Origin of the sequence: Flavobacterium luminosum (assembly GCF_023635005.1) — a bacterium.
In the GTDB taxonomy this organism is placed as follows: Bacteria; Bacteroidota; Bacteroidia; order Flavobacteriales; family Flavobacteriaceae; genus Flavobacterium; species Flavobacterium luminosum.
Genome location: NZ_JAMLJM010000009.1, coordinates 57,672 through 102,506 on the forward strand (window position 1 = coordinate 57,672; position 44,835 = coordinate 102,506).

Below are 44,835 nucleotides of genomic sequence, written 5' to 3' on the forward strand. Positions count from 1 at the left end.
TCAATGACCAACTTTATTTGATTATCATTTTGATTTTCAACTACTGAAGCTTCATTATGATTATTGTGCGCTGAATGGTCTTCATTGGATGCCATAGTATTAGTGGTTTCTTTTACAGGAACTTTAGCAACCCTGTCGTATTGACAACAACCATGAAGGTTATTATAAACATCATCAGGAGCTAAGAACTTATCGCTATCGTATCCGGCAAGTGCAATTCTTTTAAGTATCTCGTCTTGATTTGTTTTTTTAGAATTATATGTTAAAGTTGCCATTTTGGTTTCCTGATCCCAATCTACTTTAGCTATTTTTTTAATACTTCCTGCTTTTTCGATTATGGATTCACACATCCCGCAGTTGCCATATATCTTAACTGTTTCTGTTTTTGAATTTTTTATTTGTGCGTTGATTGTAATTGATAGCAATACAAAAACTGCTACCATTATTTTTTTAAATGAATTTTTCATCTTTAAATAATGTATATAATCAAAGAATCCTCTGATTTATTGATAAATAAAATTGGATAAATAAACAGTTTAGGGAATAGAAATATATTTAGCTACACTAAAAAGTGCAAAAATTTATTCTTTAAAACTGTTTGAAAATTATAGCTTATAGCTATGGATTTGACACACCTATGGCTGTCAAAAAAGGAATTTAGCTTATTTTAGGTATAAGCCATAAAGAACAGAAGCCAGATGAAATATTGACTTCATTATGAAAAAAGTTTTGTTTTTTATCACTTACAACGCAAAGATTGCTTTTGATTTCAATTTCGTTGAAAGTAATTACACTAAAATGTGCACTGGAAGTGGACGTGCAATTTGAATTACCACATTTACCACTACATCCCTTTTCAGAGTGATCATCTTTATCGCAGCATGATTTTTTCTCAGTTTTAGTTTCTGATTTTTCTTTGCTACAGCAGGATTTTTCTTTTTTGGTGTTTTCTTTACCACATGCAAATGCTTCACTGGGCATTAAAAAAATGCCTAATACAAAGATTAAAACTAAGTGAAACTTTTTCATTTGTGCTGAATAACAGAAACAAATTTATACAATTTAAATCAATTTGTACTAAATAATTGTAAAAAACTCATACTGTTTTGTAATTCAAAGCCAACATTTTAATTAATTTGACAGCATAATTAACGTTTGTCCTTTGAATTTCTGTCAAAACTAATCAAGTTGAACATGCTTCGCATACGGGAACGTAAACGGTTTCCATAAAGATTTTCGAGCTCAGATGCCGTTAAATTAGTCGTAATGTGAGTTACTGTCTTGTTTTCCACAAACTGTTCATATCTGCTAATGAGAATTTCTGCCATTACATTGCAATCGTTTCCGAAATGCTTAATTTGTTGTTCGGCTCCTAAATCGTCAAAACAATAACCTGTCAAACGGTTTTGATTGGTCGCTTTTTGAGTATAAAAATTTAGAGCTTCGTAACCGTGTTTTGCAAATTCAAAAGAAACTTCCCTTGCCGACTTTATTTTATAGTCATATCTGGGTGGTACAAACGGCTTTATTAAGTGTATGATTGATGTTTTCCCACAACCTACAGGACCCGATAGTATAATTCCTTTGTTAAGATCTAAACCCAACTTTAATGCATTTTCAACATCTTGGATTGCGTATATGAGTAACTTGCAAATAACCGGTTTATCCTCATCATATATTCTGAAACTTTTTCCATAGGCTTCTTTACCTTGTTGCTCAAGATATTTGAAACACTGTTCTAAATTGTACGTTCTAAAATTGTCTTTTACGATGAATGTGCTGGTAAAACTAAAGTGGTTCTGCATAATTTTTCTGAATTGAGGTATGAAGATGATTTGGTTGAGGTTGCGTGTTAGTTTTGTTAAATTTTTGACTGTTCAGCATCCAATTTCTAGCTGCCGCTTTCCAGTTTTTCATTTTTGACTTTCCGCTTACCAGCCAGCCATTACTTTGAAAATGATTATAGTATTTTTGGGCTTCGATTTCGGGAACATTACATTCGCTGAAAAACTGTACTACATTTTGCCATTGTGGTGGGATTGCATTTTCTATTACTTCACCTTTTTTTTCGCGCAACTTTTTTTTGGATCCTTCGACAGGCTCGGAAAGACTAATAGCTGACTGATTTTTGAACCCGTCTTTTTTCAGGTCATTTTTGCTTTTGCCCAAGTTTAAAATGTTTGTATTGTTTGTATTGTTTATATTGTTTATAGAAGATACCAGCGGTTGTTCAGTAGCTGTTTCACTACTTGTTTGCTGCTTGTTTACTTCCTGTTCAATAACTTGTTTATTTTTTGAATTGGTTTTATTGCTTCGTTTTAATGGTTTTAGTTCATGGGATAAATTGACCATTTGAAGCATACTTCCTTTAAACGGATTGTAGGATGGTTCGTAAATAACATAGCCTTTCTCATGCAGTTCCCGCATGCATTTGTGATAGGTTGCTTTTGAACATATCTTACTGATTCGCATTACCTCATCGCGAGTAATGCTTATGGGATTCTGAAACCGATTAAGGTTCCAGAACTGAAAAAGTGCGATGTATAAACTGATGTGGGTTGGGTTTAGAGAATGATCGTCTACCACCCTATCGAAATAAGCTGTGAGGTGTTTTATGTAATTCATAATTTTTGAGGTGCTAAGGTTCTGAGGTTCTTAGATGCTAAGTTTTTTGGTTTGCGAATAAGAGGTTGTTTCGTCGTGCCTCCTCGCAAGGGGATAGATATCCACCCCGCCCTACGGGCACCCCTCCAAAGGAGGGAAATTATCTAACTGTGTTAATTTTGTTTTGAGAAAGCAATTTTTCAATATCGTCGTTGGAATAAAAGAGGGTGCCGCCGATTTTGGTATACGAAAGACTTCCGTTTATTCTATAATTTTGAAGCGTACCGGAAGAAATCCCAAGTAGTTTTCTAACCTCACTTGATTTTAGCCATTGTTTTGAAGTAGAAGTAGATTTGACATCCAATAACTTTTTGATATCATCCAATAGTTCCTTCTTGAATTCTCTTAAATCTTCTGTTGTAATAATTGTTGCTGCCATAGTGCTTTTTAAATGTTAAACGATTTTGAATGACGTCATTTCCTGTTACTTAATTTGCTTTGTTCGAACAGCACAAAATTGTTGCGTTTTATTCTTTTCTTTTCCCAATGCTTATCGTAGTTACGATAAAATTTAACATCAAAAAGCTAAAAAATGCCTATTTACAAGACAATTGAAATCAAACTTTTTTAGTCGTATTACGTTTATTCATCAACAAAAAATCCGAATTAGTATTCTACTACCAATTCGGATTCAACTATTAGCTTTTTAAAAACATAATAAACTCATAACCAACAATAAAAAGATGCTAAACTTCGTAGTTACGATTACCTACGAAACCTCAAACACTTTCTTCTTTACTGATTTTTTGCTGCAAATTGAGCATTAATTCTTCAAGGAATTTGGTTTTGCTGCTCTTCCTTTCTTTTATCTCGTTGTAGGTTTTGTAAACATTATCCAGCTTAACATTGAAGAAATCTTCGAAAGATGAGGTTATGGTATTAATATCGGCTGCGCCATGATTTAGCGCTCCACTGGAATAAAGCGCATAAATAAGCTCAATCAAGGCCGTTTTTGGAGCAGTCCAAACTAGAACCTTATGTCTTTTCTCTTCAAAAATTTCGGAATCGTTAACTTTTAGATTCTTCAGGGCTTCCCTTATATAGTGGATGAAACGGTACATAGCTTTTACTTTAGACCAAAGCATATCCTGAGAGGTGGAAAATTCAGGAAACTGATAGTAGTCGGTCATTGGTGTAAAGGGAAAATTATCTCTTTGATTTCTTGTAAAAAACTGATGATCCAGGTAACTGTACCCTTGCTCCATATAATGCACAAAATCAGCATTTTTATAGAAAAACTTATTGACTTTTTTTAGTTCCTTTTGAAGAAACTCAATCTTATAAGAAGTACCGGCTTTGGGCATGCGCAGCTCACACGACCTGACTTCCGTAAAATAAATGAGGTAACTCATTGGAATGGACTTGTGATTTTTGAAGAACTCAATTTCGTCCGGCACATTCTCAAAATCATGCTGCTCTACTTTATCTTTTAGCACCGAAAGTGTTCTGTTACATAACTGAATACCTTCGTTTGCTTTTTTTAAATGATCATCGTTTGTCTCTAAAATGGCATTGCATTTTTGATTGAAATCAGTAATGTGTGCTGTAATCGTTTTCATTTGTTGTGTTTGGCTAATAGTAAGCATTGTTAGTTTTTTACTTTATTTCGTTTTGCAAACTGTTTAATGCCTCGAATGCAAAATTATCTTTGGCTTGTATGTAGGCTGTTTTTGGCGTTATTTCCGCTCCCAGTTTTCGTTTTTCGAATGTGGCCGAAAAGCCGAAATCTATTTTTGAATACCCTAAAATATTGGCTCTCTTAATAATCTGAAACAATAGCTGACGGTATAAATTCAATTCCTGAACATAACTATAATTCATACCGATTAGCGTTGGAACATAAGTCTTGTTCAAATTTTTATATCCGAATACAACACCAACCATTTCAGGTTCTGTCGAATCATTTCCTTTTAAGTATAACACTATAAATTCCCATGAAGCATAGTCGTTCATTTTCTTGAAAACACTGAATGGATAAGTGAAAGTGTTGATTGCAAAATTGTTGTCTTTTACGTTATTGTATAGCTGATATACTTTCTCTAATTCTAAATCTGATAAGCTATTTTTTACCTGAATATCAAAACAGGATTCAAAAGGAAGGATTTCTTTATTAAAATGTTTTCTGGAACGAGGTGATAGTTTCTTGGTAAAATCTTCAACAGTTGACCAAGTATTATCCGTTATCTTACAAGCTTCCGGCATATCTACTTTTATAAAGCCCTGATTGTGCAGCAAATCATTCCAACTGTTATTTGATTCAAAATCTCTCAATACCAGCATATCTGCATTTATATCATGGTACACCTCCTCTACTCTTGAAAGCAACAATTTGATTGCTTGGTTATATAAAGAATGGCTGTTATTGCAATAATAATGCTGCCCTTCTGTAAAAAGCGAGCCCATGCTCAATACTTTTGAAGTATGGTACAGTGGATTTGATTTCCGTTTTTCTTCTAACTGTTTTGAAACGGATTCCGGTAACAGCATATCGTCTTTCCATAACGCACAAGTGAAGAAAGTGACTAAAACTGAAGTGTTCTCGGTATCTTTTACAATGCAATAGTAAAATTCCCAATTGTCTTGTGGATTAGGATTATTTTGAAAAACTTCTTCTAAATAGCATAGTCCTTCCCAATCGAAAACGCTTTGACCTTCCAATCCATTATTCCAAAGTTCCTTATCTATGTTGTGAATTGACGTTTCAAACTGGAGATGCAACAACCCAGAATCGGTGTTTTCCATTTTAACTTTAGGACATGATTTTTCAAGTCGAAAACTTCTTTGAATTTTATCCAAACTATTATCCGTTTCTTCCAAAGCTTTTGGAAAGTGAAATTGTAAAGCATCTGCCAGTGCTTTGATATCTTCTTTTTGATTGTGTCTTGATATTGTTATACGAATTCCGGTGTTCTTAACAGGAACTGCTGGATACAAGCCCGGATTGACAAAAAAGCCTTCCTTAAAAAGCTTTTGCGTAAGATTGTAAGCCGTAGCCGGCATACCCGTTCCAATAAAGAAAACAGGAGAATCATTTTTAACGATTAGCGGTACATTTGAATCTTTTAATAATGAATTGAAATAGGTTATTCGTTCCGTTAATTCATTTTGTAATACTGTGATTTCGGGGGACAAATGAATATCGGCTGACATTGACGCAGCGGCGAGTGATGCTGGCTCCAATTGTGCGGAAAATGTTAGTGGTCCTCCAAAGTTCTTGATTTTCTCTCTTAGTTTCCCATCTGAACAAATTAGCATTGCTCCGCTTGCCCCAAAAGTTTTACTTAAAGTCGAAACAATTAAAACATTGTTTGGTAATTGATTAAACGAGTCGAAAACATAACCAGTTCCATTTTTTCCTTTCCAACTCATGCCGTGAACATCATCAAAATACAAATGTAGCTGCGGAAACTTTTTCGTTAATTCTATTAATTCCGGTATAGGTGCAAAATCACCAAACATTGAATAGACCCCATCTGCCATATACCATATTTTTCCGCTTCTACTGGTGAGTTCTTTGATTTTGTCTTCCAACATGTTGAGGTTATTATGACGAATCATTTCTACTGGAATTCCTCTTAGTTTGAGCTGCTGACATGCGTTTTGTACGCTCCAATGTACCTGATGATCTAAGATAACAGCATCTTCATCGCGAACCACTGTTGGAATAACTGCCAAATGCCCCAGTGTACTGTTTTTAGTAATCACGGGGGTTATACCATACATTTTTTCAATTTTAGCTTCCAATTCGCGGTACAATGGATTTGAAATGTACGTTTTAGAAAGCGGGAACTGTGTCCCGAATTTTTGAATTGCATTGATAGCAGCCTGTTTAATTCTTTCATCTTGTTCTAAACCGAGATAACCGGTTGTTCCGAAATGAAACATCTGCTGCCCTGCAATTTGCAATGTTCTGCCGTTTAAGAAAGAATCTTCGGCATATAAATGAAGTACTCCTTCATTTTTAGCGCCCGATATGACACTATTTACAGTGTCGATAAAGTTGTTGTGTTTAATTTTAGCCATTTCTCTTTTGATTAGTAGTGTGTTACGTTTGGGTTATTAAGACGCCAAAATTGTAGATAAATTTTGATGTGTTTTATAGTAAATTGTCCTTACTCCTATTTTGACAACTCATATTCCCGAATTGACAAACAGTAATTGATTTTAGAGAGATTTAGCTTGTTTTGTAGGTTTTTTAATTCAGTATTATTTTTACTTTTGCAGAATTGTAACATTTTATCTGATATATCATGAATGCAGCTCATGATTGTTATGAAAATGCGCATGCACGGTTTTGCATTGCGCATGGCATTCTCTATTTTGAATATAAGCCGGAGACAGTTATTTCCTTAACTGTCGCCCGAAAAGTCGTGTCTGACCGGATCCAATTTCAAAATGAAATGACTTATCCTGTTTTATGTGATATCAGGGGTGTAAAAGATTCGGATAAAGCCGGCAGGGATTACCTAGCTCAATTTGGTTCGGTACTTACTAAAGCTGTAGCCATTCTTGGCAATCCTCAAGTATCTGAAACTATGGGTGATTTTTATCTAAAGATAAACAAGCCTACTATTCCCACTTCATTTTTTACTGATGAAGAACACGCATTAGCATTCTTGAAAACTTATTTATAAAGCATATGCAAAGGGAAATCAATCAGAAACGGATTCACAGCATCCGACAAATGTTACTTGAAATGGCTAGCGGTAACTTTAGTCATCGGATTGCGCGAACCGAGGAAGATGATGAGTTAGAATCTTTAACGGTGCTTATCAATATGGTGGCAGAGGAAATGCAGGAAACACTGTTTCCCAAAGGTTACATCAATACGCATCATTTACAGCAAAACCTGATTAGCTTGAGTTTTATTGTAGATGAGGACTTTATTATTCGCAGTACAATACCGGAAACTTATTTCCTTTTAAATTACAAAACAACCTTACTTGAAGGACAGGAATTTGCAAAACTTTTAACGGACACCTCAGCTCAAAATTTTTATAAATTATTACCCACTATCTTAGCCAATGAAAAGGTTTCTACCCTTTCGTTGAGTTATCTTACTTCTGACCAAAAGGAAGTTGTATCGCTCTTTAGCAGCATATCAAGAATATCAAATGAAAACCGCTTTATTATTCATTCAATTCTAGTTGATTCGGCGGAAAATGAAAACCACCAAGAGGATTTCGATTCTGCCATACGATTACCTAAAACGAGACGGGACGATGCTAAATTAATGCAACTGCTATATGATTACATTTTATCGAATTTAGAAAATCCGCTTCCCTCCCTAAAAGAGCTTTCTAAGATTTTTGGCACCAATGAGCACAAACTAAAAGAATCCTTCAAGTACTTCTTTAATACCAGCATCTACCAGTTTTATAATGACGAGCGACTAAAAAGAGTTCACTTGCTTATTGAGCAAACCAATATACCTTTGAAGAGCGTTGCATATATGAATGGTTTTAATACTTATCCTAATTTTTCGAAGGCTTTTAAGAAAAAGTATGGCTATTCACCCAATGATCTAAAAAGAGGAAACGACAGCTTGTAATTTCTCCTTTTTGGATAAGTTGTTATCCCGAATTGAAAAGCCTTTATTAATTGTAATTCAGAATTTTACATCATTAAACAAAACCAGTTAATGATATGAAACTGAATACAAATATTAAAAAAATCCTGATTGAAATTGTTAGTTTACTTTATGTTGTACTGTTTATTTATGCAGCAGTAAGTAAATTAATTGATTTTGAAAATTTCAAGGTTCAATTGGGGCAGTCGCCTCTTTTAAGTGCTTTTGCCACACCTGTGGCAATAGGAGTTCCTGTTTTGGAAATTGTGATTGCTGTTATGCTGTTGCTTCCTAAACTCAAGCTCTATGGGTTGTTAAGTGGTTTTACCCTTATGGTGATGTTTACAGCCTACATCTACATTATACTGAACTTCAGCCAGTTTATTCCATGTTCCTGTGGTGGTGTTTTAGAAAAAATGACATGGAACCAACATTTGATTTTCAATTTATCATTTGTGCTACTTGCCGGATTAGCTATACTCTTTCAACCAGAAAAAAAACTTTAATCAACTCGTACCATGAAACTTACCCATAAATATATATTCCTTACAGCCTGTACTCTTCTAGGAACAGGATTTGTTTACCTGCTTTTTTCTTTATCTGAAAATATTGTTCAATATCATAATACATTCATTCGACGTTTTCCGCAGCATTTGGCCAATCCTGACAGGGAACTGGACTTAAAGTTTAATTCTTATTATTTTGCCGGAAGTGACACTTCTAAAATTTATTTAGGTAACATAACTGCTCCTTTACAGATTACCCAAATTGACACCTCATTCCAACATAAGCAAAGCAATAAGATTGACTTAAAAGAAAAGAATCTACCTTTTCAATCGCCACAAATTAGAGTTCAAACGCCCTATTTCTATTTGTTTGAAGGTACTATTCCTTATGTTTTTAAAGGGAGTACAAAAGATTGGAATGGTTATTTGCAATGGACATCCGGCACTTATTTTTCACAAGTTGAACCCATTGATTCCTGTAGATTAGCTGTTAGGTTTTTAGCTCCAAAAACATCTGAGAACCTTTTAGGTACTCTTAATTTAGAAACTAAAACCGAAGGCTTTGGCAAAAAATTATTACTAAAACAACTTGACGGCGTTTTTGATACCGATGGTAGCCTTCATTATAATAATACCTTACAACGGTTGGTTTATGTACACCGATACAGAAATGAGTTTGTTGTTGCTGACCCAAATTTAAGTTTACAATACCGAGGCAATACTATTGATACTGTTAGCCATGCTCATCTTAAATTTTCTAAAATAAATGACGGTACGGTTAAAACTTTTAGTGAACCGCCTCTTATAGTAAACAAAACAAGTACTACAAATGGGAAATACCTCTTTGTCCATTCTGCACTCCCGGGACAATATGAATCTATGGATATGTGGAAACAAGCCAGCATAATCGATGTCTATGACTTAACCCAAAAATCTTATCTGGCCAGTTTTTACATCTATCATGACAAAGGAAAAAGTATGAGAAGTTTTATTGTTAAGGGACACTATGTTTATGTACTTATTGGAAGCAAACTGATTCGCTATAAACTTCGAAATGATATAATAAAACCCTACAACTAAAAGACACTATTAAAAATATACCGGCCTGTATCAGGGATTAGATCGAAAACCTGAAAAAGAGTAGATCACCACACTTAAAATTATTTATTATGAAAACACTTGTTTTAAAAAAGATTGTAATGCCAGTAGCTGCCATTACACTTGGTATTGCGGGAGCGTTTAGCACAAACGCAATGAACGCCAGTTCTAAAACATTGGTTAACCAGCAAGGCTACCGATTCTTGTCTGCACAAGATCCTTGTCATGCAGAAATTATGTGTAGAACGGAAATTGGTGACGTTTGCAAATTCGGGTCTTCCACCCTTTGGGGGAAAGTGAATCCGACTAGCCTAAACTGTCCAGTTCCTTTGTACAAAATTCCTAACAACTAATAGTTATTAGGGATTAAAAAGGAGCAGCTCCATACAGGAGCTGCTTTTTTATTGTGGTATCATCCATGGTTGTTGTTTGCCATCTTTTAAATAATAATCAAACCATTGCATTTCTTTTATTGCTAGATCTTTTTGATAGTTTTCATTTACCAGTACATGCCCTTCGTTTGGGTACACCAGTAAAACATTCTCCTTCTTTAATCTTCTCAAAGCAGAATACCAATCAAAACTCTGGACAGCATCGACTTGGGTATCGCTTCCTCCTGTCCATGACAGCAATGGAGTTGTTATTTTTTCAGCATATTCTATAGGAGAGTTTTTATGATAGCCTTCCCTATTCTCAAATAAAGAACTTTTCATTCTGAGCTGGTCTTCCTCAAAGCGCCATGCACCTCCCTTGGCATAACTCCAACCTACCGACAAGTAAAAACTAACAGCATTGGAAACCCCACATCCGGAAACCGCAGTTTTAAACATATCCGTTTGGGTTATTATAAAATTAGTCTGATATCCTCCAAAGGAATGTCCAATTAAGCCTATCTTCTCAGCGTTGATAGGTGCTTTAGCAATTGCTGCTCTGGTGGCTGCCTCCACACAATCCACAGCCGAGAATCCGGGGCTACCTATCTGGTAAACAATATCAGGATAGAGTACAAAATACCCCTGTGAGGTAAAATTGGTTTTATTAAACCCCGCAGAATTATACAAACTTGGGTTCATATAGGCATGTAGACTTCCAAGTTGTCTTTGATAAATGTGCACAACCATTGGATATTGCTTGTTGGGGTCATAATCAAAAGGATAGAACAATATCCCTTTTAACTTTTGTCCCTTTGCAGTAGTGTACTCGATTAGTTCCGATTTGCCCCAACGGTAGTTCTCATGCTGAGGATTGCTTTTAAAGATCACTTTAGCATTACCTGTCTTTTGATTACCTAATACCACAGACGGCGGCTCGTTGTATTTTTCCTGAACAAACAAATAGTTCTTACCTTCCTTAGCCCTTTTGAATTGGGTTATCTTCCTGTTTTCAAAAACAAGTGGTTGTACTCCTTTTCCTTTTCGGAAAACAAAATATCCCGATTTGGAAAAATCGTTTTTGATGCCATGCAATATCAATTCTTCTTCAAGGTTTACCGTCAGCACCGGTTTGGAAAATACAGCAGACGTTTTCTGCAGCGATTGCTTGTCAAACCTAAAAATAATATCCTGCTTTCTGCCATCGGTTACCTTTTTTGAACTATTGTCAATTAAGGATATTTGCCATATATCATACTTATCATAAATCAATACTGTCTGCTCATCGTTTGTCCAGGCGGCTATACCATAGGGCTCTGATGCTTCCGGCATATCGTTGTCTTCATCCATAAATCGGGTAGCTATATCTTGTGTAAGGTTGCGATGGGTTTTGCTTAACATATCATACAACCACCAATGGCCTTGTTTAAAATACATGATGTATTTACTACTGGGTGAAAATTCTATATTACTCCAGTCTCCTTCTCCTTTTTCAATCAGTAGCGTTTTCTCTGCCGAAAGCACATCCACCAAATAATAGTCCGCATCCGGCGTGTACTTAGGCTGCGGTTTGTAAAGGTTATTAGCCATCAAAATTCCTTTTTTCTGATTAGGCAAGAGCTTTACTCCTAGCATTTCTTCACTTCCAACAATCTTGAATATATTGTTTTGCAAATCCCATACCACCAATCGGTTTTGGGAAGCGGTATTGCCATAACGCTTTCTGTATTCATACAGGTCTTTATCCGCTGTATTCCAAATTTCTATCTCCTTTTCTTTTGAGGGTACTTTTTGGTCCATCTTCTTTTTTACGTTAAAGAAAACATGCCCTTCGTCTTCTGCAATGTCCAACGTCTCAGCAATCGAAGACGTAATAACCATATCCTTTGGCCAATTAGGTGTTTTTTCGGCATCAAAAACCTTAGTTGTTTTCGAATTAGGGCTGTAGTAGATTAGCTTGTTAATGATAGTCTCGCTATCCTTGGTTATGGAATTCACAAACACCAAACTTGTCCCACTGCTGTGCCACACAAAGTTTTGAAAACTTTCCGTTTGGCTTTGCATAACATCATACTCCCTAAAACCATCTTCCAAAGCCATATAGGTCACTTTGTTATTACTTTCCTGCTTTTGCTGGTACACCAATGCCGTTTTTAAAGGGTTAAGGCTGTAATAACCAACATCTGCAATTGTTTTTAGTAGCTTTAGGCTAGTGTCTCGTATCTCTAATTGAGACTTATTTTCTATGGTTCGGATAAAAACAATCCATTTCCCATTGGCTATAAAATCATACTCTTGGACATTTTCCAGTTTTTCAATCCGGTTGGTCTTTAAATTAAGAAGTTTAAATGTACCGCTTTGGTCTTTACAGGAAAACTGCTCTTCACCCCTAAACCTACCATTGCCGGCAACGGGAAAAGCAATCGTCTTTTGAGAGTGGACGTTCTTAACAAACAAGGTATCATTGTCCGACTCGTAAGTCAAGGTATAACTCATCCAATTACCCATGTCGGAAATACTAACTGATTCCAAGGTACTCCATCCCGAGAGAGCTTCTAAATCTAATTTTGGGGTTTGCCCAACCTGCCCCATTACAGGGCAAGTCAGAGCAAACAAACTACTCAACCAAATTATTTTTATAGTATTGCTAATTGTTTTCATTAGTAACCGGGGTTTTGAGGTGAGAGATTTGGATTTAACAACAGTTCCGATTCGGGGATTGGAAACAGCGCATCGTTAGTGCTCCATCCGGCTTTTACCGGAGATAATACTTCGTTTACTTTTCCGAAGCGTTTTAAATCGAAAAACCGATGCCCGTATTCCGTAAACAGTTCTACCCGTCTTTCCTGCAATATTGCATCAAGTAGTTCCTGTTGTGTAACTGCTGAGGTGTCCGGCAGTCCAGCGGTGTTTCGGATTTTGTTCAAATCTGTTTTGGCTGCATCCAAATCTCCTAAGTGAGTATAAGCTTCAGCGCGGATTAAATACATTTCAGCCAGACGCAGTACAACAGAATATTCTATCGAACCTGCTGTACTGTTTTGTTGTTTGTATTTGTACGGATGAAACCATGTGGTGACCCCATCAGTAACTGCGTTTACCCAGCGAACTTTTCTTTGGTCTGACACTTCAAAACCATTGATAAAGTTTTCGGTTAAAGCTGATAATGGTGGCGGTCCACTTATAAAAATAAAGGTTGCTCCTTCTTCTGCATTTCCACCATTTTCAGAAGGGGAAAATTGCCAAATGGTAGCGGTACTTTCTTTAAGAAAAACTTCATCAAGATTAGTTACCCAAGTGTAAAGGCCTGTATTTTCAATTACCATAGTAGCTTCGTTTTTGGCAGCTTCCCAATTTTCATTGTATAGATACACTCTTGCCAATAAAGCATGTGCAGCATATTTGTTGGGGCGGACTCTTTCGGGCGTGGGATAGTTTTCAGGCAGCAGCGTAATAGCTGCCTGTAAATCTTCGATGATTTTTGCATACACCACGTTTGAAAGGGTTCTCGCTACCTCGCTATTCTCACGGTAATCTGTGGTAGTGATATAAGGAACATCACCATAGAGATTTACCAAATAAAAATGCAATAAGGCTCTTGAAAATAATGCTTCACCCTTTAACTGATTTTTCACGTTTGCCGGTAATGTCACTGAATTGTCTACTCCTTCAACAACGGCATTGGCACAGTAAATCTGATTGTACGAATTGTTCCAAAACTGCTTTACATCCGGATTGGAAGCGATTAGCGCATTATTGTAAAAGGCTACAGCTCCGTTTTGGGTGTTGCCATAAAACATAAGTTCATCGGTGTAATTCCCCAACAGATGTGATAACCCACTTGCTGAGCCTGTTAGCAAACCTTGACTTCTCATTTTTGCGTAGATGCTTACCATAGCTGCATTGGCCGTAACGGCATCTTCAAAAACTGCCGGAGCGGTTAATTGTGAATTGGGTAAATCGACTTCTACAAAATCGTCGCAGGAGGCTAAAAAAATCAGTAGGCAAAGTGATACTGCTATATTTGTCCTGATGCAATACAACATTACTTTTCGTTGGTATTGATATAAATACTTTTTCATATATGTAGAATTTATTTTTTAGCGGTCATATATGGTATCGCTTCTTTATTTATTTGTGTTTGCTTGCGCAAACTTCTTGTTAATAGCGATTTCATACTCTGATGTTATTAGATTAAAAACTAAACTGTAAGCCTGTTGTCCAGACTTTTAAAGGCGGTAGGTAACCTGATGCTTTGAACTCCGGGTCGGCTCCGTTGTAGGATGTGAACGTAAGCAGATTTTGCCCCTGAATGTATACACGACATTTCATACCTTTTAACAAACTGTCCGGAACGTCCCATGAGAGGGAAATGTTTTTTAAACGGATGTAGGAAGCATCTACCACCGCAGCATCGCTTTCGACATAACGGTAAAACGCATCGACCGCCTGACCGTTTGCACCGTCTGTGTACAACTGATAGGCTCCCGTATTACTTGGACTCTGCCAATGATTAACCACCTCAGCCGGCTGATTGGACATAGTACCCGGAACGGATGTATTGACCACCGGACTCCAGTTTAACTGTTTAACAAACTGAAACAGGAAATCGAGTTGCAGTTGTTTGTAACGGAACTGATTTTGTACGCCTCCAAAAAACTTAGGGTTAAAATCGCGGATGAACTGTTTATCGTCTTGCGCGGAGATTACACCATCGCCGTTAACGTCTTCAAATTCGTATAGTCCGGTTTGCGGATTAACACCAGTAAAATGATACACCTTTTTAATGTTAAGCGGCTGACCGATTACAAACTGATAGTTGTATGTTGAGTTTTCCAAATCAGGGAAGGACAACAACTTATTACTTGCCTGTGTGAAATTGATATTGGTTGTCCATCCAAAGTTTTTGTTTTGAAAATTTACTGTTCGCAAACTAAGCTCTAAACCACGGTTTTGCACGGTCGCATCGAGATTGGCCTGTAAAGATGTGAAGCCGGTTGTTCCCGGCAATGGGATACCCACCAACTGATTGGAAGAACGGTTGTTGTACCATGCTGTGGTTACAAAAAACCTGTCGTTTAGGAAACCTGTTTCGAGTGCGATTTCAAACTTTTTATTGGTTTCCCAACCGAAATCGGGATTGAACAAACGTGTAGGTTCCAAACCAATTGTGCCCTGATAAATAGCGCCTGTTGAAGCATACGTATCGAGGTACTGGTAATCGCCGATTTGGTCGTTTCCGGTGATACCGTAACTAGCACGAAGTTTTCCAAAACTTAAGAGCGAATTTCCGTTAAGAAAGTTCTCTTCAGAAAACAACCATGCCCCACCAATGGCTCCAAAATTGGCATATTGCTTTCCGGGACCAAAGCGGCTTGAGCCGTCTCTCCTACCTGTGATGTTGATGATATATCTATCCTTCCAGTTGTAGTTAATTCTACCAAAAAAAGCCTGATATTTATAAACCGATTCATCTGAACCTATGGTGTACAAACGCGAGGCTGAAGCCAGATTATAGATTAAACTATTGCTTGGAAAACCAATCCCCAATTGTACTAACTGGTTGCCTTTTTGAGATTGAAAGGTAGTACCCACTAATACGTCAAGTTTTGCAGAACTGAATTGTTTACTCCAATTTAGTTGCGGTTCGATAATCCAGGACTTACGGGTAGCCTGACTTGTAAATAATGTTGAGTATTCGCTTCCCAAACCATACGCCGGATCATAGCGGCTTGAAGGCGAAATATTCGTATCGTTGTTCTTCAAATCGGTAAAACCAAAGCTTGATTTGAGTTCCAGACTGTTTGTTAGTTTGTAACTCATCAACGTGTTTGCGATTAAATCGTAGGTTTTTGCCGTGTAGACTGCTTTAAAATCTGCTAAGGGATTGTTCCAAGTACTGTTTTCCCAATTTAGGTTACCTTCACTATCGTACAATGCCGGAGCGTTTGGTGCCAATGACAGTGCTGTTAGCGTTGGATCTGTACCGGGTTGGTTGTTATTTTGAGCGGTGTAGCCTGTTGAGAAATTGATTTTAAACCTTTTGTTTTCGGATTCATGGTTTAGGCTTACGTGAACGTTTCCTTTTTTATAGCCGAAATCGCCGGGGAAAACCGTAGTTTGTTTGTTATAGCTGGCACTTACCAAAAACTGCGTAGCTGTCGAACCACCTGAAACCGATGCCTGCGCATTTGTAAAACTTGCATTTTTACCCAGCAATTCCTCCTGCCAGTTGGTATAACGGATTTGATCCCAAGTACCATTAACATCGTAAGCATACGGAGGATATGGGCTGATGCCATCGTTGGTAAATGCTTCGCGTCGCATTTGCAAGTATTGTTCTGTATTCATTAAATCTACAAACTTGGTAACTGTACCTACTCCGCTTGACACATTAGCCGAAAAGCGAGTTTTACCTTGCTTGCCTTTTTTGGTGGTAATGAGCACTACCCCATTGGCACCACGTGAACCATAGATTGCTGTGGCATCGGCATCTTTTAGAATCTCTATACTTTCAATCTGGTCTGGGTTGATACTGTTTAAGGGACTTGGCTGCGTTGGTAATACCGGAGAAGTAATACCAGTACCGATAGGGTCTGAACTGTATGGCACCCCATCAATTACATACAGTGGTTGGTTTCCGTTTGCACGGAGGCTATTTATTCCTCTAATTTGAATATCGAAACCGCCACCCGCAACACCAGTGGTTTGAGTAACACTTACTCCTGCCATAAGACCCTGCATTACTGCCAATACATTTGTAACCGGTTGTTTCTCAATATTCTTAGAAGTCATTCTTGCAATGCTGCCTGTTCGTTCTTTTTCCTTTACGGAATAATACCCCGCATTGATTTTTACTTCTTGTAGCGAGGTTGCTTCTTCTACCATTGATACATTGATAGTATTGCGACCAAGAATGGCAATTTCCTTTTTGGCATATCCCATCATGGAAAATACTAACGTATCTTTTGTTGTAGTTTTTATGGTGTAACTTCCATCGTAATTAGAGATTGTTTGGACAGTTGTACCTTTAACGGTTACATTGACACCGGGTAAAGAGGATAAATTATCATAAATTTTCCCTTGTACTGTGATAGCCTGCTGCCCCCAAGCAACAGACGATAAGAGGTTTATTGCCGTGATGCAAAAAAAAGAGCAAAAAACGGACTGCCTATACCCCTTGAATGAAAAAATTTTCATAGTATTGGATTAGTTAAGTTAAACGAAAGTTTTATTAGCGTAAACCTTCTGCCTGATGCGCCAACACTGGGACAGGAGGTTTTTATTATAAAGAGAATTTACACCATAGGCACAACCATTTTAGTTTACATTGTAAAACAATGCCACTATTAGCTTAATGCAGCTAAGCCATAGTGGCATATAACGACAAGGAGAACCCAGCCGGTTTTATTGTGATTTTGCGAGCCTGTGAAAGAGAAGTTTTGCTTTGAAAAAGGAAAGTTTAGCGCATAAAAAAGCGTGGAACTCAGCTTACTGCGCCGAAGGTACTGGTATACCGTGCAACAATAAGTGAGCCCACGCCTATAGACGTGAGCATCTTACTTATCATCTCGTTGCTTAAAATTACCAGTTTTTCGACGCGAGATTCAAAGCGAATGCTTCAATTTTTTATTTGAAGAATCGCAAAAATAATAATTATTTATATCATTTTAAATTTTTACTAAAAGTCAAATGTACGAATTTATTTTACAATTGTCAAATTTGACAATTATTTTTTTGAATTTCAATGCACTTTCACATTGTGAAAGACATTAGAAAGGCATATTATATAAAGTTTGGTGAACACCTACAAAAACTACTTATCAAACATCAAAAAGATGTGATGACAGTTGCCTCCATTGGAAAAATTGAACCTAAACAAGTTTACCGAGTATTGAATGGTGAACATGGAGCTTCTATGGGAACAATAATATCTATTGCAAAAGGCTTAGAGATACATCCTAAAGAATTGTTTGATTTTCAATTTGATTTGGAAAAAGAATAAAAAATTCCTAAGATATATCTCATTACATTTAATATAATCTACTTAATATATTATAATTTACATTTTACGAACATATTTTGAGCTATATTTATACCTTTGGAAACTGTTACTATTAATAAATTAAAAGATAAATGAATCAGGATTTAATGTTAAGGCTATTCCGCTCCATAGAAGGAGATAAGGATGATGATGTGGTAAAAGTAGCATCTCTTATCATTGATGATGAAATGAAAAAAGGGCATACTAAACTTGCCGGAAAACTTAAATTTATTTTAGACAAAAATATTGAATCTACTCAAAGTTTTCATGGCGAACTTAGGAGAATATTACCAAGTGGCATTACTATTCCAAAAGACAAACGTAATAATTTACCTTTAGCAATACCTATAGATCGAGATGAACTTCGTCATGAAATGGTATTGCCTTTTGAAACAGAAGACAAAATCAGACGAATTGAAAAGGAGTTTGCTGCAAAGGAGAGATTAGCTAATCATGGCCTAAAATACAGACAAAAAATACTAATCTATGGCGCTCCTGGTTGTGGAAAAAGTATGAGTGCTGAGAGGATTGCTTGGAATCTTGGTTTACCCTTTTTAAAAGTTCGCTTTGATGTTATTATTTCTTCTTTCCTTGGAGAAACAGCAACTAATCTTTCTAATTTATTTGATGGAATTAAAAATTACCCATGTGTTTTACTTTTTGATGAGTTTGATATGGTTGGTAAAACTAGAGCAAATTCGCAAGACGTAGGTGAAATGCATAGGGTAGTAAACATCCTTTTAACACTTTTAGAAGAGTACAACTCAGAAGGTATATTAATAGCAACAACCAATATAGAAAATGCTCTTGATGAAGCTCTTTTTAGAAGATTTGATGATATTATCGAAATGCCTAAGCCAACAAAAGATGAAATTCTAAGATTAACAAAAAAAACCCTTGCATCAATAGAAAAATCAAATGATATAAATTGGGATACAGTGGTCGATAAAATGATTGGATTTAATTCCGCTATAGTTGTGAAAATAGCAAATGATGCTGCTAAAATTGCTGTAATAGCAAATGAAAAAACACTTCAACAAACACATTTAGAAAAAGCGCTAAGTGAAAACATGCTTTATCAAAAATAATTTATGGCAGATTTTCCTCATCTCAAATTACCTTTTAAGATAGAAGGCAGACCCAAACCTAAAATAGGTGGAGCACGAAATCCTGAAGCTGTTGCTATTACCGATGCTAACAAAAAAAAACAGGCAAGTTCATGGACAATATTTAAAAAATTCTGCAAAAGGGCTAATTGAAAACTGGGTAAATTTAAAAGAATCTAAAAAAAATGATGGGGTCAAAATGCCTAATGAAAATGACATTCCTATTTTTCTAAAGATTGATACAGAAGTTTTTGATATAGATAATTTCAAACTCTGGGGAATTGAACTTATATCAGAAGAAAATAATGGTTATATCATAGGTGCATCAACAGATAATCTAGAATCTTTTCTTGAAAATGTAGAATTTTTTATCAATGAGACTGGTCAAAGAAAAGATAAAGCAGCACAAATTTGGGAGCTAATTTCAGATGATAGTTGGCGAATAAATCAATTACTTCAAGGTGAAATTAATTTAATTTGGGCTGACATCGAACCTGACGTAATTTATACTGTCCAGTTAGGAATTTCATGCTATATCCCAAATAAAAAAGAATACCCTATAAGAGATAATTTTGATTCAGAAGTAAAGTTTCAAGAAAAAGTGGCTGAATTCAAAGCTTATGAAACAAATTTAAGAATTGAAAGGGACAACAAGCAAATTGTACGAGAAAATGAAATTGAAGAATATGTAAACTCATATAGCGGTGAACTACATGACATTTGGGATAATGATACTGATGCCATACATTTTAAAATTTCTATATGTGGTAATGGGCTAAAGGATATTGTTCAGACCTATCAATATTTATATGAAGTAAAACTAGAGCCAAGTTTTAATATAGTCAGTAAAAGTAATTCACTTCCTGATGAATACGACATACAAATAGTTGCGCCAGATGGCAATGCCTCACGAGTATGTGTTATTGATAGTGGTATTCAGGAAAACCATAGATTAATTGAATTATCAATTGATCATAAAAGTTCTCGTTCATATGTAAATGGTGAAGCCTCCGTTGCAGATTATGTCAAACAAAGTGGCCATGGCACTAAGGTAGCTGGAGCTGTTCTATATCCACTAAATATACCTAAAACTGGAGAAGTTAAACTTGAGAGCATCATTCAAAACGCCCGTATACTTGACAAAAACAATCAAATTGCAACAAATAAGTTTGAGCCATCCTTAATGGCACAAATTGTTTCTGATTATTCAGAAACAAGAATATTTAATTTATCTGTTTCTGAAGACATCTCCTATCAAGGTACACATATGCCTGCACTTGCAGCGTCTTTGGATAAACTCATTCATGAAAACGATATACTATTTATTGTTGCGGCTGGAAATCTTTATGCTAGTTCTAACCATCCATTTAACAAAGGAATAAAAGAGCATTTGTCGACTGGAAAAAATTATCCTTCATATCTCGATGAAGTTGAATCAAAATTGGCAAACCCTGGAGTTAGTTATTTTTCAATTACAGTTGGTTCTATTGCAAAAGAGAATTTCGAAGATAATGATTACAAATCGATAGCCGGAAGAGATTATATTTCTCCATTTTCAAGAACAGGTCTAGGAATGTGGGGCTGTATTAAACCTGATGTTGTTGAATTTGGAGGTGACTTAGTTAAAAATAAAAATTCAGCAGAAATGATTAGCCATGAAGCGACTTCTCCTGAATTAGTTAACTCTACCTACCATGGTGCAAACGCAGTTGGTAAAGATTCTTATGGCACCTCATTCAGCACACCAAAAGTTAGCTATATCGCTTCTCGTTTACAAACAGAACATCCTATGGAGTCTGCTCAAATGTACAGAGCTTTAATTATTCAAAGTGCAAGATTACCTGAACATTGCTTTTATAATCCAACCCAGAATGATTTTAGATATTATGGCTACGGTATACCTGATGCTAATCGTGCTTTAAACAATTCCCAATCAAGAATAACATTTATTCAAAATGGAAAAGTAGGCCCTCGAAAAGCAGACATGTATCACATAAAAGTTCCTAATGAAATAAAAGGTGAAGGAAAAGAGTTTAGAATTTTAGTAGAGGTAACACTTGCTTTCACTGCTAAAACCAGATTGACTAGAAAAGGTTCTCACTCTTATTTATCCAATTGGCTAGAATGGCAATCTTCAAAATATAATGAAAGCTTTAATAGTTTTAGAAATCGCACATTAGATTATTTGGAAGAAGATGGGACACCGGGAGAGATTGATCAAGGTACCGATGCAATAAAATGGATATTGAGAGAGAATCCTAAATGGTCAAACAATGGTATTAATAGAAATAATTCAACAGTTCAAAAAAGTTGGGCAATAATTGAACCTCAACAATTTGCTGAGGAATTCAGTCTTGCGATTATTGGTCATTTTGGATGGGATAAAAACATAGAAAATGAAACTAATTATGCTTTTTGTGTTTCGTTTGAAGTTTTAGATGCAGAAATGAACATATATGAATTATTGGCTCAAGCACAAGTAGAAATCGAACCAGAGCAAGAATTAGAAATATAATATTAATTAGATTGCTCTAATTTTAATATTTTTTATCATATTTAGAAAAAATGTTGTCAAAAACGGAGCATTTACTTTTAACATAACCACCGCTGCCCTACTTATTGTAGTTTTGGTTTATGGAATGGTATGAAATTTTAGGGTTACTTGTGGTTTGGGTTTTAGGTATTTACTTGAGAGGGAAGTTATATGATAGCCGGAAGTATCGTGGATATAATGATAGTTGGAGAAATAGAAGGAAAAATGAAAGGCGCTTTTGAAGCGTCTTTTTTTGTAGGTAAATTTTTAAATAGCTACATTAGTAAATCAATAAAACTCATTTTTAGAAAACATGAAGGAACTAAACGAGAAACAAATAAAAACTCGATGGGTAGATATAAAAAAGCAAATACGGGAAAGGCAATTGTTAGCTTACCGAGTGGGAATTTCTTTAGATGATTGGGATACATATATGTATTCGACACCAAATGTTGATGAAATTAATCGGATTTATCTAGCAATACAAGAAGACCGTAAAACTAAGACATTAAGAATAAAAGAAGCCTTGTCAAAAATTGTTGGTTATAGAGAAGCTAATGAATTTAGTCAAAAAAGTGGTGTATCTAGTGCATCAATACGAGACATTATCGAAGGTAAAAAAGATATGGCTGGTTACGACATAATAAATAGATTAGAACTGTTTTTACATGTAACAATGCCCGATTTTGAACTTTCAATTGAAAATCCATTAAGTGTGAAAAATTACACTCAAGAACATCTTGGAGAATTAGCTTCTGAAATTAATCGAATTGCAGACAATTTAAAACAGTATTGTTTCAGGTTAACAGAAATGGGGCGCAGAATTGAAAAAGAAAAAGATTGGAAAGGAGAAGAAATTGAACCTGCACACAATTTAGTTTATAGCATCGAAAGATTATCTGAATTAAAAAACCAAATTAACTCTTTTTGGAAAATCTATATTGATAAAAAATAATTAACATTTCATGATTCCTTAAGTAATGACAAATCATTGGAAACAAACTGGTGTTCCACATAAGGGTTGGAGTTTGATTGATGTAATTGATGTTCGTGAAGATGGACAATCAGAAGATGAAGCTGGTTATGAAGCTTGCATGATGTGTGGAAACGAAAGAATTAGATATGTTCACATTGTAGAGCATCATGAAGTTGATGAAGAGTTTAGAGTTGGCTGTGTTTGTGCTCAAAATATGACAAATGATTATTTTAATCCTGAAAGGCGAGAAAAAGAATTAAGGAATCGTGCAAGTAGACGTAAGAATTGGAGTAACAAGAAATGGAAATTAAGTCAAAAAGGAAATCTATATTTAAAGATTGAAAATCATATAATTGTAATTTTTAGAGATAAGTTAAGTACAAAATACAAAGTTACTATTGACAATACAAGAGGCCATAAATTATTTGACAACATAGAAAAAGCTAAAATTGCAGCTTTTAATGGAATAGAATATTTTAAAGAAAATGGGGAATGGTGATTAAAAAAATCCCGAGAATGAACTTATCCTCGGGATTTTTTTAATTTTTAGAATCTTTACTTGATCGTGGATCATTACCCGGTTTTACAGTATCACTATCTCTGATTGGTCCGGCATTCGGCCTGTGAATTCTAACTTCACCACCACCTGAGTTTGCAGAATACTGCTTTGCTAATTTTTCAGCTTCTTTTTGGGTAGGTACAATAGCTGATGCTTTTTGTCCATTTTCTTTTTGAACATTCCACCCGTTCTGACCCTTTTTCTGAGTAACATGATAATTTGACATAATATATAATAATTAAAATTTATACTTTTTGATTTTTTTGTTCTCTTGCTAACCTTTTCGACAAGTTTTTTAACCTAAATAGATCCGTTTCAATTTGCACTTTAGACAAATTCTTGATAGTGTTATACGTTTGTATATGGCATCTTTTTAATTTTGCTTTTTGTCCACAGTAGCAATCATCATTTCTATTCATTTTTTTTGTATTGAAAAAAGACAGCAGGTTAATTACTTCCTCAATATCATTCAGTTTAAAAAGTTCTTTATAATATTGCAAGATTCCATCAACTCCGTGCTCATAATCTCCATTTGCCCATTCTTCCTCACTATCAAAATATAACTGATTTGCCAAATAAGGGATGACATATTTCAAAAAGAAATCTTTGATAGTAATCCCTTTTTGACTGACTAAATCTGATTCCTGCAAGGGACAAACGCAACAACTACCATCCTCACTGATATGACGGTCAGGAATATGCTCAAACTTATTACCGGTTTCAAATAACGAAGGGAATCCGTACGGATAATTCCTTGGAACAGTTACTTTAATATCAAAACTGTCCACATAATTATCCGCAGCATCAAATATGTTGATTTCACCTCTTATAAATTTCTTTTTATCTTTTTCAAATAGTTTTAACTTCGGAAACATTTCCAAAACTTCTTTAAGATCTTTATCTAAACTTAATTTTTGCATAGGGTCTGTTTTCACCCACAACTTCTTTTAATGAAGCTATACTTGGGATGGTTGCTATTTGAGGTTTTATTGTAATATCACCAGCGATTGAGGTTGCAATATGTTGTGAAGATTTAAGGTATTTTAGCCAATCAAATACATATTGTGTATAATAAAATGCGTTATCCTGGTCTGAAAAAATATATCTCTGTTCTTCAACCACAGTATAAAGCATTGAATCAAAATTAGCTTTGTCTTTAACATATTGCCCCACAACAATTTCATTGCTTCCGGCGTAAGCCTGCATTTTTGCCGCTAAGCTGGTATGCAAACTATATGTTGCAATCTCACTGGTGTTATCTTTACCAGCCACACCCCATAATACTTTATCATCGTCACCAAAATCAATTCCAATTTTCGTAAATATTCTTTCAATCCCATGTTGTTCAAATGCTCTTTTTAAATCATTCTTTACGAAATAACTGAATAATCCTAGAGCCGTAAGACAGTGTTGTGTTGCTTTACTTTTATCAACATTTTTCCCTCCGAAGTATACAAACAAGCCATCACCCTGAATCCTTTGGATAAATCCGCCGAAAAGCTGGCAGACATTAATTGCAGCTAATTGGATGGTATTTGTAATAATCATATTCGTTTCTTCATCGTACTTTTTGAAAAGATTGGTTGAACCTTTAATATCGATAAATGCAGAAATGATATAGTGTTTTTCAGTATTTGTAGTTCCTTTTAAATGACTGAAGTGCGGGTGATGACCAATTACTTGATTGTTGAGAGGAACAGCTCCCATTTTATTTGCTATTGCAACCAAATCTGCAGAAAAAGAAAGCTGCGACCTGTTACTTACATAATCGCTAAACGTATATCTCCCAGGAGAAGTTGGTCCCGCAAGCCCTGTATATCTTCTTGACTCATTTAATCCTTTACTGATTTCGTTTCTGTTAAGAGCCTTTTCAATAATGTTCTGGTATTCTGAAAATGTATTCATAATTATATAAATTTTGTTATTAGTGTTATTGCGTAAATAAGTAGTAAAACGAACTCAACGATGATCATTCTACCTGCATAAAAAAGTTTTTGATATTTTGCTTTTAGTCCTCCAGCTAGGCTGTACGCTTGACAAGTTAAATCCAGCAGAAGTTTTTTGTCTGAAATGTCATTGATTTTATCTGCATATTCATCAAAGGTGAAATTTGCAACATCCTGAAAGAAGATTACTGAGTTACTTTTGTCCGAAGCACTATGCAAATATGGTGTTATAGCAATTAGTGTTATAGTCATACTTATAACAGCCAGAAGCGCAATAATACCTAAGACGATAAGTGAAAAAGTTGTAACATCTTGCTGCTTGGTTGAAGCTGCAATAGTAATAATACCACCAAGTATGGCTGTATTCAAAGCAAGGTAAAGGTTGCTTTTTGTTTGGGTACTTTCAATGTATATATCAAAGCGACCAATAATAAATTTAATTTGTTCAAATTTTTCTTTCATTTTTTTAAAATAATTTTAAAGTTGTATTACTATTTCAAGGCACAAATCTTATATTTGAGAAGTATATGAGTCCAGCCTCACTCATATACCAAAACCGTTACTAACGCTTTTAGGTATATAGATGGAAACTGAGTTAAATAATAAGATAGATTTTGAAAAAATGTGCAGTTCGGAGCTACTGGATTATATTTCCTTTAAGTCAGAATATCCAAATGAAGCGGAACAGGCATTTTATGAATTTTGCCGTCGATTTGAAAAAAATGTAATTCAAAAGGCTGAAGTATATTCTTCAAAATTTGGCTATAGTGAGGTTATAGCTTTAGAAATAGCACATTGTGCTTTTGCCCGAGTTTGGAAATACCCAAGCTTTAATTTAGAAAAAGCAAAAAGCAAAGATGTAAATAAAGCAATATTATTGTGGTTGTATCCAATAATGTACACACAACTAGTAAAATATGGTGAACAAAATACTTGTGCAGATCCAACAATTGATGAAGATTTATCAATTATTACTGATTTAGATGGACTTGTAGATAAAAAATCAGCTAGTGAAAATAAAGAAGATAGAAAAAATTTAAAAATTAAGTTAGGAATTTTAGATAGTGCCTTTATTGGTCTGAGCGAAAAACATAAAATAATTTACCTAACTTATAAAGCATATGAAGTGCCAGGTAAAAATATTCCAAGAACTATAAGTAAAAAATTGCAGGACACACTTGAACTTACACAAGGAACAATAAGATTGTATAAAAGAGATGCTAATCTTCATGTAGAAAATTATATAAAGCAAAGAAATGGCAGAAAATAATAAACATATCTTCGATTTAGAAATTTTAGATCATTATCTATGCTCAACAGGCTTTATATGCCCTACTAATGAGCTTCAGCTAGATTTATTTGAAAAACTATATGACGGTTTTGATTATAAATTAAAAGATGCGACAATTGATGTTTCTGCCATTATTAATAATCAATTAAGTAAAAAGTCTGTTATTCGGATTTTCAATGAAGATAATTTAGATGAAATAAAAGAATTAAAAATGGCTGCAAGAAAAGGAACTCAAGGCCTATCACAGGATATTATTGATAAAATGTATGGAAAACATCGAAAAAAATCAGATGATACCAAATAACCCACTCTTAACCATTAAACATTTAGCCGAATCAATAGCTTTAGAATTTCCTGACACAATTACTCCCTTATATCTTATCCTCGAAGAAGAAGAATTAGATTTATTTTTTGATTCATATGGTGATGGTTTTGATGGAATGACAATTTATGATGACTCTAAGTTTTTCATACATATAAATACTTCCAGAGGTAACAAGCCCAATACAGCAAGAGCTCGCTTTACTATAGCACATGAGCTTGGTCATTATTTCATCAACCATCATAGAATTGGATTAAAAAAAGGGTTATTATCACCTCACCCATCAAAAAACTATGAAGATACTCATTTTAGAATTGAAAGAGAAGCCGATTATTTTGCTTCTTGCTTATTAATGCCGGAAGAAAGGTTTAAAAAACACATTCAAAGAAAAAAATTTGATTATTCAATTATTAAATCTTTGTCAGAACATTTTCAAACGAGTATTACGGCTACAGCAATTCGATTTGCCGATATTGGAAACCATCCTCTTATGATAGTCTTTGCAGAGAATGGAAAAATTAAATGGCGGTGGAATAGCGAAGATTTTCCATTTAAATATTTATTATATAGTGATAAAATTCCCGAGAATTCTGTAATGGGAGAATATTTTTATCAAAGCAAACAGCCAACCGGAACTGAAGATATTTGGCCTATGGACTGGTTTAATTATGTCAAAGATGATGATGAATATAGAAGGTTTAAAGAACATTGCATTCCTCATAAAAATTTAGCATTGAGTATTATTTGGGAAGCTAAATAATGAATTCTTATTTTTGAGGATATTACAATTATTTGCGACAAAATATTTAATTTTATCATTTATTAAATATCTTCGTAACATTATAAGCCAAAACTAATTATTTACCCGCCATGAGAAAAAAGCTGCTCTACACTGCTACCCTATTCTTTACACCAGTTTTACAAAAGCTAGATACCATTAATCCTTTATTAGGAATTAAACTGGATTTTCAGTTTTTCATAATTTGCTTATCAATACTACTACTCATTCGCATTATAGCCATAATCTATTTTTGTTTAGCTATTATAAATTGGATTAATACAGGATTTCAGTTAAGTAAATTTCCTCCCGTTATTATTAGTGCTATTGCGATTTTAGGCTTAAACTATTCCATAAAAGTAATTAAAAACAACTGGACCAAAAAAACTCAAAAGAGGATTCAGAGCATACCAAATGCATTATTGAGGTAAACTTTTACTTAAATACATCCCTATCCTTTAAACAGTATTTAATTAAGTCATTTTTGTTAGTAATAGATACTGGGCACAACTTTTGCTGTCTATAAAAAAATTCGTTTTGCATGAATTTTCAATAAAGTTATTTACAAATAGTAATTATTTACTAACTTTGTACTTATGAATAAGTTACAGGAACTAAAGAAACATTTAAAACAGGGAAAAGTATACCGGAGGGCTGATTTATCCAAGTGGTCTAAATCAGTTGACCGCCATTTGGAGGAACTTTTGAAAGATGGGACTTTGCAGAAGCTTTCGCAAGGGCTTTACTTTTATCCTGAATCTACCGCCTTTGGGCAAGCACCACCTGAAGAGGAAGTATTGGTGCGCTCTTTTCTGAAAGACAGTCGTTTTTTAGTTACCTCCTTAAACGCATATAATGCCCTGGGTGTAGGAACCACACAGCTCTATAACCAAAAAACGGTTTACAACCACAAACGCCATGGTGATTTTACTTTGGGTGGAAAAACATTTTCTTTTAGGGTAAAGCCTCATTTTCCACGTAAGGCTACACCGGAATTTCTATTGGTAGATTTACTTAATAATCTTGACCTGCTTGCGGAAGATCCTACTGAAGTGCTTGCAAAAGTGCGTTCACGAGCCACAACCATGGATACCAAAAAGCTAAAAAAATCGCTCGTGGATTATGGCAATGCCAAAACAAAAAAACTGCTGGAACCAGTTATAGCTGCCTAATATGTCTGATTACTTGCACAACCATAAAGATTTTGCCGCACTCCTACGCATTGTTGGCAATGAAATGAATATTGAACCTGGTCTTATAGAAAAAGATTACTGGATAATGCATGTGCTGTATGGACTCAAGCAACAGGGTTATCAATTTGAATTAAAGGGAGGAACTTCTCTTTCTAAAGGGTACGGAATTATACACCGGTTTTCGGAAGACATTGACATTCATATTAAGCCTCCTGTTGAAATGAATATAAATGAAAACCCGAAAAATAACAAACCAAACAATATTGAAGCGCGGAAAAATTTTTATGACTGGCTTTCACAAAGTATAAAAATTGACAGTGTTATTTCAGTTGAAAGAGACACTTATTTTGATGACATTCCTAACTATCGCAGTGGCGGTATACGATTGCATTATGAAACCATGACGGATCAAATTGCTGGATTGAAAGAAGGTATTCTTCTGGAAGCGGGATTTGACAGAGTTACCCCAAACAATAGTATTACAATATCTTCATGGGCTTATGAAAAAGCAGTTACGAGTAATGTTAATATTATTGACAACAGGGCAATAGATATTGCCTGCTACCACCCCGGCTATACTTTTGTGGAGAAATTGCAGACCGTAGCGACTAAATTCAGACAGGAACAAGAAACCGGCGAAGAACGTCAAAATCTTATGCGACAATATTATGATATTTTCAGTTTACTTGGAAATATTCAGGTTCAGGAATTTATTGGGTCTAATGAATATCTTGAGCATAAAAAGGCAAGATTTCCAAAGCCTGATTTTGACATCCCTATTGTCGAAAACGAGGCATTCTTACTGACTGATAAAGAACTTAGAAATCGTTTTAGAGAGCGATATGAAAAAACTGCTGCACTTTATTATAATGGGCAACCGGATTTTGAAGAAATGCTTGCTGTGATTGGACAATGGGTTGAAAAGTTATAACTACACATTATGAAGCATTATAATTTTTATTAGTATGAGATTCATTCTATGCTAACTTTTACCTTTCTTTTTATCGCCGCTTTTTTGCGGTGATTTAATTGATTTTTCGCCGCACTGTGAGCACTAAACTTGTAAAAAAAAGAAATTCAGGCATCAAAATAGTATCAAAATTCTTTCTAAACATGTTCAAATTTTGGCCTGATTTGCAGCATTTTATTTGGTCAAATTCCCAATTATATCTATCTTAGCACTATAAGATTTGAAGCTATTTGCAGTACAGATGCAAAATCGAGACCCTTGTTTTTTTGGTTACTTGTAACCCTTATAAATAAACGGATTAGTTAGGATGTTCGAATCCTGCTCTCCCCACAAAAATAAAACCAGTAAATTCTATTTACTGGTTTTTTGTTTTTATACTATTTAGAATTTTAGAAATAATAAAGTTTCCTAATTAGATTATTTAGGTAAAACGTAGATTTAAACAATTAGGGTAGTAAACCATACTTTTGTTTTACCAAACAAGTTATAGCATCTATATGCACCATTTCAAACTCATTTGAAGCAATATATTTCCAAAGCGCGTCAATAATTACTAATACAATTTCGGCTTCTAATTCTGGATTTGGGTAACCTAATTCGGAAAAGGCTTTTGCTAGCATTTCATTACTAGATGTCATGAAATGTTGATGGTGCATCATGGCAAGAGCATTAAGAGGAGTAATTTTATACTGCATCTGCCAAAAATCCTTGTTATTTAGTACGAGAACTTTCGGCAAATCCAGTAAATTAGAAATATAATTTTGAGGCGAATCATATTCTACATGTTTTGCTACTAGCTTGGTTGCCTCTCGATAGCCACATTTCAAAATTTCTTCAATGAGTTTGTCTTTACTTTTAAAATGCTTAAAAATTAAAGCTTCAGACACATTAGCTTCCACTGCAATTGTTCTAGTAGAAGCTGCCTTGGTCCCTAGTTCTGTAAAGACTTTAAGGGCGGCATTTAATATGTCTTGTTTTTTACTCATTTTTATTGAGACGTATTTATTTAGATTACACTCGCTCTAAAATCACAGCGTAGCCTTGCCCTACTCCTACGCACATGGTAGCTAATGCATATTTACCGTTCTTTTTATGTAACTCTAAAGCAGCCGTGTAGATAATTCTAGTACCCGACATACCTAGAGGGTGTCCTAAAGCAATGGCACCTCCGTTTGGATTAATTCTAGGGTCATCATCTTGCAAACCTAATGCACGAGTACAAGCCAAAGCTTGAGCAGCAAATGCCTCATTAAATTCCATTACATCAATATCATCTAGAGTCAACCCCGCTTTTTTCAGCGCTTTTTGAGTCGCTGTAACAGGTCCAATTCCCATGATTCTTGGTTCTACACCTGTTACTGCCGAAGCTACAATTCTAGCCAAAGGTTTTAAACCGTATTGCGCTACCGCTTCTCCCGAGGCCACATAAATTGCCGCTGCTCCATCGTTTAACCCTGATGCATTTCCGGCAGTTACTGTTCCATCCTTTTTAAAAGCTGGTTTTAAATTACCTAACGATTCCAAAGTCGAATTTCCTCTGATAAATTCATCCTTTGAAAAAACTAACGGTTCGCCCTTTCTTTGAGGAATGGCAACCGGAACTATTTCTTCGCTCAATCTTCCATTTTCGGTAGCTGCAGCTGCTTTTAATTGAGAAGCCAAAGCGAATTTATCCTGGTCTTCTCGAGAAATACCATACATTTCTACTAGATTTTCTGCGGTAATTCCCATGGGATCCGTTCCGTACGTGGACTGCATTTTAGGATTAACAAAACGCCATCCAAAAGAAGAATCTTCCACTTTTGAACCAGTCCAGTTTAATTGGCTTATGGGTGTAGGATAAATTATTTTACAGCTTTTATCTAAAGTTTCAATTCTGCTTTCAAGATAATTACATAATAAGTCATTAGACATTATTATTGCCACTTTATAGTCATGCGAACTGCAAAGTCTATTATCATAGTTCATTAAATAACAATCATCTAATGAAACGTAATTATCGTTATTTCTTAAAAATTATTCATTGTCTTTGAATGAAGCTCTTGAACGATAGTATTGATAAAAATCTTTATTGTTTTTTGAATATTGATAAATCTTATATAATACTGGCGGTTTCAAGACCTTAATGCAACAAGGTCTTGAAACCGCCTTCTTCAAAATATTAGCTATGGAAGATTCTATAAATCATAGCGTTAAATCTTAACTATCTATTTAAAAAGTGAGAGACTACAGACTGTTTATTCTTTCAAAAGATTCTTTAGCGGCCTCGTAACCAATGTTGAAAATCATCTCCATTTTTTGTTTATTGGTTTCAAAAGTGCCAAAATTGACTAATTCTTCCGGTTCAATAATCCAATCGCAATTATTGAATTTTTGTAGATTAGAATTTGCCGACAACAAATCGAAGGCTCTGGCTGTCACGGCACGAATTGAAGATAAATCGCTAGCATCAATTTTTTGAATTGGACTTACATAAACTCCAATTAAAAATTCGGAACGGCCTTGTAAAATATCTGTGGGAAAATGGTTTAAAATCCCACCATCACTATATAAATTGCCGTTGATTACATGCGGAGACAATATGCCGGGAAAAGAAGAAGAAGCCAACACAGCATCGATTACTTTGGTTTTATGACCAAAAACTTTTAGTTTTCCTTTTACCAAATCGGTTGCGGTAATGTGTGTTTCTATTTTTAAATCGCCAATGGTTTTGTCTCCAAAAACATCTTTAAAATAAGATTCGAAAGCCGTCGTGTCTATCAATCCAGCTTTTTTAAAGGTAAAATGTTTCCAATTGAAAAAATAAATCGATTGGAACCACTCTAAAATTTCATCAGGCGACTTTCCTTCTGCATACAAAGCTCCTACAATTGCTCCGGCACTAGTTCCAGCAATCTGTGAAGGTTTTAAGTTTTGCTCTTCTAAAAATTTCAAAACACCCGCATGTGCCAATCCTTTGGTACCACCTCCAGAAAGAACTAAACCAATAGAGTTTCGATTGATATTCATTGATGAATTTTATGCTTTAAACAAATGTAAGGGTTTATCCTCAAAAAGAACATAAAAAAAAACCTCGCTTTTGCGAGGCTTTGATTATTCTACAGCAAAGATAATTGTGACGTTAGCTGTGATTTCTATTTCTCCAATGGCCAAAGTCTCTTTCGGACTATTATCACTTAGAGCCTCTGCTCGCATTGCTTTAAAAACCGGTTGTGGATAATAGGTGTTTGAATTGTCGGTAATCAATAATACTTTACCAACTTTTTGACCTAAAGCTTCGGTATAATCTATTGCTTTTTGTTTTGCCACACCCGCAGCTTTTTTACGAGCTTCTGTTTCGTATTGTGCTAGTTTAGACGATTTAAACTCTACACCATTAATATTAGTAATACCTGTATCAGTCAATCCCATCATAAATTCGTCATACTTTTTCAAATCTTTCAACGTCACAGTCAAAGTTTGATTGGCAACATAATTGTATTTCTTTTTTACATAATCGTAAGACTTGTGCAAACTTACTTGCGCTGTTTGAAAATCCGATTGTGGGATGTTATTTTTTTTGATGTACTTAATGACTTTATCAATAGTTTCATCATTCAATTTTTTAACTGTAGCGGCGTCTTTTCCTGAATTTTCCACACCAATTGTAATAGTTGCAATGTCCGGAGTTACTTTAATTTTTCCTTCACCAGACACATTAATCTGAGGAATTGCATTTTCTTTTGAAATTTGTGCCTGAGTCATCACTGTAAAAAAGGTAGCTAAAATTACTATTAGATTTTTCATAATATTTCGTTTTCTAGTTGTTTTTCAAAAGTTGTGCCAATTATAATTTCCCTGTTTTCTCCAGAACAAATAAAATAACAATAGGAATCGCTAAAAGCAGCACCATGAATAAATTATCCGTTACTAAAGAAGGTACTTTCATTAGAGTTATCGCATAACCTCCTATGGCCCCTCCAAAATGCGCCGTATGTCCTATGTTATCATTTTTAGCTTTCATCCCGTAAATAGAATACAACAGATAACCAATACCAAAAAGATAAGCCGGTATAGGAATAGGTATAAAAAACAAATACAAACTCATATCCGGATTCAGTAAAATAGCCGCATATAATACTCCCGTTACCGCTCCAGAAGCACCAACAGCTCGGTATCCATAATCATTTTGATGAAAATATAATGTCAATAAGTTACCACTGATTAGACTCCCTAGGTAAATTAACACAAAAGAGAAACTTCCCATGTATCCGATGACTACGGGAGCAAACATGAATAAGGTAAACATATTAAAAAACAAATGAGCAACATCGGCATGCAAAAAAGCAGAAGTAAACATACGGAATTGTTCTCCGGCGCGGATGCTTCCAATGTGAAATTCATTTTTTCTAAAAAAGTATAGATCGTTAAAGGCTTTAAAACTTACTAAGACATTAGCTACAATAATCGCTATTAAAAAAGGATTCATAGATTAAATTTTATGTAAAGATACCAAAAGCATTTGAAACAAGATAACGGTCAAAACCAGAATAAAACTTATATTTGTCCCAAAAATCAACTTATGCAATTTTTAGTATTTGCTATTATATATCCTATGTTGTGGCTTATTTCGAAGCTACCTTTCCGATTGTTATACCTTTTATCTGACGTTGTATTTTTTCTGGTTTATTACATCATTGGCTACAGAAAAAATACAGTTCGAAAAAATTTGGCTTTAGCCTTACCGCATTTATCTGAACAGGAACGGTTAATCATCGAAAAAAAATCGTTTCAGCATTTGTGCGACATGTTTCTGGAAATGATAAAGACTTTAAGTATTACGAAAGAAGAAATTGAAAAAAGATTTTCTTTTGCCAATTTTGATGTATACCTGGATCTAGAAAAAAAAGGAAAAAGTATTGTACTATTGGCGTCTCATTATGCCAGCTACGAATGGTTAATTTCCATGAATCATTACATTAATTTTAGAGGAGTAGGAATTTACAAGAAAGTAGCAAATCCTCACTTTGACAAATTAGTAAAAGACATCCGTTCTAAATACAAAGCTCATTTGGTAACTACTAAAGAAACCAAAGCTACCATCCAAAAAGATCATAAAGAAGGAAGATTGTGTGTCTATGGCTTTGCGAGTGATCAAACTCCAAGAAGATCTCCTAAAAATTACTGGTCTACGTTCATGGGAATCGAAACTCCGGTTCATGTAGGTGCTGAATTGTTGGCCAAACAATTTGATATGAATGTGATTTTTTTGAAAGTTAAGAAAGTAAAACGTGGGTTTTACGAGGCGACCTTCGAAGTTTTAGCAGAAGGAAATACCAAAAGCATACCCGATTATCAAATCACAGAAACTTATCTTCGTAAAGTAGAAGCACAAATATTAGAAACACCAGAATACTATCTGTGGACACACAAAAGATGGAAACATCGAAAATAATACACAAAAAAAGCTCGGAAAAACCGAGCTTTTTTTGTGTATTATATGGTAAACCATTTATGAATCAATTCTTTTTCTACTTTTTGAGCCTCTTTATGTAGATACTCGTTTGTTGCAGGATTGTAATTATAATCTTTGGCCCACTCCTTATGGTTTTGTGCCAATTTCCTGATAGATTGACACACATACTCAATCTCAGCATTGGTAGTCGTTGGGTGAATCGACATACGTATCCATCCTGGTTTTTGAACCAAATCTCCTGAATCAATATTGCAAGTAATCGCATTGGAGGTTTCCTGATCTACATGGAGTAAATAATGTCCATACGTCCCTGCACAACTACAGCCACCGCGGGTTTGAATTCCAAAACGATCATTTAACAATTTCACCCCTAGGTTATAATGCAAATCGTCTATGTAAAAAGAAATAACTCCCAATCGATCTTTGTGTTGACCTGCCAAGATGTTAATATTTGATTCTTTGGATAATTCATCAAAAATATAATCGACAATCTCATGTTCTCTTTGCAGAATATTATCGACTCCCATTTTTTCTTTCAATTGAATAGCCAATGCTGTTTTAATTACTTGTAAAAACCCCGGAGTTCCACCATCTTCTCTATCCTCTATATTATCAATATATTTGTGTTCTCCCCAAGGATTAGTCCATGACACAGTTCCTCCTCCTGGGCAATCCGGCACATTGTTCTTGTATAAATTTTTATTAAAAATTAATACACCAGAAGTTCCTGGTCCTCCTAAGAATTTATGCGGCGAAAAAAAGATCGCATCCAAATAAGCTTCAGGATCTTCGGGGTGCATATCTATAGTTACATAAGGACCTGAACAAGCAAAATCTACAAAACAAACACCTCCATTTTGATGCATCCATTTGGCTACTTCGTGATAAGGAGTTTGAATCCCAGTAACATTGGAACAAGAGGTCATCGAGGCAATTTTAAAACTTCTGTCTTTGTATTGCTCCACTAATTTTTTAAAATTCTCCATAGAGAACAAACCTTCCTCATCGGCTGGAATCACAACCACATCTGCAATCGTTTCTAACCATGAAGTCTGATTCGAATGGTGTTCCATGTGTGAAATAAATACGATGGGACGTACTTCTTGAGGGATATTGGTGAATTCTTTTAAATTTTCAGATACACGCAATCCTAAAATACGTTGAAACTTATTTACCACACCAGTCATTCCCGTACCGTCAGTAATTAAAACATCATTTGCATTTGCGTTTACATGATTTTTGATAATGTGGCGCGCTTGATGATACGCCATTGTCATTGCTGTACCCGAAACCGTGGTTTCTGTATGAGTGTTGGCTACAAACGGTCCAAAATCGTTGATGATTTTCTCTTCAATTGGACGGTACAAACGACCTGAGGCGGTCCAATCCGTATAGATTATTTTTTGAGTTCCAAAAGGGGATTGAAACTCTTGATTGATTCCGATTATTTGATCTCTAAACTGTTTAAAATAGAGCTCTAACGAGGTATTTACCGTATTGGTCGACATTGTGTTGAAATTTGTGTCAAATATACATTTTTTACCAATTTTATAACGTTATTTTCTTTGTTTTATCCCTATTTTTGAAAAGTAAAATTCCAACCTCTAATTGAAGATTATCATGCCGTTCATACCCCAAAATACATTCACCCAATCTTTACCGGGAGATCCGGAAACATCTAATGAAGTACGTAAAGTTTTTGGCGCTTGTTATTCGTTCGTAACTCCAACGAAACCCGTTAATCCTACTTTAATTCATACTTCAAAAGAAGTTTTTCAAAATATTGGTTTACAATACACTAAAGAAAACAAAAATCATTTTACTGATCTTTTTTCCGGTGCTATTATTTTAAAAAACACTCAGCCCTATTCCATGTGTTATGGTGGACATCAGTTTGGAAATTGGGCAGGGCAATTGGGAGACGGTAGAGCTATTAATTTATTTGAAAGTAATGGCTACACCGTTCAATTAAAAGGAGCTGGAAAAACTCCATATTCAAGAACTGCCGATGGCTTGGCAGTATTGCGTTCTTCAATACGAGAATATCTTTGCGCCGAAGCGATGCATCATTTAGGAGTTCCTACTACCCGCTCGCTATCTTTAATATCTAGTGGAAACAAGGTATTACGTGATGTTTTGTACAATGGAAACCCTGCCTACGAACAAGGAGCTATTGTTGCGCGTGTAGCACCTTCCTTCATTAGATTTGGAAATTTCGAAATTCACGCTTCGAGAAACGATATAGCTACTTTGCAACAATTGACCGATTACACCATTTCTCACCATTTCCCTGAAATTTATTCCGAAGGAAAACAGAAATATCTAGACTTTTTTCAGAAAGTAGTACAATCGACTTTAGCTATGGTTTTACACTGGCAACGAGTTGGTTTTGTTCATGGCGTTATGAATACTGATAATATGTCGATTCATGGTATTACCATAGATTACGGACCTTATGGCTGGCTCGAAGATTTTGATCCCGATTGGACTCCCAACACAACGGATCGTGAATACCGCCGCTATCGTTTCGGAAATCAGCCAGAAGTCGCTTTATGGAATTTATATCAATTAGCTAATGCTTTGTATCCATTACTTCAGGAAAGCGATGGACTTCAACGTATTTTAGAGCAATATCCTATCGACTTTGAAAGAGGTTATCAACAAATGATGCTTCGAAAATTAGGATTAGAAAACACCATAGAAAATGAAGATAAATTTTTAACAGAACTTACTCAAAATCTTAAAGTTACCTCTACTGATTTTACTATTTTCTTTAGATTACTTTCAACAATAAAAAAAGAAGATACCTCAAGTATTGCTTTAGATAAAATATCCAGTTCTTTTTATTATCCTGAAAGAATCACCGAGGCTATGAAAAGACAATGGTTGGATTGGTTTAGCGTTTATTTAAACCGATTACAAAACGAACTGCTTACGGATGAAGAGCGAAGCAAAAATATGAATCAGGTAAATCCCAAATACGTCCTTAGAAATTATATGGCTCAATTGGCTATTGAAGAAGCAGAGAAAGGAAATTATCAATTAATAGACGAGCTATTTACGCTCTTACAAAAACCTTATGACGAACAACCGGATTATGAAAGATGGTTTACCAAACGTCCCGAATGGGCCAAAACCAAAATTGGCTGTTCTATGCTATCCTGTAGTTCGTAATTAATCATACCAATTCATTTTCATTACTCATTGCACCATTATTAGTCAATTTTGTAAATGAAAACTAGAAATTGAATTATGAAAATTTTAGTTAAATTGCTAAATAGAATACCATAAATTAGAGAAACGATGCAACAAAAAACACATTATAGTAACGGTCAAATTATTTCAACTCTGGAGGATAATGTGCTCACCTTTTTCTATAAAAATGGGATTATTAAAGCCAAAGGACCTTATATCAACAATCTTATGGAAGACGAGTGGCTTTTTTATCGTGAAAATGGTGATTTATGGCAAATTGGTCATTTTAAAAATAATATGAAACATGGAAATTTTACTCGTTATGACCGCAACGGTGCCATAGAATACAACGAAAATTTTCTCGACAACAAAAAGGTCAAATAATTAAATTTATCCAGAATAGCCATAGATTTTATTTTGGCCTATTTATTGATTATTCACATTTAAACTTGAAACGTTTTTTTAAAACAAACAATAATTTTTATATTTGACGTTATAACCACTTAACCTATAACAACTATGAAAAATTTAAGCAGAACATTTATTATTGCACTTTTTCTATTTTTAATTATCCCTGACAATCTATTTTCACAAGGACCACCACCATGGGCACCTGCACACGGTTATCGCGCTAAAACAAGATATGTGTATTTCCCTGATAGAAATTTCTATTATGATCTAAACACGCGCAACTATATTTATCTTAGCGGTTCTAATTGGAGAGTGAGTGCTACTTTACCAAAACTTTTCATTGGTATAAATCTAGGTAAAAGCACACAAATTGAATTAGATTTTGTTGGAGAAAGACCTTACAGAGAAAACCATGTTCATGTTGTAAAATACAAAAAACCTAAGAAAGTGAAAGCTCACAGACATCATCATCGCCACCATGATGATCATGATCACGACCACCATGATCACGGAAGAGGAAATGGTCATGGCAGAGGACACGGAAGACATTAAAAAACAACCCTGAACATAAGTTCAGGGTTATTTTTTTTTAAATACCAGCGATTACTTTTAATTCGCCAACAAAACGCTCTGCCAAATCATCTGCAGCAGATTGCGTAGAAGCTTCGGTATAAATTCGAATTATAGGCTCAGTATTTGATTTTCGCAAATGCACCCATTCAGAAGCAAAATCAATTTTCACTCCATCAATTGTAGAAATCTCTTCTGCTTTGTACTGCTCAGTCATCTTTGCTAATACAGCATCTACATCGATTTGAGGAGTCAATTCGATTTTATTTTTACTCATAAAATACTGTGGATAAGACGCTCTTAACTCAGCTACTGTCTTTTGCTGATTTGCTAAATAGGTCAAAAATAATGCTACTCCCACTAACGCATCCCTTCCGTAGTGCAGTTCAGGATAAATAATACCTCCATTACCTTCTCCTCCTATTATCGCATTTGTAGCTTTCATTAACTCAACTACATTGACCTCACCTACAGCACTCGCTTGATAACTTCCCTTGTGTTTTTCGGTAATATCGCGTAAAGCTCTAGAAGAAGACATATTCGAAACCGTGTTTCCTGGTGTTTTACTCAAAACATAATCGGCTACAGCAACCAAAGTATATTCTTCTCCAAACATTTCACCATCGTTAGAAATAAACGCCAAACGATCTACATCGGGATCCACCACGATTCCAAAATCAGCCTTTTCTTCTTGGACTAATTTACAAATATCTCCCAGATGTTCTTTCAATGGTTCTGGATTGTGAGGAAAATGACCATTAGGTTCACAGTATAATTTCACCACTTCAACGCCCATTTGTTCCAACAACTTCGGAATAATAATACCACCCGAAGAATTCACACCATCTACCACTACTTTGAACTTTTTCTGAGCTACAGCTTCCACATCTACTAGAGGTAAATTCAAGACTTCATCGATATGAATGTCCATGTAAGCATCATTATGAATTACTTCACCTAAAAAATCGACCTCTGAAAAATCAAACGCTTCCGATTCGGCAATTTCAAGGATTTTAGCACCTTCAGAACCGTTTAAAAATTCACCTTTAGCATTCAATAATTTTAAAGCGTTCCATTGTTTCGGGTTATGAGAAGCCGTAAGAATAATTCCACCATCCGCTTGTTCTAAAGGAACAGCCACTTCCACTGTTGGAGTCGTAGACAATCCCAAATCGATTACATCTATCCCCAATCCAACTAAAGTATTTACCACTAAATTATGAATCATAGGACCGGAAATACGAGCATCACGACCTATACACACTTTTAGTTTCGTCTTGTTACTATTTTGTTTTAAAAAAGTTCCATAAGCCGATGCAAATTTCACAGCATCCACAGGAGTCAGGTTCTCCCCTACTTTTCCACCAATAGTTCCCCTAATTCCTGAAATAGATTTTATTAACGTCATATTTTAAACACGAATTAATTACAAAATACAAATATAAAGGTTACCAAGTTCTATCAAATACAGTTGCAAAAGATTTTTTAACAAATACCAATACCAACTGAAAGTTTGTATATTTGATTACTTAAGACTATGAATAGATGAATTTCTTAGCACATACCTATCTTTCAGGCGAAAATGAACTTTTGCGCATTGGTAATTTTATGGCTGATGGTATACGTGGGCATCAATACCAAAACTATCCTATAGAAATTCAGAAAGGAATTTTATTACATCGTAGCATTGATACTTTCACTGATGCTCATCCTATTTATAGACAAAGTAAACACCGTCTTCATGAAAAATACGGGCATTATTCCGGAGTAATCATGGATATTGTATACGATCATTTTTTAGCGAAAAATTGGTCACAATACCACCCTGAAAATTTAAAAAACTATACTCAAAACTTTTATCAATCTTTATTAAAAAATCATGGACTCCTCAATGAAAAAACACAAAAAATGATTCCGTACATGATTGCGCGCGATTGGTTTAATAGTTATGCCACTTTGGAAGGCTTAAAAATGATTTTATTTCAAATGGATCATCGAACTCATCAACGCGTTCACATGCAAGAAGCTATCCATGAAGTGAAAGAATTTTATACAGAATTTGAAACTGAATTCAGTCTTTTTTTTGATAAGCTAGAAAAGCATTGTCAAGAAAAAATATCCGAATTGAATCATAATTATTTATAAGTTTTTCATTACACTTTTTTATTTAATAAATATAATTACATTTGTATACAAGCGAAGAAAACTATTTTAAAAAACGAAGTACACTTTTTTAAATAGTATTTTGTAACTTATTGAAAAACAATAAAAAACTAAAAAACACCCGTAATAAGGTTCGCCTATTTACGAGTTGGCGGTAATTTTACCAAACAGAATGTTGAACATAAAAAAGTATAATCCGATGAAGCTATAAGTAACTGTCCAAAATAAACAACGTAAAACTTTTTCATTGCTTTCGAAAAGTAGTGAAAATTTCTATTATCAACATTTAAAAATTAGAAAAATGACACAGTTACAAATGATTGACAAAACAAAATATATAGCTCAACAAGACGAAAATGTTTCCGCCGTTTTTATGTATGGTTCATTTACCAAAAACGAAGGAGACAAATATTCTGACATCGAATTTTACATCTTCTTGAAAAATAAAGAAAATTTCTCGACAGAAAAATGGGTAAATCAAATTCATCCTTTGGCTTTATATTTTACAAACGAATATGGAAGTGAAGTTGCTATTTTCGAGAATATGGTCAGAGGAGAATTCCATTTTTTAAAAACGGAGGAAATTGAAATTATCAAATCTTGGGACGGAATTGTTGAATTTAGCGATTTTGACCAAATGAACCTAACCGACAAAGATGGACTTTTAAGGAAAACGCTTAATCAAATCAAAACGAAATCGCCTGAAAGAATAACAAATGAAAATATTTTGTGGTTAAGCCAATCATTACTGAATGTTGTACTGACAACAAGCAACTTGATTAAACGAGAAGAATTTGCTCACGCTCATCACAGTTTATCAAATGTGCAGAAATACTTGCTTTGGCTTATAAGAGCAAGAACAAGCAAAACGCAACATTGGGAAAGTCCGACTAAAAGTCTCGAAAAGGACATTGACACGATTTGGTATTCAGCGTATAAAAAAGTAACATCAGATTTAAATCCCAAAAACATCATTTTGGCTTTTGAGAACTCATTAAATTTATCGGAAAAACTATTTGATGAACTAAATATTGAACCCAAACTGAAAGAAATCCTACACAAAATAAGATAAAAAAACTACCGCCAACATCGGTTTTGCAAAAGAGCGGGTTAAGTGGTTAATTCAAGGTTTGTGCATTTAATCCGCAAAACCATTTTTTATTTGCTTTTAAAATGTAAATTAGCAAATAGAAAAAATGGTTTTGCTTAAGTTAGTTCAAAATTGAAAGTTTAGTCTTTCTAATCCGCTCCTTCGCAAAGCCGCAAAACGTTAGCTGTAATTTTACTGCAACAAAATCACCCAAAGAAAATTAATTTACATAATGATACTTTTAATTAATGCAAAAACATATAGTTTTATATCTAAAGTTGAGTTAACAGAATTTAAATTGAATCAGAAAATAGAAAACTATGTATCAACTGATAGGTTTTCAGAAACGAATGAACTAATTGATAAATTTTCAACTCAATTTAATTTAATGCAACATCAAATCATAAAATTAGAGTCAGAATTAAATGATAAAAATATACAATATGTTGGATTTGTTCCTGGAAAATTTTCTGAATTCTCATCCTTCCCAATCTATTTAGATATCAAAAATACCCGAGGAAAGTTAATTTATTGGAAAGATTGGGATTACATTTTTCAAAAAATAGAAGACAAATATTATTTATGGTGTTTCTTAGGTGGAATTGCTGATATACAGCGTGAAATTGAGCTAAGTGATGAACAAACACAAAACTATCATAATTTAGGAATAGAATATATTGACAGACTAATCACTGATCTAAAAAAACTCAACGATTCTGAAACCTATAAAAAAGCTATTGAAGAAAATCGAGAAGTTTATAAAAACTACAGCTAACAGCGGTTTGTTTCAAGTGGCGGTTTAGTGATAATCCGAAAACGCCGTTGTAAAATTTAATAATTAGTTTATATTTGTGTTGGCTTGGTGTTAAAATCGCCACCTAAAAACAAGCCACAGAACGTTGGCGGTAATTTTACCAAACAGAATGTTGAACATAAAAAAGTATAATCCGATGAAGCTATAAGTAACTGTCCAAAATAAACAACGTAAAACTTTTTCATTGCTTTCGAAAAGTAGTGAAAATTTCTATTATCAACATTTAAAAATTAGAAAAATGACACAGTTACAAATGATTGACAAAACAAAATATATAGCTCAACAAGACGAAAATGTTTCCGCCGTTTTTATGTATGGTTCATTTACCAAAAACGAAGGAGACAAATATTCTGACATCGAATTTTACATCTTCTTGAAAAATAAAGAAAATTTCTCGACAGAAAAATGGGTAAATCAAATTCATCCTTTGGCTTTATATTTTACAAACGAATATGGAAGTGAAGTTGCTATTTTCGAGAATATGGTCAGAGGAGAATTCCATTTTTTAAAAACGGAGGAAATTGAAATTATCAAATCTTGGGACGGAATTGTTGAATTTAGCGATTTTGACCAAATGAACCTAACCGACAAAGATGGACTTTTAAGGAAAACGCTTAATCAAATCAAAACGAAATCGCCTGAAAGAATAACAAATGAAAATATTTTGTGGTTAAGCCAATCATTACTGAATGTTGTACTGACAACAAGCAACTTGATTAAACGAGAAGAATTTGCTCACGCTCATCACAGTTTATCAAATGTGCAGAAATACTTGCTTTGGCTTATAAGAGCAAGAACAAGCAAAACGCAACATTGGGAAAGTCCGACTAAAAGTCTCGAAAAGGACATTGACACGATTTGGTATTCAGCGTATAAAAAAGTAACATCAGATTTAAATCCCAAAAACATCATTTTGGCTTTTGAGAACTCATTAAATTTATCGGAAAAACTATTTGATGAACTAAATATTGAACCCAAACTGAAAGAAATCCTACACAAAATAAGATAAAAAAACTACCGCCAACATCGGTTTTGCAAAAGAGCGGGTTAAGTGGTTAATTCAAGGTTTGTGCATTTAATCCGCAAAACCATTTTTTATTTGCTTTTAAAATGTAAATTAGCAAATAGAAAAAATGGTTTTGCTTAAGTTAGTTCAAAATTGAAAGTTTAGTCTTTCTAATCCGCTCCTTCGCAAAGCCGCAAAACGTTAG

43 protein-coding genes and 1 pseudogene (1 of these 44 cut by a window edge) are annotated in these 44,835 nt (G+C 34.6%); 23 read left to right on the forward strand and 21 right to left on the reverse strand.

The window, feature by feature from the left end; genetic code table 11:
- The 7 genes from NAT50_RS10800 to NAT50_RS10830 all read right to left on the reverse strand — a co-directional run.
- On the reverse strand, positions 1–467 hold the 5' portion of the coding sequence (locus NAT50_RS10800) for a DUF3347 domain-containing protein (protein WP_250593238.1). It extends 406 nt beyond the left edge of the window; the window shows 467 of its 873 coding nt (coding positions 1–467); it begins with the start codon at positions 465–467; its stop codon lies off the left edge, out of view.
- A gap of 190 nt (positions 468–657) precedes the next feature.
- Positions 658–1,029 carry a hypothetical protein gene (locus NAT50_RS10805; RefSeq protein ID WP_250593239.1) on the reverse strand — a complete coding sequence of 124 codons (372 nt, stop codon included), beginning with the start codon at positions 1,027–1,029 and terminating at the stop codon, positions 658–660.
- 119 nt (positions 1,030–1,148) lie between these two features.
- Positions 1,149–1,805 carry a P-loop NTPase family protein gene (locus NAT50_RS10810; RefSeq protein WP_250593240.1) on the reverse strand — a complete coding sequence of 219 codons (657 nt, stop codon included), beginning with the start codon at positions 1,803–1,805 and terminating at the stop codon, positions 1,149–1,151.
- Entirely contained in the window at positions 1,789–2,625 is an 837-nt protein-coding gene (locus NAT50_RS10815) for a transcriptional regulator (RefSeq protein ID WP_250593241.1), read from the reverse strand. Before NAT50_RS10815 ends, NAT50_RS10810 begins: the two co-directional genes overlap by 17 nt.
- A gap of 139 nt (positions 2,626–2,764) precedes the next feature.
- Positions 2,765–3,043 (reverse strand): helix-turn-helix domain-containing protein, encoded by a 279-nt coding sequence (locus NAT50_RS10820; RefSeq protein WP_250593242.1) that lies wholly within the window; start codon positions 3,041–3,043, stop codon positions 2,765–2,767.
- A 340-nt stretch (positions 3,044–3,383) separates the two neighbouring features.
- A complete protein-coding gene (locus NAT50_RS10825; RefSeq protein ID WP_250593243.1) occupies positions 3,384–4,223 on the reverse strand; it encodes an RteC domain-containing protein in 840 nt (279 codons plus the stop codon).
- Positions 4,224–4,260: 37 nt separating this feature from the next.
- On the reverse strand, positions 4,261–6,687 hold the full coding sequence (locus NAT50_RS10830) for an aminotransferase class I/II-fold pyridoxal phosphate-dependent enzyme (protein ID WP_250593245.1): 2,427 nt from the start codon (positions 6,685–6,687) through the stop codon (positions 4,261–4,263).
- A 227-nt stretch (positions 6,688–6,914) separates the two neighbouring features.
- Between NAT50_RS10830 and NAT50_RS10835 the strand changes: the two genes are divergently transcribed.
- The 5 genes from NAT50_RS10835 to NAT50_RS10855 all read left to right on the forward strand — a co-directional run bounded on the left by NAT50_RS10835 (position 6,915) and on the right by NAT50_RS10855 (position 10,190).
- On the forward strand, positions 6,915–7,298 hold the full coding sequence (locus tag NAT50_RS10835) for a DUF7793 family protein (protein ID WP_250593246.1): 384 nt from the start codon (positions 6,915–6,917) through the stop codon (positions 7,296–7,298).
- 5 nt (positions 7,299–7,303) lie between these two features.
- Positions 7,304–8,215 carry an AraC family transcriptional regulator gene (locus NAT50_RS10840; RefSeq protein ID WP_250593247.1) on the forward strand — a complete coding sequence of 304 codons (912 nt, stop codon included), beginning with the start codon at positions 7,304–7,306 and terminating at the stop codon, positions 8,213–8,215.
- A 95-nt stretch (positions 8,216–8,310) separates the two neighbouring features.
- Positions 8,311–8,739, forward strand: coding sequence for a MauE/DoxX family redox-associated membrane protein (locus NAT50_RS10845; protein WP_250593248.1), 429 nt, complete (start codon positions 8,311–8,313; stop codon positions 8,737–8,739).
- Between the two features lie 12 nt (positions 8,740–8,751).
- A complete protein-coding gene (locus NAT50_RS10850; protein WP_250593249.1) occupies positions 8,752–9,819 on the forward strand; it encodes a hypothetical protein in 1,068 nt (355 codons plus the stop codon).
- An 89-nt stretch (positions 9,820–9,908) separates the two neighbouring features.
- Positions 9,909–10,190 (forward strand): DUF6520 family protein, encoded by a 282-nt coding sequence (locus NAT50_RS10855; protein WP_250593250.1) that lies wholly within the window; start codon positions 9,909–9,911, stop codon positions 10,188–10,190.
- Positions 10,191–10,238: 48 nt separating this feature from the next.
- Here NAT50_RS10855 and NAT50_RS10860 read toward each other — a convergent pair whose 3' ends face one another.
- From NAT50_RS10860 to NAT50_RS10870, 3 genes are all read right to left on the reverse strand, one after another.
- Positions 10,239–12,869, reverse strand: coding sequence for an alpha/beta hydrolase family protein (locus NAT50_RS10860; RefSeq protein ID WP_250593251.1), 2,631 nt, complete (start codon positions 12,867–12,869; stop codon positions 10,239–10,241).
- Complete coding sequence (locus NAT50_RS10865) at positions 12,869–14,290, reverse strand: RagB/SusD family nutrient uptake outer membrane protein (protein WP_250593252.1); 1,422 nt, start codon at positions 14,288–14,290, stop codon at positions 12,869–12,871. The genes NAT50_RS10860 and NAT50_RS10865 overlap by 1 nt, the downstream gene beginning before the upstream one ends.
- 112 nt (positions 14,291–14,402) lie before the next feature.
- Complete coding sequence (locus NAT50_RS10870) at positions 14,403–17,408, reverse strand: SusC/RagA family TonB-linked outer membrane protein (protein ID WP_250593253.1); 3,006 nt, start codon at positions 17,406–17,408, stop codon at positions 14,403–14,405.
- 547 nt (positions 17,409–17,955) lie between these two features.
- Between NAT50_RS10870 and NAT50_RS10875 the strand changes: the two genes are divergently transcribed.
- The 5 genes from NAT50_RS10875 (at position 17,956) to NAT50_RS10895 (ending at position 23,366) form a co-directional block, all read left to right on the forward strand.
- Positions 17,956–18,213, forward strand: a complete 258-nt coding sequence (locus NAT50_RS10875; protein WP_250593254.1) for a helix-turn-helix transcriptional regulator — start codon at positions 17,956–17,958, stop codon at positions 18,211–18,213.
- A 131-nt stretch (positions 18,214–18,344) separates the two neighbouring features.
- On the forward strand, positions 18,345–19,340 hold the full coding sequence (locus NAT50_RS10880; protein WP_250593255.1) for an AAA family ATPase: 996 nt from the start codon (positions 18,345–18,347) through the stop codon (positions 19,338–19,340).
- 67 nt (positions 19,341–19,407) lie between these two features.
- Positions 19,408–21,873, forward strand: a complete 2,466-nt coding sequence (locus tag NAT50_RS10885) for a S8 family peptidase (RefSeq protein ID WP_250593256.1) — start codon at positions 19,408–19,410, stop codon at positions 21,871–21,873.
- A 331-nt stretch (positions 21,874–22,204) separates the two neighbouring features.
- The gene (locus NAT50_RS10890; RefSeq protein WP_250593257.1) at positions 22,205–22,846 is read left to right on the forward strand and encodes a hypothetical protein; all 642 of its coding nucleotides are present in this window, start codon (positions 22,205–22,207) and stop codon (positions 22,844–22,846) included.
- Positions 22,847–22,871: 25 nt separating this feature from the next.
- A complete protein-coding gene (locus NAT50_RS10895) occupies positions 22,872–23,366 on the forward strand; it encodes a hypothetical protein (RefSeq protein ID WP_250593258.1) in 495 nt (164 codons plus the stop codon).
- 40 nt (positions 23,367–23,406) lie between these two features.
- Here NAT50_RS10895 and NAT50_RS10900 read toward each other — a convergent pair whose 3' ends face one another.
- From NAT50_RS10900 to NAT50_RS10915, 4 genes are read right to left on the reverse strand one after another with little or no spacing between them, the layout of a single operon-like run.
- Positions 23,407–23,652 carry a DUF2188 domain-containing protein gene (locus tag NAT50_RS10900; RefSeq protein ID WP_250593259.1) on the reverse strand — a complete coding sequence of 82 codons (246 nt, stop codon included), beginning with the start codon at positions 23,650–23,652 and terminating at the stop codon, positions 23,407–23,409.
- A 19-nt stretch (positions 23,653–23,671) separates the two neighbouring features.
- Positions 23,672–24,346 (reverse strand): hypothetical protein, encoded by a 675-nt coding sequence (locus tag NAT50_RS10905; RefSeq protein ID WP_250593260.1) that lies wholly within the window; start codon positions 24,344–24,346, stop codon positions 23,672–23,674.
- On the reverse strand, positions 24,324–25,331 hold the full coding sequence (locus tag NAT50_RS10910; RefSeq protein ID WP_250593261.1) for an adenylate/guanylate cyclase domain-containing protein: 1,008 nt from the start codon (positions 25,329–25,331) through the stop codon (positions 24,324–24,326). Before NAT50_RS10910 ends, NAT50_RS10905 begins: the two co-directional genes overlap by 23 nt.
- A 2-nt stretch (positions 25,332–25,333) precedes the next feature.
- Positions 25,334–25,834 carry a Pycsar system effector family protein gene (locus NAT50_RS10915; RefSeq protein ID WP_250593262.1) on the reverse strand — a complete coding sequence of 167 codons (501 nt, stop codon included), beginning with the start codon at positions 25,832–25,834 and terminating at the stop codon, positions 25,334–25,336.
- Between the two features lie 121 nt (positions 25,835–25,955).
- Here NAT50_RS10915 and NAT50_RS10920 point away from each other — a divergent pair, with 121 nt between their 5' ends.
- From NAT50_RS10920 to NAT50_RS10940, 5 genes are all read left to right on the forward strand, one after another.
- Positions 25,956–26,642, forward strand: a complete 687-nt coding sequence (locus NAT50_RS10920; protein ID WP_250593263.1) for an RNA polymerase subunit sigma — start codon at positions 25,956–25,958, stop codon at positions 26,640–26,642.
- Positions 26,629–26,967 (forward strand): hypothetical protein, encoded by a 339-nt coding sequence (locus NAT50_RS10925; protein WP_250593264.1) that lies wholly within the window; start codon positions 26,629–26,631, stop codon positions 26,965–26,967. Before NAT50_RS10920 ends, NAT50_RS10925 begins: the two co-directional genes overlap by 14 nt.
- Positions 26,930–27,745, forward strand: a complete 816-nt coding sequence (locus NAT50_RS10930) for an ImmA/IrrE family metallo-endopeptidase (RefSeq protein ID WP_250593265.1) — start codon at positions 26,930–26,932, stop codon at positions 27,743–27,745. Before NAT50_RS10925 ends, NAT50_RS10930 begins: the two co-directional genes overlap by 38 nt.
- Positions 27,746–28,359: 614 nt before the next feature.
- On the forward strand, positions 28,360–28,935 hold the full coding sequence (locus tag NAT50_RS10935) for a hypothetical protein (protein WP_250593266.1): 576 nt from the start codon (positions 28,360–28,362) through the stop codon (positions 28,933–28,935).
- Between the two features lies 1 nt (position 28,936).
- Complete coding sequence (locus NAT50_RS10940; protein ID WP_250593267.1) at positions 28,937–29,887, forward strand: nucleotidyl transferase AbiEii/AbiGii toxin family protein; 951 nt, start codon at positions 28,937–28,939, stop codon at positions 29,885–29,887.
- A 485-nt stretch (positions 29,888–30,372) separates the two neighbouring features.
- On the opposite strand, the gene NAT50_RS10945 is transcribed toward NAT50_RS10940, so the two are convergent.
- The 5 genes and pseudogenes from NAT50_RS10945 to NAT50_RS10970 all read right to left on the reverse strand — a co-directional run bounded on the left by NAT50_RS10945 (position 30,373) and on the right by NAT50_RS10970 (position 34,394).
- A complete protein-coding gene (locus NAT50_RS10945) occupies positions 30,373–30,912 on the reverse strand; it encodes a TetR/AcrR family transcriptional regulator (protein WP_250593268.1) in 540 nt (179 codons plus the stop codon).
- Positions 30,913–30,937: 25 nt separating this feature from the next.
- Positions 30,938–31,930: pseudogene (locus tag NAT50_RS10950) on the reverse strand (acetyl-CoA C-acyltransferase); the annotation flags it as partial.
- Positions 31,931–32,152: 222 nt separating this feature from the next.
- On the reverse strand, positions 32,153–32,935 hold the full coding sequence (locus tag NAT50_RS10960; protein WP_250593269.1) for a patatin-like phospholipase family protein: 783 nt from the start codon (positions 32,933–32,935) through the stop codon (positions 32,153–32,155).
- An 84-nt stretch (positions 32,936–33,019) separates the two neighbouring features.
- Positions 33,020–33,712 (reverse strand): SIMPL domain-containing protein, encoded by a 693-nt coding sequence (locus NAT50_RS10965; protein ID WP_250593270.1) that lies wholly within the window; start codon positions 33,710–33,712, stop codon positions 33,020–33,022.
- Positions 33,713–33,752: 40 nt separating this feature from the next.
- Positions 33,753–34,394, reverse strand: coding sequence for a rhomboid family intramembrane serine protease (locus tag NAT50_RS10970; protein ID WP_250593271.1), 642 nt, complete (start codon positions 34,392–34,394; stop codon positions 33,753–33,755).
- 93 nt (positions 34,395–34,487) lie between these two features.
- On the opposite strand from NAT50_RS10970, the gene NAT50_RS10975 reads away from it, so the two are divergent.
- A complete protein-coding gene (locus tag NAT50_RS10975) occupies positions 34,488–35,360 on the forward strand; it encodes a lysophospholipid acyltransferase family protein (protein ID WP_250593272.1) in 873 nt (290 codons plus the stop codon).
- Positions 35,361–35,401: 41 nt separating this feature from the next.
- Here the strand turns inward: NAT50_RS10975 and NAT50_RS10980 are convergent, their stop codons facing one another.
- Positions 35,402–36,889 (reverse strand): aminotransferase class V-fold PLP-dependent enzyme, encoded by a 1,488-nt coding sequence (locus NAT50_RS10980; RefSeq protein ID WP_250593273.1) that lies wholly within the window; start codon positions 36,887–36,889, stop codon positions 35,402–35,404.
- 112 nt (positions 36,890–37,001) lie between these two features.
- Between NAT50_RS10980 and NAT50_RS10985 the strand changes: the two genes are divergently transcribed.
- The 3 genes from NAT50_RS10985 (at position 37,002) to NAT50_RS10995 (ending at position 39,539) form a co-directional block, all read left to right on the forward strand.
- Positions 37,002–38,555 (forward strand): protein adenylyltransferase SelO, encoded by a 1,554-nt coding sequence (locus NAT50_RS10985; protein WP_250593274.1) that lies wholly within the window; start codon positions 37,002–37,004, stop codon positions 38,553–38,555.
- 129 nt (positions 38,556–38,684) lie between these two features.
- A complete protein-coding gene (locus NAT50_RS10990; RefSeq protein ID WP_250593275.1) occupies positions 38,685–38,960 on the forward strand; it encodes a toxin-antitoxin system YwqK family antitoxin in 276 nt (91 codons plus the stop codon).
- Between the two features lie 135 nt (positions 38,961–39,095).
- Entirely contained in the window at positions 39,096–39,539 is a 444-nt protein-coding gene (locus tag NAT50_RS10995) for a hypothetical protein (RefSeq protein ID WP_250593276.1), read from the forward strand.
- A 37-nt stretch (positions 39,540–39,576) separates the two neighbouring features.
- Here NAT50_RS10995 and glmM read toward each other — a convergent pair whose 3' ends face one another.
- The gene (glmM, locus tag NAT50_RS11000) at positions 39,577–40,965 is read right to left on the reverse strand and encodes a phosphoglucosamine mutase (protein ID WP_250593277.1); all 1,389 of its coding nucleotides are present in this window, start codon (positions 40,963–40,965) and stop codon (positions 39,577–39,579) included.
- A gap of 137 nt (positions 40,966–41,102) precedes the next feature.
- Here glmM and NAT50_RS11005 point away from each other — a divergent pair, with 137 nt between their 5' ends.
- The 4 genes from NAT50_RS11005 (at position 41,103) to lnu(H) (NAT50_RS11020) (ending at position 44,633) form a co-directional block, all read left to right on the forward strand.
- Positions 41,103–41,702 carry an acyl carrier protein phosphodiesterase gene (locus NAT50_RS11005; protein WP_250593278.1) on the forward strand — a complete coding sequence of 200 codons (600 nt, stop codon included), beginning with the start codon at positions 41,103–41,105 and terminating at the stop codon, positions 41,700–41,702.
- 319 nt (positions 41,703–42,021) lie between these two features.
- Positions 42,022–42,792: a lincosamide nucleotidyltransferase Lnu(H) gene (gene lnu(H) / locus NAT50_RS11010; protein ID WP_077564604.1), complete on the forward strand. Its 771-nt coding sequence runs from the start codon at positions 42,022–42,024 to the stop codon at positions 42,790–42,792.
- A gap of 250 nt (positions 42,793–43,042) precedes the next feature.
- Positions 43,043–43,585: a hypothetical protein gene (locus NAT50_RS11015; protein WP_250593279.1), complete on the forward strand. Its 543-nt coding sequence runs from the start codon at positions 43,043–43,045 to the stop codon at positions 43,583–43,585.
- 277 nt (positions 43,586–43,862) lie between these two features.
- Positions 43,863–44,633, forward strand: a complete 771-nt coding sequence (lnu(H), locus tag NAT50_RS11020; protein ID WP_077564604.1) for a lincosamide nucleotidyltransferase Lnu(H) — start codon at positions 43,863–43,865, stop codon at positions 44,631–44,633.
- Positions 44,634–44,835 lie beyond the last annotated feature (202 nt).

What these genes read in the sequence shown, in the direction of transcription:
- NAT50_RS10805 (WP_250593239.1), bottom strand. Translation starts at nt 1,029, where the DNA reads ATGAAAAAGTTTCACTTAGTTTTAATCTTTGTATTAGGCATTTTTTTA.
- NAT50_RS10810 (WP_250593240.1), bottom strand. Translation starts at nt 1,805, where the DNA reads ATGCAGAACCACTTTAGTTTTACCAGCACATTCATCGTAAAAGACAAT.
- NAT50_RS10815 (WP_250593241.1), bottom strand. Translation starts at nt 2,625, where the DNA reads ATGAATTACATAAAACACCTCACAGCTTATTTCGATAGGGTGGTAGAC.
- NAT50_RS10820 (WP_250593242.1), bottom strand. Translation starts at nt 3,043, where the DNA reads ATGGCAGCAACAATTATTACAACAGAAGATTTAAGAGAATTCAAGAAG.
- NAT50_RS10825 (WP_250593243.1), bottom strand. Translation starts at nt 4,223, where the DNA reads ATGAAAACGATTACAGCACACATTACTGATTTCAATCAAAAATGCAAT.
- NAT50_RS10830 (WP_250593245.1), bottom strand. Translation starts at nt 6,687, where the DNA reads ATGGCTAAAATTAAACACAACAACTTTATCGACACTGTAAATAGTGTC.
- NAT50_RS10835 (WP_250593246.1), top strand. Translation starts at nt 6,915, where the DNA reads ATGAATGCAGCTCATGATTGTTATGAAAATGCGCATGCACGGTTTTGC.
- NAT50_RS10840 (WP_250593247.1), top strand. Translation starts at nt 7,304, where the DNA reads ATGCAAAGGGAAATCAATCAGAAACGGATTCACAGCATCCGACAAATG.
- NAT50_RS10845 (WP_250593248.1), top strand. Translation starts at nt 8,311, where the DNA reads ATGAAACTGAATACAAATATTAAAAAAATCCTGATTGAAATTGTTAGT.
- NAT50_RS10850 (WP_250593249.1), top strand. Translation starts at nt 8,752, where the DNA reads ATGAAACTTACCCATAAATATATATTCCTTACAGCCTGTACTCTTCTA.
- NAT50_RS10855 (WP_250593250.1), top strand. Translation starts at nt 9,909, where the DNA reads ATGAAAACACTTGTTTTAAAAAAGATTGTAATGCCAGTAGCTGCCATT.
- NAT50_RS10860 (WP_250593251.1), bottom strand. Translation starts at nt 12,869, where the DNA reads ATGAAAACAATTAGCAATACTATAAAAATAATTTGGTTGAGTAGTTTG.
- NAT50_RS10865 (WP_250593252.1), bottom strand. Translation starts at nt 14,290, where the DNA reads ATGAAAAAGTATTTATATCAATACCAACGAAAAGTAATGTTGTATTGC.
- NAT50_RS10870 (WP_250593253.1), bottom strand. Translation starts at nt 17,408, where the DNA reads ATGAAAATTTTTTCATTCAAGGGGTATAGGCAGTCCGTTTTTTGCTCT.
- NAT50_RS10875 (WP_250593254.1), top strand. Translation starts at nt 17,956, where the DNA reads ATGCACTTTCACATTGTGAAAGACATTAGAAAGGCATATTATATAAAG.
- NAT50_RS10880 (WP_250593255.1), top strand. Translation starts at nt 18,345, where the DNA reads ATGAATCAGGATTTAATGTTAAGGCTATTCCGCTCCATAGAAGGAGAT.
- NAT50_RS10890 (WP_250593257.1), top strand. Translation starts at nt 22,205, where the DNA reads ATGAAGGAACTAAACGAGAAACAAATAAAAACTCGATGGGTAGATATA.
- NAT50_RS10895 (WP_250593258.1), top strand. Translation starts at nt 22,872, where the DNA reads ATGACAAATCATTGGAAACAAACTGGTGTTCCACATAAGGGTTGGAGT.
- NAT50_RS10900 (WP_250593259.1), bottom strand. Translation starts at nt 23,652, where the DNA reads ATGTCAAATTATCATGTTACTCAGAAAAAGGGTCAGAACGGGTGGAAT.
- NAT50_RS10905 (WP_250593260.1), bottom strand. Translation starts at nt 24,346, where the DNA reads ATGCAAAAATTAAGTTTAGATAAAGATCTTAAAGAAGTTTTGGAAATG.
- NAT50_RS10910 (WP_250593261.1), bottom strand. Translation starts at nt 25,331, where the DNA reads ATGAATACATTTTCAGAATACCAGAACATTATTGAAAAGGCTCTTAAC.
- NAT50_RS10915 (WP_250593262.1), bottom strand. Translation starts at nt 25,834, where the DNA reads ATGAAAGAAAAATTTGAACAAATTAAATTTATTATTGGTCGCTTTGAT.
- NAT50_RS10920 (WP_250593263.1), top strand. Translation starts at nt 25,956, where the DNA reads ATGGAAACTGAGTTAAATAATAAGATAGATTTTGAAAAAATGTGCAGT.
- NAT50_RS10925 (WP_250593264.1), top strand. Translation starts at nt 26,629, where the DNA reads ATGGCAGAAAATAATAAACATATCTTCGATTTAGAAATTTTAGATCAT.
- NAT50_RS10930 (WP_250593265.1), top strand. Translation starts at nt 26,930, where the DNA reads ATGGAAAACATCGAAAAAAATCAGATGATACCAAATAACCCACTCTTA.
- NAT50_RS10935 (WP_250593266.1), top strand. Translation starts at nt 28,360, where the DNA reads ATGAATAAGTTACAGGAACTAAAGAAACATTTAAAACAGGGAAAAGTA.
- NAT50_RS10940 (WP_250593267.1), top strand. Translation starts at nt 28,937, where the DNA reads ATGTCTGATTACTTGCACAACCATAAAGATTTTGCCGCACTCCTACGC.
- NAT50_RS10945 (WP_250593268.1), bottom strand. Translation starts at nt 30,912, where the DNA reads ATGAGTAAAAAACAAGACATATTAAATGCCGCCCTTAAAGTCTTTACA.
- NAT50_RS10960 (WP_250593269.1), bottom strand. Translation starts at nt 32,935, where the DNA reads ATGAATATCAATCGAAACTCTATTGGTTTAGTTCTTTCTGGAGGTGGT.
- NAT50_RS10965 (WP_250593270.1), bottom strand. Translation starts at nt 33,712, where the DNA reads ATGAAAAATCTAATAGTAATTTTAGCTACCTTTTTTACAGTGATGACT.
- NAT50_RS10970 (WP_250593271.1), bottom strand. Translation starts at nt 34,394, where the DNA reads ATGAATCCTTTTTTAATAGCGATTATTGTAGCTAATGTCTTAGTAAGT.
- NAT50_RS10975 (WP_250593272.1), top strand. Translation starts at nt 34,488, where the DNA reads ATGCAATTTTTAGTATTTGCTATTATATATCCTATGTTGTGGCTTATT.
- NAT50_RS10980 (WP_250593273.1), bottom strand. Translation starts at nt 36,889, where the DNA reads ATGTCGACCAATACGGTAAATACCTCGTTAGAGCTCTATTTTAAACAG.
- NAT50_RS10985 (WP_250593274.1), top strand. Translation starts at nt 37,002, where the DNA reads ATGCCGTTCATACCCCAAAATACATTCACCCAATCTTTACCGGGAGAT.
- NAT50_RS10990 (WP_250593275.1), top strand. Translation starts at nt 38,685, where the DNA reads ATGCAACAAAAAACACATTATAGTAACGGTCAAATTATTTCAACTCTG.
- NAT50_RS10995 (WP_250593276.1), top strand. Translation starts at nt 39,096, where the DNA reads ATGAAAAATTTAAGCAGAACATTTATTATTGCACTTTTTCTATTTTTA.
- glmM (WP_250593277.1), bottom strand. Translation starts at nt 40,965, where the DNA reads ATGACGTTAATAAAATCTATTTCAGGAATTAGGGGAACTATTGGTGGA.
- NAT50_RS11005 (WP_250593278.1), top strand. Translation starts at nt 41,103, where the DNA reads ATGAATTTCTTAGCACATACCTATCTTTCAGGCGAAAATGAACTTTTG.
- NAT50_RS11015 (WP_250593279.1), top strand. Translation starts at nt 43,043, where the DNA reads ATGATACTTTTAATTAATGCAAAAACATATAGTTTTATATCTAAAGTT.